General features: G+C 36.0%; 57 protein-coding genes and 1 pseudogene (2 of these 58 running past the window's edge). 28 read left to right on the top strand and 30 right to left on the bottom strand.

All coding sequences use genetic code 11. The features are described 5' to 3' along the window. Both dnaB and LO754_RS23270 read left to right on the top strand, forming a co-directional pair. On the top strand, positions 1–223 hold the 3' portion of the coding sequence (gene dnaB, locus LO754_RS23275) for a replicative DNA helicase (RefSeq protein ID WP_024364653.1). Its footprint begins 1,139 nt before the window's first position; only the last 223 of its 1,362 coding nucleotides appear in the window; its start codon lies beyond the left edge, outside the window; its stop codon occupies positions 221–223. Positions 224–412: 189 nt separating this feature from the next. Next, on the top strand, positions 413–1,702 hold the full coding sequence (locus LO754_RS23270; protein ID WP_231785344.1) for an adenylosuccinate synthase: 1,290 nt from the start codon (positions 413–415) through the stop codon (positions 1,700–1,702). Between the two features lie 268 nt (positions 1,703–1,970). Here the strand turns inward: LO754_RS23270 and LO754_RS23265 are convergent, their stop codons facing one another. Then, positions 1,971–2,783, bottom strand: a complete 813-nt coding sequence (locus tag LO754_RS23265) for a YitT family protein (protein WP_231786378.1) — start codon at positions 2,781–2,783, stop codon at positions 1,971–1,973. Between the two features lie 401 nt (positions 2,784–3,184). Between LO754_RS23265 and LO754_RS23260 the strand changes: the two genes are divergently transcribed. The 9 genes from LO754_RS23260 to rlmH all read left to right on the top strand — a co-directional run bounded on the left by LO754_RS23260 (position 3,185) and on the right by rlmH (position 12,841). Continuing rightward, positions 3,185–4,651, top strand: coding sequence for a M23 family metallopeptidase (locus LO754_RS23260; RefSeq protein WP_229388109.1), 1,467 nt, complete (start codon positions 3,185–3,187; stop codon positions 4,649–4,651). 203 nt (positions 4,652–4,854) lie between these two features. Beyond that, positions 4,855–5,568: a response regulator YycF gene (gene yycF / locus LO754_RS23255; protein WP_024364334.1), complete on the top strand. Its 714-nt coding sequence runs from the start codon at positions 4,855–4,857 to the stop codon at positions 5,566–5,568. Positions 5,569–5,573: 5 nt separating this feature from the next. Further along, a complete protein-coding gene (gene walK / locus LO754_RS23250) occupies positions 5,574–7,439 on the top strand; it encodes a cell wall metabolism sensor histidine kinase WalK (RefSeq protein WP_024364333.1) in 1,866 nt (621 codons plus the stop codon). Continuing rightward, positions 7,436–8,752, top strand: a complete 1,317-nt coding sequence (locus LO754_RS23245; protein ID WP_025220898.1) for a YycH family regulatory protein — start codon at positions 7,436–7,438, stop codon at positions 8,750–8,752. Before walK ends, LO754_RS23245 begins: the two co-directional genes overlap by 4 nt. After that, a complete protein-coding gene (locus LO754_RS23240; protein WP_231785343.1) occupies positions 8,739–9,572 on the top strand; it encodes a two-component system regulatory protein YycI in 834 nt (277 codons plus the stop codon). The genes LO754_RS23245 and LO754_RS23240 overlap by 14 nt, the downstream gene beginning before the upstream one ends. Before the next feature lie 2 nt (positions 9,573–9,574). Beyond that, positions 9,575–10,363: an MBL fold metallo-hydrolase gene (locus tag LO754_RS23235; protein WP_231785342.1), complete on the top strand. Its 789-nt coding sequence runs from the start codon at positions 9,575–9,577 to the stop codon at positions 10,361–10,363. A 182-nt stretch (positions 10,364–10,545) separates the two neighbouring features. Further along, on the top strand, positions 10,546–11,844 hold the full coding sequence (locus tag LO754_RS23230) for a trypsin-like peptidase domain-containing protein (RefSeq protein ID WP_305068878.1): 1,299 nt from the start codon (positions 10,546–10,548) through the stop codon (positions 11,842–11,844). 262 nt (positions 11,845–12,106) lie between these two features. Then, the gene (locus LO754_RS23225; protein ID WP_036205521.1) at positions 12,107–12,271 is read left to right on the top strand and encodes a CxxH/CxxC protein; all 165 of its coding nucleotides are present in this window, start codon (positions 12,107–12,109) and stop codon (positions 12,269–12,271) included. A 90-nt stretch (positions 12,272–12,361) separates the two neighbouring features. Next, complete coding sequence (gene rlmH, locus LO754_RS23220) at positions 12,362–12,841, top strand: 23S rRNA (pseudouridine(1915)-N(3))-methyltransferase RlmH (protein ID WP_024364328.1); 480 nt, start codon at positions 12,362–12,364, stop codon at positions 12,839–12,841. Positions 12,842–12,901: 60 nt separating this feature from the next. On the opposite strand, the gene LO754_RS23215 is transcribed toward rlmH, so the two are convergent. After that, positions 12,902–13,570, bottom strand: a complete 669-nt coding sequence (locus tag LO754_RS23215; RefSeq protein ID WP_231786376.1) for a phosphoribulokinase — start codon at positions 13,568–13,570, stop codon at positions 12,902–12,904. 170 nt (positions 13,571–13,740) lie between these two features. Here LO754_RS23215 and LO754_RS23210 point away from each other — a divergent pair, with 170 nt between their 5' ends. The 3 genes from LO754_RS23210 (at position 13,741) to LO754_RS23200 (ending at position 16,652) form a co-directional block, all read left to right on the top strand. Further along, complete coding sequence (locus tag LO754_RS23210; RefSeq protein WP_024364325.1) at positions 13,741–14,481, top strand: MerR family transcriptional regulator; 741 nt, start codon at positions 13,741–13,743, stop codon at positions 14,479–14,481. After that, positions 14,474–16,183 carry an ABC transporter ATP-binding protein gene (locus LO754_RS23205; protein ID WP_231785341.1) on the top strand — a complete coding sequence of 570 codons (1,710 nt, stop codon included), beginning with the start codon at positions 14,474–14,476 and terminating at the stop codon, positions 16,181–16,183. The genes LO754_RS23210 and LO754_RS23205 overlap by 8 nt, the downstream gene beginning before the upstream one ends. Positions 16,184–16,442: 259 nt before the next feature. After that, the gene (locus tag LO754_RS23200) at positions 16,443–16,652 is read left to right on the top strand and encodes a TM2 domain-containing protein (RefSeq protein WP_024364324.1); all 210 of its coding nucleotides are present in this window, start codon (positions 16,443–16,445) and stop codon (positions 16,650–16,652) included. A gap of 151 nt (positions 16,653–16,803) precedes the next feature. On the opposite strand, the gene LO754_RS23195 is transcribed toward LO754_RS23200, so the two are convergent. The 7 genes from LO754_RS23195 to LO754_RS23165 form a co-directional block, all read right to left on the bottom strand. Beyond that, positions 16,804–17,130: a zinc-ribbon domain-containing protein gene (locus LO754_RS23195; RefSeq protein ID WP_024364323.1), complete on the bottom strand. Its 327-nt coding sequence runs from the start codon at positions 17,128–17,130 to the stop codon at positions 16,804–16,806. A gap of 18 nt (positions 17,131–17,148) precedes the next feature. After that, on the bottom strand, positions 17,149–17,568 hold the full coding sequence (locus LO754_RS23190) for a zinc ribbon domain-containing protein (protein WP_024364322.1): 420 nt from the start codon (positions 17,566–17,568) through the stop codon (positions 17,149–17,151). Between the two features lie 15 nt (positions 17,569–17,583). Next, the gene (locus tag LO754_RS23185; protein WP_024364321.1) at positions 17,584–17,865 is read right to left on the bottom strand and encodes a zinc-ribbon domain-containing protein; all 282 of its coding nucleotides are present in this window, start codon (positions 17,863–17,865) and stop codon (positions 17,584–17,586) included. 18 nt (positions 17,866–17,883) lie between these two features. After that, positions 17,884–18,249, bottom strand: a complete 366-nt coding sequence (locus LO754_RS23180; protein WP_024364320.1) for a DUF2085 domain-containing protein — start codon at positions 18,247–18,249, stop codon at positions 17,884–17,886. Positions 18,250–18,656: 407 nt separating this feature from the next. After that, complete coding sequence (locus LO754_RS23175; protein WP_024364319.1) at positions 18,657–18,974, bottom strand: MGMT family protein; 318 nt, start codon at positions 18,972–18,974, stop codon at positions 18,657–18,659. 156 nt (positions 18,975–19,130) lie between these two features. Beyond that, complete coding sequence (locus LO754_RS23170) at positions 19,131–19,865, bottom strand: glucose 1-dehydrogenase (RefSeq protein WP_024364318.1); 735 nt, start codon at positions 19,863–19,865, stop codon at positions 19,131–19,133. 108 nt (positions 19,866–19,973) lie between these two features. Beyond that, a complete protein-coding gene (locus tag LO754_RS23165; RefSeq protein WP_231785340.1) occupies positions 19,974–20,606 on the bottom strand; it encodes a TetR/AcrR family transcriptional regulator in 633 nt (210 codons plus the stop codon). A 473-nt stretch (positions 20,607–21,079) separates the two neighbouring features. Between LO754_RS23165 and helD the strand changes: the two genes are divergently transcribed. Further along, a complete protein-coding gene (gene helD, locus LO754_RS23160) occupies positions 21,080–23,404 on the top strand; it encodes an RNA polymerase recycling motor HelD (protein WP_231785339.1) in 2,325 nt (774 codons plus the stop codon). 151 nt (positions 23,405–23,555) lie between these two features. Here helD and LO754_RS23155 read toward each other — a convergent pair whose 3' ends face one another. Beyond that, positions 23,556–24,047 carry a hypothetical protein gene (locus LO754_RS23155; RefSeq protein WP_229388097.1) on the bottom strand — a complete coding sequence of 164 codons (492 nt, stop codon included), beginning with the start codon at positions 24,045–24,047 and terminating at the stop codon, positions 23,556–23,558. 231 nt (positions 24,048–24,278) lie between these two features. Between LO754_RS23155 and LO754_RS23150 the strand changes: the two genes are divergently transcribed. After that, positions 24,279–24,428, top strand: a complete 150-nt coding sequence (locus LO754_RS23150) for a hypothetical protein (RefSeq protein WP_227665392.1) — start codon at positions 24,279–24,281, stop codon at positions 24,426–24,428. A gap of 164 nt (positions 24,429–24,592) precedes the next feature. Beyond that, the gene (locus LO754_RS23145; protein ID WP_231785338.1) at positions 24,593–24,811 is read left to right on the top strand and encodes a hypothetical protein; all 219 of its coding nucleotides are present in this window, start codon (positions 24,593–24,595) and stop codon (positions 24,809–24,811) included. 79 nt (positions 24,812–24,890) lie between these two features. On the opposite strand, the gene LO754_RS23140 is transcribed toward LO754_RS23145, so the two are convergent. The 6 genes and pseudogenes from LO754_RS23140 to LO754_RS23115 form a co-directional block, all read right to left on the bottom strand. Further along, positions 24,891–26,624: a sensor histidine kinase gene (locus tag LO754_RS23140; protein WP_231785337.1), complete on the bottom strand. Its 1,734-nt coding sequence runs from the start codon at positions 26,622–26,624 to the stop codon at positions 24,891–24,893. A 2-nt stretch (positions 26,625–26,626) separates the two neighbouring features. Then, on the bottom strand, positions 26,627–27,394 hold the full coding sequence (locus LO754_RS23135; RefSeq protein WP_025220887.1) for a response regulator transcription factor: 768 nt from the start codon (positions 27,392–27,394) through the stop codon (positions 26,627–26,629). A gap of 258 nt (positions 27,395–27,652) precedes the next feature. Continuing rightward, positions 27,653–28,006 (bottom strand): annotated as a pseudogene (gene msrB / locus LO754_RS23130) (peptide-methionine (R)-S-oxide reductase MsrB). 41 nt (positions 28,007–28,047) lie between these two features. After that, positions 28,048–28,761 (bottom strand): peptide-methionine (S)-S-oxide reductase MsrA, encoded by a 714-nt coding sequence (msrA, locus tag LO754_RS23125; protein ID WP_231785336.1) that lies wholly within the window; start codon positions 28,759–28,761, stop codon positions 28,048–28,050. A gap of 18 nt (positions 28,762–28,779) precedes the next feature. After that, positions 28,780–29,313 carry a redoxin family protein gene (locus tag LO754_RS23120; protein WP_231785335.1) on the bottom strand — a complete coding sequence of 178 codons (534 nt, stop codon included), beginning with the start codon at positions 29,311–29,313 and terminating at the stop codon, positions 28,780–28,782. A 14-nt stretch (positions 29,314–29,327) separates the two neighbouring features. Next, complete coding sequence (locus tag LO754_RS23115) at positions 29,328–30,044, bottom strand: cytochrome c biogenesis CcdA family protein (protein WP_108031082.1); 717 nt, start codon at positions 30,042–30,044, stop codon at positions 29,328–29,330. Between the two features lie 214 nt (positions 30,045–30,258). On the opposite strand from LO754_RS23115, the gene LO754_RS23110 reads away from it, so the two are divergent. Then, positions 30,259–31,461, top strand: coding sequence for an MFS transporter (locus LO754_RS23110; RefSeq protein WP_231785334.1), 1,203 nt, complete (start codon positions 30,259–30,261; stop codon positions 31,459–31,461). Between the two features lie 75 nt (positions 31,462–31,536). On the opposite strand, the gene LO754_RS23105 is transcribed toward LO754_RS23110, so the two are convergent. The 8 genes from LO754_RS23105 to LO754_RS23070 form a co-directional block, all read right to left on the bottom strand. Next, the gene (locus LO754_RS23105) at positions 31,537–33,432 is read right to left on the bottom strand and encodes a BMQ_0737 family morphogenetic spore coat protein (protein ID WP_024364307.1); all 1,896 of its coding nucleotides are present in this window, start codon (positions 33,430–33,432) and stop codon (positions 31,537–31,539) included. A 208-nt stretch (positions 33,433–33,640) separates the two neighbouring features. Further along, positions 33,641–33,913, bottom strand: a complete 273-nt coding sequence (locus LO754_RS23100; protein WP_024364306.1) for a hypothetical protein — start codon at positions 33,911–33,913, stop codon at positions 33,641–33,643. Further along, positions 33,910–34,578 carry a hypothetical protein gene (locus tag LO754_RS23095; protein ID WP_024364305.1) on the bottom strand — a complete coding sequence of 223 codons (669 nt, stop codon included), beginning with the start codon at positions 34,576–34,578 and terminating at the stop codon, positions 33,910–33,912. The genes LO754_RS23100 and LO754_RS23095 overlap by 4 nt, the downstream gene beginning before the upstream one ends. 173 nt (positions 34,579–34,751) lie before the next feature. After that, entirely contained in the window at positions 34,752–35,165 is a 414-nt protein-coding gene (locus LO754_RS23090) for a MarR family winged helix-turn-helix transcriptional regulator (protein WP_024364304.1), read from the bottom strand. Between the two features lie 72 nt (positions 35,166–35,237). Then, complete coding sequence (locus LO754_RS23085) at positions 35,238–36,734, bottom strand: serine hydrolase domain-containing protein (RefSeq protein WP_231785333.1); 1,497 nt, start codon at positions 36,732–36,734, stop codon at positions 35,238–35,240. Between the two features lie 689 nt (positions 36,735–37,423). Next, entirely contained in the window at positions 37,424–37,831 is a 408-nt protein-coding gene (locus LO754_RS23080) for a permease prefix domain 1-containing protein (RefSeq protein ID WP_024364301.1), read from the bottom strand. After that, positions 37,828–38,157, bottom strand: a complete 330-nt coding sequence (locus LO754_RS23075; protein ID WP_024364300.1) for a PadR family transcriptional regulator — start codon at positions 38,155–38,157, stop codon at positions 37,828–37,830. Before LO754_RS23075 ends, LO754_RS23080 begins: the two co-directional genes overlap by 4 nt. A 176-nt stretch (positions 38,158–38,333) precedes the next feature. Beyond that, the gene (locus LO754_RS23070) at positions 38,334–39,524 is read right to left on the bottom strand and encodes a M14 family metallopeptidase (protein WP_231785332.1); all 1,191 of its coding nucleotides are present in this window, start codon (positions 39,522–39,524) and stop codon (positions 38,334–38,336) included. A 352-nt stretch (positions 39,525–39,876) separates the two neighbouring features. Here LO754_RS23070 and LO754_RS23065 point away from each other — a divergent pair, with 352 nt between their 5' ends. After that, entirely contained in the window at positions 39,877–42,624 is a 2,748-nt protein-coding gene (locus tag LO754_RS23065) for a CHASE3 domain-containing protein (protein ID WP_231785331.1), read from the top strand. A gap of 8 nt (positions 42,625–42,632) precedes the next feature. Then, positions 42,633–43,487: a CheR family methyltransferase gene (locus LO754_RS23060; protein ID WP_024364451.1), complete on the top strand. Its 855-nt coding sequence runs from the start codon at positions 42,633–42,635 to the stop codon at positions 43,485–43,487. Positions 43,488–43,594: 107 nt separating this feature from the next. Here LO754_RS23060 and LO754_RS23055 read toward each other — a convergent pair whose 3' ends face one another. Further along, on the bottom strand, positions 43,595–44,737 hold the full coding sequence (locus tag LO754_RS23055) for a SpoIIE family protein phosphatase (protein WP_025220879.1): 1,143 nt from the start codon (positions 44,735–44,737) through the stop codon (positions 43,595–43,597). A gap of 280 nt (positions 44,738–45,017) precedes the next feature. Then, positions 45,018–46,028, bottom strand: a complete 1,011-nt coding sequence (locus tag LO754_RS23050; protein WP_231785330.1) for a hypothetical protein — start codon at positions 46,026–46,028, stop codon at positions 45,018–45,020. A gap of 323 nt (positions 46,029–46,351) precedes the next feature. On the opposite strand from LO754_RS23050, the gene LO754_RS23045 reads away from it, so the two are divergent. Further along, complete coding sequence (locus LO754_RS23045) at positions 46,352–47,608, top strand: GNAT family N-acetyltransferase (RefSeq protein ID WP_231785329.1); 1,257 nt, start codon at positions 46,352–46,354, stop codon at positions 47,606–47,608. Between the two features lie 29 nt (positions 47,609–47,637). Here LO754_RS23045 and psiE read toward each other — a convergent pair whose 3' ends face one another. Next, positions 47,638–48,087: a phosphate-starvation-inducible protein PsiE gene (gene psiE, locus LO754_RS23040; RefSeq protein WP_024364447.1), complete on the bottom strand. Its 450-nt coding sequence runs from the start codon at positions 48,085–48,087 to the stop codon at positions 47,638–47,640. A gap of 263 nt (positions 48,088–48,350) precedes the next feature. Between psiE and LO754_RS23035 the strand changes: the two genes are divergently transcribed. Beyond that, a complete protein-coding gene (locus LO754_RS23035; protein WP_024364446.1) occupies positions 48,351–48,575 on the top strand; it encodes a hypothetical protein in 225 nt (74 codons plus the stop codon). A 210-nt stretch (positions 48,576–48,785) separates the two neighbouring features. On the opposite strand, the gene guaC is transcribed toward LO754_RS23035, so the two are convergent. After that, positions 48,786–49,769 (bottom strand): GMP reductase, encoded by a 984-nt coding sequence (guaC, locus tag LO754_RS23030; protein ID WP_231785328.1) that lies wholly within the window; start codon positions 49,767–49,769, stop codon positions 48,786–48,788. Between the two features lie 291 nt (positions 49,770–50,060). Here guaC and LO754_RS23025 point away from each other — a divergent pair, with 291 nt between their 5' ends. After that, positions 50,061–50,483 (top strand): VOC family protein, encoded by a 423-nt coding sequence (locus LO754_RS23025; RefSeq protein WP_024364444.1) that lies wholly within the window; start codon positions 50,061–50,063, stop codon positions 50,481–50,483. Between the two features lie 300 nt (positions 50,484–50,783). On the opposite strand, the gene LO754_RS23020 is transcribed toward LO754_RS23025, so the two are convergent. After that, positions 50,784–52,733, bottom strand: a complete 1,950-nt coding sequence (locus LO754_RS23020; RefSeq protein ID WP_231785327.1) for a methyl-accepting chemotaxis protein — start codon at positions 52,731–52,733, stop codon at positions 50,784–50,786. A gap of 246 nt (positions 52,734–52,979) precedes the next feature. Here LO754_RS23020 and LO754_RS23015 point away from each other — a divergent pair, with 246 nt between their 5' ends. Next, positions 52,980–53,354, top strand: coding sequence for a VOC family protein (locus LO754_RS23015; protein WP_024364442.1), 375 nt, complete (start codon positions 52,980–52,982; stop codon positions 53,352–53,354). 115 nt (positions 53,355–53,469) lie between these two features. On the opposite strand, the gene LO754_RS23010 is transcribed toward LO754_RS23015, so the two are convergent. Beyond that, positions 53,470–54,216, bottom strand: a complete 747-nt coding sequence (locus LO754_RS23010) for a hypothetical protein (RefSeq protein ID WP_231785326.1) — start codon at positions 54,214–54,216, stop codon at positions 53,470–53,472. A 281-nt stretch (positions 54,217–54,497) separates the two neighbouring features. Here LO754_RS23010 and LO754_RS23005 point away from each other — a divergent pair, with 281 nt between their 5' ends. The 4 genes from LO754_RS23005 to LO754_RS22990 all read left to right on the top strand — a co-directional run. Then, the gene (locus LO754_RS23005) at positions 54,498–55,664 is read left to right on the top strand and encodes an acyl-CoA dehydrogenase family protein (protein WP_231785325.1); all 1,167 of its coding nucleotides are present in this window, start codon (positions 54,498–54,500) and stop codon (positions 55,662–55,664) included. Positions 55,665–55,699: 35 nt separating this feature from the next. Beyond that, positions 55,700–56,569 carry a transporter substrate-binding domain-containing protein gene (locus LO754_RS23000; RefSeq protein WP_024364439.1) on the top strand — a complete coding sequence of 290 codons (870 nt, stop codon included), beginning with the start codon at positions 55,700–55,702 and terminating at the stop codon, positions 56,567–56,569. A 72-nt stretch (positions 56,570–56,641) separates the two neighbouring features. Further along, positions 56,642–57,391: an amino acid ABC transporter permease gene (locus LO754_RS22995; protein WP_231785324.1), complete on the top strand. Its 750-nt coding sequence runs from the start codon at positions 56,642–56,644 to the stop codon at positions 57,389–57,391. Positions 57,392–57,400: 9 nt separating this feature from the next. Then, positions 57,401–57,671: the 5' end (the start) of an amino acid ABC transporter permease gene (locus LO754_RS22990; protein ID WP_227665391.1), read on the top strand. Its footprint extends 434 nt past the window's final position; the window shows 271 of its 705 coding nt (coding positions 1–271); its start codon is at positions 57,401–57,403; the stop codon falls past the right edge of the window.

The raw sequence follows: 57,671 nt of genomic DNA, 5'->3' as shown, positions 1-57,671 counted from the left end.
ACGTGAATCAGGAAGTATTGAGCAGGATGCCGATATTGTTGCCTTCTTATATCGTGATGACTATTACGATAAAGAGTCCGAGAGTAAAAATATGATTGAAATTATTATTGCTAAACAGCGTAACGGTCCTACAGGAACAGTTACACTTGCTTTTAAAAAGGAATTCAATAAATTTATAAACGTGGATTGGTCACAAATGCCACCACCGCCACCACGTGATTAGTAATATTTATCTATAAATGAGATAATATTCATACCATTCCGTCATTAAACACGAACGTTAAATCATAGTAATTGATTTTATGTTCGTGTTTTTAACTATTTTTTTATTGACGAGTTGTTTCTAACATTGTTACAATAATTTACGGCTTGATTAATGAGATACAATACGTATCTAACGGAGGTGCTGATTATGACATCAGTTGTAGTTGTAGGAACACAGTGGGGAGACGAAGGTAAAGGTAAAATTACAGATTTCCTTTCACAAAAGGCAGATGCTATTGCCCGCTTTGCAGGTGGCGATAACGCTGGACATACCATTAAAATTAATGGTGAAACATATAAGTTACATTTAATCCCATCAGGTATTTTCTACAAAGAAAAAACATCTGTAATGGGAAATGGGATGGTTGTTAACCCAAAATCACTTGTAACAGAATTAAAAGGACTGCAGGAACGAGGCATCAATACAGAAAATCTTCGAATTTCAAATCGTGCCCATGTCATTTTACCATATCATATTAAACAAGATATCGCAGATGAAGAAAGCCGTGGCGATAACAAAATCGGTACAACTTGTAAAGGTATCGGACCTTGCTATCAAGATAAAGTAGCACGTATCGGTATCCGTATGGCTGATTTATTAGATAAAGAAGTATTTGAAGAAAAACTACGTCATAATTTAGCAATTAAAAATAAGTTGTTCGAGAAATTTTATGAAGTGGAAGGTGTAACATTCGAAGAAATCTTCGAAGAATATTACGGTTATGGACAAGAAATCGCAAAATATGTTACAGATACTTCAAAAATTTTAAATGATGTATTAGATGAAGGTGGCAGAGTATTATTTGAAGGGGCACAAGGTATTTTACTTGATGTCGATCAAGGGACTTATCCATTTGTTACTTCTTCAAACCCTGTTGCTGGTGGTGTAGCGATTGGTGCAGGTATTGGCCCATCAAAAGTTTCAAGTGTTATTGGAGTATGTAAAGCCTATACATCACGTGTAGGAGATGGCCCATTCCCAACTGAATTATTTGACGAAGTTGGTCAGCAAATTCGTGAAGTAGGTCGCGAATATGGTACAACGACTGGACGCCCTCGTCGTGTAGGCTGGTTTGATACAGTTGTCGTTCGCCATTCACGCCGTGTAAGTGGTATTACGCATTTAGCATTAAATTCAATTGATGTTTTATCAGGTTTAGACACTGTAAAAATCTGTACAGCTTATAAATATAAAGATGAAACAATTACAGAGTACCCAGCAAATCTTCATATTATTGAACAATGTGAACCTATTTATGAGGAGCTTCCAGGCTGGTCAGAAGATGTTACAGGCTGCCGCACATTAGAAGAGTTACCAGAGAATGCACGACGCTATGTAGAACGTGTAAGTGAATTAACGGGCATTCAAATTGCTACCTTCTCTGTCGGCTCTGGTCGTGAACAAACAAATGTATTAGTAGACATTTGGGAAGCATAATCAAGAGACGAGGATCAATTTTAAAAAGAGGGAAAAATCTCCACTGTTTAAAATGAATGGAACCTTATAGTTGTTGGTAGCGAAGGCGGGCGACTCCTGCGGGAACGCACAGCACGTAAGACGCAACAAGCCGCGCGACAGCGAGGGTTGCGGCTTACGGTGTGCCCGCGGAAAGCATCCGCCGTAGCGGACAACAACGGACATAGTAAAGTGTTAGATTGATTTGAGTCAATCTAACACTTTTTCTCTTTTGTCCAAGTTGTGCTTTTTAGTGAATATCCTTCTTCTTGAAGTGGCCACCTTTAACTTCTGCAATATTCCCTATTGCAAGGAATGCATGGTCGTCTATTTCCGCAACAATTGTTTTCAATTTTGATTCTTCCAAGCGTGTAATAACGGTAAAAATAACTTTTTTGTCGTTGCCTGTGTAGGCCTCCTCCCCGTGAAGAAAAGTAACCCCACGACCAAGTCGATCCATAATAGTTTGACCAATTTCTTCAATTTCATCACTGATAATATAAACAGATTTTGACTCTTCCATCCCTTGTATAACAATATCAATCATTTTATAGGCTATATAATAGGCAATGATAGAGTACATAGCTTGCTCCCATGTGAAAACAAAACCTGCAATGGTAAAAATCAGTACATTGAAGAACATAATAATCTCTCCGACTGAGAATGGAGATTTTCTATTAAATAAAATGGCTAAAATTTCAGTTCCATCTAAAGAACCACCGTAACGTATAACGATACCGACACCAATACCTAAAATCATGCCACCAAAAACTGTCGCAAGTAAAGTGTCTGTTGTAAATGGTTCAAGATTATGTAAGAAGATTGTGGTTACGGAGAGCACTGTGATGCCAAGCCCTGTAGAAAGTGCAAATGTTTTACCAATCTGTTTATAGCCTAAAAAGATAAAAGGTAAGTTTAAAACGAAGATGAAAATACCTAGGGGTAAGCTTAATAAATGCGAGGTAATAATGGAAACACCAACGATTCCTCCGTCCATAATGTGGTTGGGTACTAAAAATAGCTCTAGTCCTAATGCCATAATGATAGCACCTATGGCAACCATAACAATTCGGGCGGTTATTTTCCGAATTGTATTCTTTTTTTGCTGTCTTGCTTTAGCTATCTTAGTGGTCTGTGAATCACTCAAATCAATCGCTCCAATCAACTAGTATACGTCTCTTACTCTATTTTATCGAAATATTGAAAAAGTAAAAAGAAATATGTTTAAATACTCATTTAAAACAAAATAATAAGGATAATACTTCCTAATTTAAAAATAAAAGGAGTGAGAATAAGATTATCAAATATAAGATTTATGTAACAATTCGTAGAGAAATAATACATTTTCATTACAAAAGGGATAAAACATTCAAACGACATTTTCTTTATGGTACATTATAGTGGTGCAAAATCTTTGTGGGTAATTAAACCTATGTTAGGCTAAAGTTGGAAGGGGCTTTATTGATGAGTTCGTCTTGTAATAAAAAAGAAGAAAGCAATCGATTCACCTACAATTTTTCTTCTTTTAAAAAAGTGTCAATTATTGCGGTACTAATGGCTAGTTTCACAATAAGCGCAGGCTTTACAAAAGAAAATAATCATAAAGAAACACTAAATAAAATATATCATGTATATGTAGAAAATGAATATATGGGTGCTGTATCTGATGACAAAGCTGTTCAAGAAATAATTGCATTGAAAGAACAGCAAGCAAGTAATCAGTATAAAGACTTATTAATCGATGCTAACTCGGTTGTGAAAATAATACCAGAGCAAGTGTTTAGTAATGAAACAAAGGATGCAGAAACTTTGGCAAAATTAGAGCAATCATTAGTTGCACAATCACCTGCCTTTGCATTACTAGTAGATAATAAGCCAATCACCTTTTTAAAAGATGCGAAAGCCTATGAAGAAACAATTCGCTTATTAAAGCTACAATATGTTTCTCAACCAGCGTTAGATGATTTACTTGCTAACCAACAATCTATAAATGAATTACCAGCTTTACAGTCTGGTGAATCACGCCTGTTAAATATTGCGTTTAAACAAGGTGTTTCAGGTGTAACACAAAAAGTAAATCCTAATGCCATTGTATCGCCTGAAGAGGCAGTGAAATACTTAATGACAGGATCCCTTGAGCAAAAAGAATATAAAATTCAATCAGGGGATGTATTAGGAGCAGTCGCTAAAAAACATAATTTAACAACTGCTGAATTAATTGAATTAAATCCTGGTCTGACAGTAGATACCGTGTTACAAATAGGACAAGCACTAAATGTTACGGTTGCAAAACCATTTGTAACTATTGAAGTAAAACAAGAAAAGACCGTTACAGATACAATTCCATTTAAAAAAATAATGAAAGAAGACCCTACAATGTACAAAGGGGAGTCCGTTATAAAACAACAAGGCGTTAACGGGAAAAAGGAAACCTCTTACTTAATCACGACTGAAAATGGCACACGTACCTCTAAAGTAGCTTTAGAAGAAAAAGTGTTACAACAACCAGTGGATCATATTGAAGTAGTAGGGACAAAAGTAATCTCGTCTCGTGGAACGGGTGAGTTTGTTTGGCCAACAGTCGGAGGCTATGTATCTAGTGTTATGGGACAACGTTGGGGTGATATCCATCGCGGAATCGACATTGCTCGTCCTAGTAACTACAATATACTAGCTTCAGATAATGGTGTAGTAGTAGCTGCTGGCGTTTCGGGTACCTATGGTAATCGCATTGTTATTAATCATAAAAACGGCTATACAACGCTTTATGGACACTTATCTTCTATAAAGGTTAGCGTTGGGCAGGTTGTTGAAAAAGGTTCTGTTATTGGAATTATGGGCTCTACAGGAAATTCAACAGGTACACATTTACACTTTGAAGTTGAGAAAAATGGTGAGCTGGTCAATCCTTTATCATATGTAGGTCAGTAATTGTAAAAGGCAGTCCAAATAGTGGGCTGCTTTTTTGTATAGTAAGCATAAAAAAACTAAATTATTTCCCAAGAAATAATTGTCGAAATACGGAAACTGTTTGTGAATAATGCATGGAAGCAAAAAGCATGTTACAGTTAAGAGTAGTAACTTTACAAATACACATTGTTTAGAATAGATGAATAGCGAAAGGGAGAGAATGTATGAGTAAAACAATTTTAGTTGTTGACGATGAGAAACCAATCGCAGATATTTTACAGTTTAATTTAATTAAAGAAGGCTACAAAGTAATTTGTGCGTATGATGGAGATGAGGCATTAGAAAAGGTTGAGGAAGAGCAGCCAGATTTAATGCTGTTAGATATAATGTTACCAAAAAGAGATGGTATGGAAGTTTGTAGAGAAATTCGAAAAAAATACGATTTCCCTATTATTATGTTAACCGCTAAAGGCTCAGAGATTGATAAAGTATTAGGGTTAGAAATGGGTGCGGATGATTACGTAACGAAGCCCTTTAGTACTCGTGAGTTAATCGCGCGTGTGAAAGCGAATATGCGTCGCCTTCAAGTAGTAGCTCCTGCAGCAGAGGAAGAAGAGGAAACATCCAATGAGATTGTAGTAGGCTCTCTTGTTATTCAACCTGACGCTTATCAGGTGATGAAGCGCGATGAAGCAATTGAATTAACACATCGTGAGTTTGAATTGCTACATTATTTAGGAAAACATATTGGACAAGTGATGACGCGTGAGCATCTTTTACAAACTGTATGGGGTTACGATTATTTCGGTGACGTACGTACAGTCGATGTAACGATTCGTCGCCTTCGTGAAAAGATCGAGGATAATCCAAGTCATCCGGCATGGATTGTCACTAGACGTGGCGTAGGGTATTATTTACGAAATCCTGAACAGGAGTAAAGGAAATGCAGAAAGTAAGCTTCTTTAAATCAATTCATGTCAAGCTTGTACTAATTTATATTTTGTTGATTATGTTGGCGTTACAAATTATAGGCATCTATTTTGCAAAGCAACTAGAGGAAAATTTGAAAAGTAATTTTCAAGAGTCTATTTTTCAGCGTGTAGATTTGATGCAATATAGCATTCGTGAAGAAATTTTAAAAGAACGCGATGAAAGTATGCCTTCACTTGAGGAAAGTTTGAAATCCATTGTAAAAGAATTTTCCACAGGGTTGAAGGATGTTTCGACAGGCGATATTTTAGAAATTCGCGTAATTGATAGTAGACAGCGTATACTTGCAACTTCAGAAGTAGATAATCAAAATTTAATAGGACAACGTTCGAATACAGACCTTGTCCGTCGAGCAATATCAGCCGAAACACTATTTGATCTGATAAAATTGGACAATAAAACGAGAAATCGAGTATGGGTGTTGGCAACGCCAATTCGTGATGGCGCTGGACCTGATGATGAAATTATTGGGGTGCTATACATTGAAGCAAATATTGAATCTGTTTTTGAGCAGATGAGTGATATTAACCGTATTTTCCTAGGGGGTACCGCTGTATCATTAGTGGTTACTATTTTCTTAGGCATTTTAGTAGCGCGTACTATTACGCAGCCGATTGCTGATATGCGTAAACAAGCACAAGCCATGGCGAAAGGGAACTTTTCTCGTAAAGTACGAGTCTATGGAACTGACGAGATTGGCCAACTGGCTACTACATTTAACCACTTAACCAATCGATTGCAAGAGTCTCAATCGACGACAGAGGCTGAACGACGGAAACTTCATTCGGTCCTTAGTAATATGACCGATGGTGTAATTGCAACAGACCGTAAAGGACGCATTATTCTTATTAATGATCCAGCCTTAGAGTTATTGCATATTTCGAGGGATATCACATTGGGACGTCCAATCGCTTCGGTGTTAGGCATCGACCAAGAATATAGCTTTGAGGATTTAATCCATATGAATGATGCCGTCAATTTGGATTTTAGCACATCAGAGGCACCGTATATTTTACGTGCCAATTTCTCGGTAATTCAAAAAGAAACAGGGTTTATTAATGGGTTAATTACTGTACTTCATGATATTACGGAGCAGGAAAAGATTGAAATGGAGCGTAGAGAGTTTGTATCGAATGTCTCACACGAACTTCGTACACCATTAACAACGATGCGTAGTTACCTTGAGGCATTAATTGATGGGGCTTGGAAAGACGAAAATATAGCACCTACATTTTTAAATGTTACGCAAACAGAGACAGAGCGAATGATTCGTTTAGTGAATGATTTACTACAATTATCACGAATGGATAGTAGTAATTACAAATTGAACACAGATATTGTGTTATTTAATTCATTCTTTAATCGGATTATCGATCGCTTTGAAATGTCTAAATCAGAAAATGTAACATTTGAACGATTACTTCCAGAGACATCCTATTACGTTGAAATTGATACGGATAAGGTGACGCAAGTAATTGATAATGTGATCTCAAATGCAATAAAATATTCTCCAGATGGGGGTAGTGTACGTTTTGGTTTTACCGTTCAAGGAGATACACTGAAGGTCATGATTTCGGATGATGGCATGGGTATTCCAAAAGAAAATGTAGGGCGTATTTTTGATCGTTTTTATCGGGTGGATCGCGCCCGTGCACGCTCTATGGGTGGTACAGGTCTTGGGCTAGCGATTGCGCGAGAAATGATTGAAGCACATGGTGGGAAGATTTGGGCTGAAAGTGAAGAAGGATATGGGACAACCGTTTTCTTCACATTACCATTTGAATTAGACGATTTTGACGAGGCAGGTGAGTGGGAATGAAATATATAGAACCGGTAAAATCCATTGTTTTATTTCTACTCGTTATGCTAAGTGTTGTGCTAACCTTTATTATTTGGACATATACGCCTGATTACAAAGTAATTGAGCAAACAGAAGGTAAGGAAATTTTAATTGGAACACAAAAGAAAATAGAAGATGTTATTAAGCCGTATAAAACTCTTTATAGCAGTGATGAAGAATTAACAGGTACTGTATCAAACGGCGTCATGAAAGATATTATGAATATCTTTCATGGTTGGAACATCCTAGACCTAGTTCGAGTGAACAATAATATTTCACCAGAAAATGTTAATGAGATGATACGTGCTAATAACCGTATGACTGTATTTTTTGCTGGGGAAATTCCATTTTCAGAGCTAGGTACAATTTTTAACTTTGGTGAAAAAGAGTTACCAGAGACAACGTTTAATCGCATTATAATCGATTGGACAAATTACGCTAACAAAGAAGTACAAATGTATTTCATTAGTAGCTCTAACAAAACTCTGTTACGCTCACATGTAAGTATTACAAATGCCAATCAATTTGCAAAAGATATTATTGAACCATCTAAACTGCATAGTACGTATAAAGAAGTGGAACGAGATGGCTATACGTCGCTTTACGTGCCAAATGATACAATTGAATCTGTAAAATATACGTATTATATGAATGAACTTTCACCTGAATTATTTAAAAATGTCTTATTTTCAGAGCCAAACGTTGTACAGCGTAATGTAGAAAGTGCGACATTTGAAAAATATACCGATGGCTTTTCTCTAATGACTGTGGATACAAGGTTTAAATCATTGACTTATGTATATCCAGCGGCAGAAAGTAGTGAACGCATAGAGCCATCGAAACTCTTCCGAGATAGTTTTGAATTTATCAATGAGCACGGAGGCTTTACAACAGATTACCGCTATGTATCAAGCAATCCAAGTAAAAATCAAATCGAGTACCAGCTGTATTTACAAGGGTTCCCCGTCTATAGTGATCAAGCAAGTACGCGAATCAAAACGGTATGGGGAGATACCCGCATTTTCCGCTACAATCGTCCATACTTCTCTTTAGACATATCGGAAAAAGAGATTAAAGAACTGCCATCTGGTACAGAAATCGTTGAAAAAATTCATAAACTTAATAATATTGTATTATCAGATATCGATGAAATTGCTGTTGGATATTATTTAACACAAGATGAAAATTTAAGATTATTTACATTAGAGCCAAGCTGGTTTGTTATTCGCAATGGTTCATGGGTTTTACTGACACCTGAGATGCTTGGGGGTGTAAAAAATGGATTGGAATAGAACAAAATCCATTTTTATAGTTGTCTTTTTAATATTAAATATATTCTTATATTCATTGTATGTTAATCGTTACAATGAGGCGCAAAGTGTTGAAGTAACAGGTGAGAAAACGATAGATGCTCGATTGAAAGAGGATAATATTACGTATGGTATACTGCCGAATAATGTGGAATCAGCTACCTTTATTAAGGGTAAAGTCCACACTTTTAAGGCTGCTGATTTTACTAATTCTAATCATCGCGTAAATAATTTAGATGCAAAATTAGAAGGAAAAGAGGCGCATGTCATTCTCGTAAATCCAGTAAAATTGCGAAATGTTAATGACGATGCCAGTTTCACAGAATTTGTGCAAGCAAATATTAAAGAAGGCAGTTCCTATGGATTATGGAAGGTTAATCGTGAAGAGCGTGTAGCCATCTTCTTTCAAAAAACAAATAACCGAATGCTCTATTACAATAAGAGTGGGCTGTTAAAAATACAATGGAATGCCAACGATGAAGTAACGATGTATGAACAAACGATGCTAGACAATATTGAGGAAGTGGAGCAACAACAAAGTGTGCTACCGCCGATTCAAGTGGTGCAAGCATTATACGCAAAAGGGCTTTTAAAGCCAGATTCACATGTTGACAAGATGCAGCTAGGCTATTCCACACTTGTCTATTTAACGCAAACACAAGTACTATTGCCAACATGGGAAGTACGAGTGAAATTAGAAGATGGTGAAATGGAAGAGTATTTTGTTGATGCTGTGGAAGGTAAGATTATTGAAATTCAAGAAGAAAAGCAAGAGGTTGAAGAAGAAGACTGGGGAGTTTAAAGATGCGATTTAGTGTTTTAGCAAGTGGTAGTACAGGCAATTCGATTTATGTAGAGAACGATAATCATGCATTTATTGTCGATGCTGGCTTAAGTGGCAAAAAGATGGAGCAGCTCTTCACAAAAATCGATCGCAATATGAAACAGCTAAGTGGCATTTTAGTTACACATGAGCACAGTGATCATATTAAAGGAATTGGTGTCTTGGCTCGGAAATACAATGTACCGATATATGCAAATGCTAAAACGTGGCAAGCAATGGATGGACTCGTTGGAGATATTCCCCTAGAGCAACGTTTTGAGTTTGAAATGGAGACGGTGAAGCATTTTGGCTCTTTAGCTATAGAATCTTTTGCTGTTTCACATGATGCAGCAGATCCGATGTTTTATTCATTTCATGAAAATGGTCGTAAACTCGTGGTTATTACCGATACAGGCTATGTTAGTGATCGTATGAAGGGCATTATCCGTGGCGCAGATTCCTTCGTGTTTGAAAGTAATCATGATGTCAATATGCTACAAATGGGTCGCTATCCGTGGTCTATAAAACGTCGTATTTTGAGTGATGTAGGACACGTATCGAACGAAGATGCTGCTATTGCAATGAGCGAGGTAGTATTTGAAAAGCCAACGAATATTTATTTAGCCCATTTAAGTAAAGATAATAATATGAAAGAGCTTGCGCGTATGAGTGTGACACAAACGTTGCAATCTTGCGGGATTATCGCAGGTGAGTATGTTCATTTAGTAGATACGGATGCAGAGGAGCCAACAAAGCTAGTAACGGTTTAAGAATAAATCAGGTTCAAGCGTTCATATAAAAAAGAAAAGCTGTTCAATGACATTTTATAGTTAATGCATTGAACAGCTATTTTTTATGTCCATTTTATTTATTTTTCATGTAATTTTAATGTTTGAATCGTATGATAAAGGCAAGAATTAATAGATAGAAGTTGTACGAAAGGATGAGGAACATGAGTTATTTAAATGATGATGACAAAAACAGTGATTTTCTAAATAATGATGAAATCCAAAAATCCCCTCTACAGGAGAGATTGGAACGTGAGGAAAAAGAAATGCAAGCGAAGCGTTCTAAAAAGAAAGACGGCGGTGGAGGAAAAGGTGGCTATTTCTTTAGTGGTCTAATAGGGGTTATTATCGGTGCATTACTCGTGTGGCTAATGCTTCCTGGGCTTGTCAATCAGATGCCGGGGACAACAACAAGTAGTGCTGGTAAAAATGAGCCAACCATCAATCAGGTTGCAACAGAAGTAACAACTGATGTTACAGGTGCTGTAGAAAAAGCATCAGGTGCTGTTGTAGGTATTACCAATATTCAAGAAGTGGCAAGTGGCGGTTTTTGGAATCAGCAAACAACCCAAGATAAAGAAACAGGAAGCGGCTCAGGTGTTATTTATAAAGTAGAAGGTGATACAGCCTTTATCGTCACAAATAATCACGTTATTGAAGGCGCAAAACAGTTAGAAGTAACAATGCAAGACGGCTCAAAAGAAGAGGCACAATTAGTCGGTAGCGATGTTTGGACAGACTTAGCTGTTATTTCAATCAGTGCAAAAGATGTTAAAACAGTGGCGACATTTGGTAACTCAGATGTACTAAAACAAGGTGAAACAGTGATTGCAATCGGGAATCCACTAGGTTTAGAATTTTATGGCTCTGTAACAACAGGTGTTGTTTCAGGTAAAGACCGTTCAGTACCAGTCGATTTAAATGGCGACAAAGTTGCGGATTGGCAACAAGAAGTGTTACAAACAGATGCTGCTATTAACCCTGGTAATAGTGGTGGTGCACTAGTGAACTTAGCTGGTGAATTAATCGGCATCAACTCCATGAAAATTTCCGAATCGTCAGTGGAAGGTCTGGGCTTCTCAATTCCAATCAACTCAGCGATTCCAATTATTCAGGAATTAGAGAAAAATGGAGAAATGAAACGTCCAACGATGGGGATTTCATTAGTCGATTTAACAGACGTACCAGCGTATTACCAACAACAAACATTAAAATTACCTAAAGAAATTACAACAGGTGTTGTCATTACAGATGTTATCGCTAACTCACCAGCTTCAAAAGCAGGCGTGAAACAATATGATGTAATTGTTGAAATGGACGGTAAAAAAATCGAAACTTCGATTGATTTACGTAAGCATTTGTACAACGACAAAAAAATTGGTGATACATTAACAATGAAAGTATACCGCGAAGGTAAGTTAGTGGAATTAACACTAACATTAACAAATAGCGATTCATTGTAATAAGCTAATCGGTGGTAGATGTAAAATCTACTACCGATTTTTAATTTAAAAAATTAATCCGCAAGATGTATTTTACTAAGAGAATTTACAAATATAGATGTGGATAACTAGAAATTTGTGCATAATTACTTTACACAGCAAGTAGCGAGAGAAAGCCTTTCTTTCCTACTTGCTATTCCTTTGTTACAATAGGTTGTGGATAACATAGACCGAATTGTGCATAAGTTTGTGGAAATTTCGGAAAATAAGGAGACATGAAAAAATGGAAAAATTCAGTTGCGAAAAGCATATAGATCACGCTTTAGACATGTTTGTTGCGGAGCAAAAAGTATTCCCAATTATGGATAAAGTAGAAAAGGAAAAAAAGTTATCCACAAAATGTAGTTACTGCGAACAGCCAGCAGAATATATTGTATCAAGTAAATAACTTTACACAATATATAGAAACTACTTGTGGATATGTTGATAACTTTTGTGGATAATTTGTTTGTAAATGAAATGTAAAGGTGGATAACGTGTGAATATAACAATTGTATCAGTCGGAAAACTAAAAGAAAAGTACTTAAAAATGGGGATCGACGAATACGTAAAACGCCTTGGTGGCTATGCCAAAATGGAGTTAACGGAAGTGCCTGATGAAAAAGCACCGGAGCAATTAAGCGAGGCAGAAATGGAAATTGTGAAGAAAAAAGAAGGCGAACGGATCCTTGCAAAACTAAGCCCAGATACATACGTGATCGCCCTTGCCATTAACGGAAAAATGAAAACATCTGAAGAAATGGCAGCCGATATCGAGTCCTTGATGACGTATGGAAAAAGTAAAATTGCCTTTGTCATAGGCGGTTCACTCGGCTTACACGACGACGTCCTCAAACGTGCCGACGAAAAACAATCATTTGGCAAGATGACATTACCACATCAGCTAATGAAGCTAGTCTTGATTGAGCAAATTTACCGAAGCTTTCGCATTATTAAGGGAGAGCCTTATCATAAGTAAGTGCAGTTTTAAAAAAATGCCAGTTAAAACGGTTGTTTTCAACGTTTTAGCTGGCTTTATTTAAATAGTAGGTTCAATGACTTTAACATCAAATGTATTTTTCTCAATAATCGTTGGCTCGGTTTGAGTACTTTTGATAATGACATCGAAATTTTGACTGTATGGATGCATAAAGATTTCGTATTGCATACGGCGATTATTGTGAGATTGCTTTAAATAATCGATAGCCATACCTCTTTCCTCTATATCTCTTACAGCTCTTCTTTCGAATTCTGTATCACCATCAGTATAAAAATATATGAGAAGGTCAAATAATTTTGGATTAGTAAATGCAACGCACATACCTTCTACAATTGTTAACTGGTTTTGTGAAGATAAAATTTCGCTAGGTGAATAATGTGTATCTATCGTTAACAAATCCATATTGTTTTTTATCATACAAATATCTCTTTCTAAAGAGGAGATATTATGTGCTGCAGGATGGCAGGCAGTCATTTTAGAACGATATGAAATTTCTTTATATGTATAATCAATATCAGCATATTTTCGAATTGCTGAATCTACTATATAGGGGTCTGTATTAAGAAAGTTAACATCTGTCTTTAATTCCTCCATTAATAGGTGAGCGAAGGTAGTTTTTCCAGCAGCTCCATGACCGGAAATACCAAGAATGAGTTTCTCATCAGAATTAAGAACCCATGCTTTAATTTGTTGAATTAAATTGTTCATCATCTATCCCCTCTTCAATTTTATTTCTCGGTCAACATTGCTAATAATTATAATATAGAATTTTCATTCACTAAAGAACACGAAATGGGTGTTCTTTTTTATTTATTGAGGAAAGTAGTTGCAACTGACGTAACGATAGATTTTATACTGGAGGAAAGGGAGCTGAAAATATGTATTCAATTGGGCAATTTGCAAAGAAGACAGGGCTAACGGTACGGGCTTTACGGTTTTATAGTGAAAAGGGATTGATAGAACCATGCTATATTTCAGAATCGGGGCATCGTTATTATAATGATGGTAACATAGAGACCCTTCAAAAAATCGTCACATTAAAATATTTAGATTATTCTTTGGAGGAGATAGATGATATTTTACAGAACGGGGAACAGCAGTTAATCGAATCTTTAATGTTTCAAAAACGCCAATTAGAGAAGAAGCGAAATCAAATCGATCGGGTAATTACGAGCTTGGATCAGGCGATTAACATAGGAAAACAAAAAGAAGCCATTGATACATCCATTTTTTTAACGATGATATTTAACTTACTCAAAGAGGATGAGCAACGAGACTATTGGCGAGGTAAGTTACCTGATGAGTTAATCGAGCGACTATACGACTTTTCCGGAATAAACATGATTGAATTTAATCGAAAATACATGGCTTTAGCTAATCAATTGAAGCAGGCATATATCCAACCGATTCAAGATGATTCTTTAAAAGCACTAATGGAGCAGCTATTATCATTAATTCCACAAGATATGGTAGAGGATTTAGTCGAAGTATTAAAGGAATATGAAGATATTGAGCTTAATGATTGGTTATTCCCTACACCTTTTACAAAGGAAGAGGAAGAATGGTTTATTTCGCAGGCTGAACGACTAGGAGTGTATAGGGGGGAAGCTGATGAATAATTCAGTACGAGGCATTTGGCAGCTTGTGAATAGCAATCGATTATCAAAGAAACTGACGATAGGCACTCTTTTACTGAGTATTGTTGAAACACTTATTGGATTGACTGTGCCATTATTTACGATGAGAATGATTAATGATTTTTCAACGATTGGTTTCTCATGGCAGTCCATTTTATTAGTAGGTGTATTTCTTATTTTCCAGGCTGTACTTAGTGGTGTAACGTTTTATATGATGCGTAAGCTTGGGGAAAGAATTGTGGCTAATTTGCGTATGAAGGTATGGGCGCATGTTTTACGGTTACGTATTCCTTACTTTGATGCACATGAATCTGGGGAAACCATGAGCAGAATTACGCAAGATACGAATGTTATTAAGGAACTTATTACAGATCATTTAATTAGTTTTATTTCGGGCTTATTTGCCATCGTGGGTGCGGTAATCATATTAATCATCATTGATTGGAAAATGACATTATTGATGCTAATATCAGTGCCGGTAGCCATTTTATTGACCTTGCCTCTGGGACAACGTATTCATAAAATCGCGAGGGCAAATCAAGATGAGCTTGCTAGTTTTACAGGACAGTTGGGGCGTGTATTAACGAATATACGACTCGTGAAAACGTCACAAACAGAAAATTATGAGCAGCTAAATGGAGAAGAAAAAATCCAACATTTGTATCAATTTGGATTAAAAGAATCAAAAATTTTAGCCGTGTTATCACCCATTATGACGTTTATTATGATGGTGGTACTCATTTTATTATTCGGCTATGGCGGCGCAAAAGTAGCAACAGGTGCGATTACTGCAGGTGAACTTGTAGCAATCATTATTTACCTTGTTCAAATCATTATTCCATTTACACAAATGGCAACATTTTTCACTTCGCTTCAAAAGGCAATGGGTGCAACAGAACGATTACAAGAAATTTTAAATGAACCAATTGAAGGACATGGAAAAAATGCTATTGCGCCTTCCAATGAGTCAATTACTTTTGAAAATGTTGTGTTTCAATACAATGATAATCCAATTTTAAAAGGTATTTCTTTTACGATTCCAGCTGGTAAAACAACCGCATTGGTTAGTGCCAGTGGCGGAGGGAAAACGACAATGTTTTCATTAATAGAACAATTTTATCATGTTACAGAGGGTACTATTCGATTTGGAGAACAGCCAATTGAACAAATCCATTTAAAGGAGTGGCGTAGCTTATTTGGATATGTTTCGCAAGAAGCTCCACTTATGAATGGCACAATTCGCGATAATGTTACATATGGAAAAAGTGATGTTTTAGAAACAGATATTATAGAGGCATTAAAAAATGCCTACGCATGGGATTTTGTTCAACAGTTTGAAAGAGGATTAGATACAGAAGTAGGCGAAGGGGGAATTAAATTATCAGGGGGACAAAGACAACGGATAGCAATCGCACGTGCTTTATTCCGAAATCCAGCAATCCTATTATTAGATGAAGCAACATCTAACCTTGATAATGACTCAGAGCGAGCGGTACAAAAGGCAATAGAGTATGTTATGAAGGGACGTACAACCGTTATTATTGCACACCGTTTATCTACAATTGTACATGCCGATCAAATTTTAGTGTTTGAGGATGGCCTTATTACGGGTTCAGGAAAACATGAGGAACTTCAAGAACATCATACGTATTATAAACAGCTAATTAAACTAATGACACAGTAAAAGATTGCTCTTCGTAAGACATATTCAAAGAAAAATGAATATGTCTTTTTTTATGTTATAAGGCGTTAATAGGTATATTAAGTAAAAAATACCTGTTTGACTGGAACTTATATAGCATATTCTAGTTACTGAATAACTAGAATATAATTATAAAAATGCGGAAAAAGGTATAAGAAAAAAATGTTAAAAAAACCTTAATATGTAATATAATTATTTGGTGGGAACTTATAGTATTTATAAAATTATCGGAGGTATTTTCATGTCAGACAAAAGTTTTGTAGCAACAATATTACTTTGCTTCTTTTTAGGAAGTTTAGGTGTTCACCGTTTTTATGTAGGCAAAATAGGTACAGGGATACTAATGTTTATTACATTAGGCGGTTTAGGTATTTGGACACTAGTAGATTTAATTATAATTATCGTTGGTAAATTTACTGATAAAGACGGCAACCTCGTTAAATCAAATTAAACATAAGAAGTACAATAGTGAATAAAAAACAATGAGTTTGTACATACATTTTACGCTTGTTGCTTTTATTTATAGCAATACATTAAAAGAAGGGAGACTTTTCAATGTCTACCCTTCTTAATTGTTTCATACAGTTAGTGTTCTATTGTAATTAATAGTAATAATAGCTATCATTCATCATTTCAGTTGCAAAGCCTATTACAAATGAAATAATCGCTACAATAATTGAAATAGCTAGACCAATTACCGCGAATATTAAAGCTGATTTTGCTGCTTTTGGCTGTGTATCTTTCCATGCAAAATAGATAATAAAACCAAGTAGAGGGAAACAGCATAAGCTGAGTACATTAATCCAAATATTTGGTGCATCTTCTTTTGCTACAGTCTTTTGTTTGTGAAATGTTAATACGTTAACACCGCAATGTATACAAATTTCGGCATTGTCATCAATGCTAGAACCACAATTAGGACAAAACATTGTAAAACCCCCTACATATTAAAAAAATTCCCATTTGCCAACTTGCTTCCCTTGTCGTTTTTTATTTGCAATCAGGACAGCATCGATCACGTTAATAGGTGTAATAATAAAAGAAGATAATCCTAAGGTTATCAATGTTAATATAAAAGAAACGACTAACATAACTAACCCTTTAAAAATTTGTCCCATTATTATTTGTCCTAATCCAACGAGGAAAAAGCTTAAAATCCCTATAATCGCTGGATGATAAGATTCTGCAGCTTGCGTTTTTTTAATTTCTTTTAGCATAGAGCCGCAAGCAATACACATGGCTTGATTACAATCTACCTTAGAGCCACATGAGTGACAGAAGTTTTTAGTGACGTAAGGTCGTACACCACATTTCGTGCAAATTTCCGTTAACGCAGCAATAGGTTCACTACAGTGAGTACAATACATAACTATGCCCTCGTGCTATTGACTTGCTAGTCCAATAATGAACATTACGATATAGAATAATACGATAACTCCTATGCTAATGAAGAAGAATATTAAAGCGGATTTAGCCGCAACTGGTTTTTCATTTTTCCAAATAAAATACATAATTAATCCAACAAGTGGTACACAGCAAAGTGTAATGATGTTAATACCCCAGTTTGGTTTGTCATCCCCAACTGCATTTTTTACTCGTACACCACAGTGAATACAAATTTCGGCGTGTTCTGAAATTTGCTCGCCACAGTTTCTACAAAACATAATAGTACCTCCAATAATTCATTGTAAATTTCTTCCGACATTTTGACCCAATAAAAAAAATTGGTAACCCATAATGTAGAAAATATATATAATACCGATACCACCCGATAATCCAGTAAGGAACCGTCTATTATTAGTACTTGTCCATTTACCAAATAATTGTCCAAAACCATCAATAGCCATTGGTAAAATTAGTAATATGATAATCCGCAAATCTATTAAACCTAAAAGTATCACTAACATGATGGATAAGAGATATCCTACAGCCATCCCAGTACATCTTGCACATAAAGGGAACTTTTTACCTTTAAAATGGAATGAGCGGTCTGGTCTTTGATGGCAAAAGAAAAAAACTTGCAATAAAAAATTAATATTTTTTGCCATATTTGTAAGCTCCTTTATTATTCTAGCGTATAGTATATAACAAAAATGGAAACTAGTGAATACAATACATAATTTTAGTTTTATTGTAATGTAAGGTAAAATTATACATAGTAACTTTTTGCGAAAATATAGATGTTTGAATGAAGTTTTTAGCTAATCTGAAGTGTAATATGCCATTTGATTTAGAGCTGTAAATTGAGGGAGACATGTTAAAAGGTTGTTATTTAAAATATATGGTTGAAATGAAGTGTTTTTTGTACATAAAAATGGTAATTTACCATGGGGTTTTAATAAGGAAGGAATGGCAATAGTTGCTTTTAGGTAATTCAAATACCCTTTCACAAGGAGACAAGGGATTTACCATTTGAACTAGTAGATGGATGATTGGACCGATTCATAAAGTTAGTTCAGAAATCAAAATCCATAGGACCGATTTTATATTGATAGTCCTCTAGGTTGAGTGTAAGAGAATCTGTGAAAATTATCCCTTCGCTTTCTAATAATGCCTTTTGATGGGCTGCATTTTTAAAGGTAATTTCTCCTTTGATGTTTACAATACGATGCCAAGGAAGATTATATTTTTCACTCATTGTATGTAATATTCTTACCACCTGTCTGGCTCCTCTAGGACTGCCAGCACATGCTGCAACTTGGCTATAAGTCATAACTTTACCGCTCGGTATATTTTTTAAGACAGCTATTACATTTTTAGTAAATGGTTGCATATTATTCAGCCCCTATATATAGTAAAAGATATTAATACTAATTATGCTTTAACTATAGCATCTTCTCAATAATACTAAACGTAGGCATTACAATTAACAAAAAAAGTGTTAGATTGACGCAGTCAATCTAACACTTTTTCAGTTGTGGATCACTTATTATTGTGCAGTTAATCCGCCGTCGATAATGAATTCTGAGCCTGTTGAATAGCTAGATTCATCAGAAGCTAAAAATAGTACCATATTCGATACTTCTTCTGGTTGTGCTACACGTTTTAATGGAATGTGTTTAGAGAATTCTTCTACTGCTGCTTTTGTATCTTCTTGTACAACCATTGGCGTTGCGATTACGCCTGGGTGTACTGAGTTTACGCGAATGCCCATTGGAGCTAGATTGATTGCGGCTGCTTTTGTCATACCACGTACTGCAAATTTTGTATCTGTATATCCTACAGCACCAGCAACTAAACCGTTCATTGAAGAAATATTGACGATTGAACCGCCACCAGCTTTCATCATTGAAGCTGCCACAGCTTTCATACCTAAAAATACAGATACTTGGTTAATATCCACAATGCGTCGATATTCTTCTAATGTCATATCAAGCATATTTTTCGCCATCGTAATGCCGGCGTTGTTAACTAATACGTTTACTGGACCAAATGCTTCTTCCGCTTTTGCAATGACTGTAGCCCAATCTTCTTCAGAAGTAACATTTTGTTTAACGAAAATTGCATTTTCACCTAATTCAGTAGCGAATGCATGGCCTTTTTCTTCATTTAAATCTGTTAAAATAACTTTTGCACCTTGCTCTACGAATAATTTAGCATGTGCAGCACCCATACCTTGTGCAGCGCCTGTAATGATTGCTACTTTACCTGATAAACGACTCATATAAAAAGCCCCCTAAACCTCATTTTTAAAATGTGATAGTTGGCTATCACTTTATACTTCCTAGTTAACAACTTTCTAGTTGGAATGTCAATTCAAACGACTACCCAATTATTGTGGTCGAATATAGGTTAAAAATACATCCTTTATCATCGTGAGCTGCTTGTCCGCTGAAAGGAATGTAGAGAGGTTCGTATCATGGGTTGTTAGGCTTGATTTAAATGTAAATAAACTGAAATTCTGCACCATCGTTATAATAAAAACATCTAAATCAATGTCTGTTCTTAATGAGCCATCTTTCTTGCCTTGCTCAGCTAATGCTAATAAGATAGTAGCTAATTTGCTTCGTGCAAATAAGTATTCCGCATATTGCTCCTTTGATTCAGCAGCCATTTTTTCATATAAATCAAAGGACTCAAAAAACTTTGCTAAACGTAGCTGTGGGTCCTTTGTGCCGCTTATATAATAATCTAAAATTTGCTCGATTTTTTCAAAAGCCGGAATCGTCTGCTCGACAATTTGTCCTATATCTGTCGCCATTTCATTTGTAATAGAATTGGAAGCTGCGATAACTAAATACTCTTTTTTAGGGAAGTACCGAAATATTGTTGCAATCCCAACCCCAGCGGCATCTGCCACGTCTTGCATCTGTATGTTTTGAACGCCTTGCTCTAAAAATAAATCCTTGGCAATTTGGATAATATTTTGGCGACGTTGTAGTTTTTGTTGTTCTCGTTTACTCATTTTCGTCACTCCAACTATTCTTCTTACATTAATTGTAGCATGTTTACTTGCTATCACTTATGTTCGCATTGCAGGAAACCATTAACTAGTATGCAATAGCAGCTAATTCTACTTATTTCTTTATGTTTGTAATAGCGCTCATAGCATTTATTGTAGTGTGGTAAGTACCCAAAAATAAAAAAGTAAGTAATTAATGCATGAGTTGCCAAAATAGAAAGTACCGTTCTAAATTTTTAGAGAGGTGCTTTTTTCTAAATAAAAAACACCTCTAAGTGGCATCTTAGAAGTGTTTGGGATATCAATTTATAATAATAGAAAAAATGCTCAATCCATTGATAAAAATGTGAGCATGTGTTAGATTTATATAGATATGCACTTTCGTATTTAAAATTGTATAATATCTCTATTTTAATTATAGAGCATTGTTTTTCATAAGTCAACCCATATACTTTAATTTTTAAGGAGTGAATGCGATGAAGTCGGAGTTTCAGCAAGAGCAACAACGTTTGGACATTGTTATGGAGACTATTTCAGAGCAACTGAGTAAGTTGGAGAAAGAAACTTTACAGCGTAAGAATGAAGTAGTAAATATTCGCAAACATTTTTGGGACGAAATTAAGGTCAATATGGATACCTTTGATGATTACCTTGAGACGATTATCGGCTTAAGACAAGAAACGCAAGCACTGTCTGTCAGTCAAAGTACACACAAACATGCTTCTAAAAGATTGTCTACACTGCGTCGGATGCAGAAAGTGCCTTACTTCGGTCGAATTGATTTTTTAGAAGAAGGTATGTCGGTGAAAGAACAAGTCTATATTGGTATTTCATCGCTTATGGATAAAAGCGGGGAGGATTTCCTTATTTACGATTGGAGATCACCTATTTCGAGTGTTTACTATGATTACATGCCAGGCCCTGCCCAGTACACGACACCGGAAGGCATTATTTACGGGGAATTAGAGAAAAAGTGGCAATATCTAATTCGTGAAGGGGTACTTCAATCCATGTTTGATACAAGTTTGACAATTGGAGATGAAATTTTACAGCAAGTGCTAGGGCAAGGTACAAACAAGCATATGCAAAGTATAGTAGCAACGATTCAACAGGAGCAAAACCGAATTATCCGCCATGATCAAGGCAGGTTGCTTATTGTACATGGAGCAGCTGGCAGTGGGAAAACTTCAGCAGCTTTACAACGCATTGCTTATTTGCTTTATAAATACCGCGACAGACTGAATGCCGACCAAATTATATTATTTTCACCTAATGCTATGTTTAACAGCTATGTCTCTAATGTATTGCCTGAACTGGGCGAAGAAAATATGCAGCAAGTAACGTTTCAGGAGTACCTACATCACCGACTAAGTAAAGAGTTCGAGGTTGAAAATCCTTATGAACAATTGGAATATGTCTTAACTGAAGCCCATACGCCTGCTCATAGTATAAGAGTAGCGAACATCCGCTTCAAAGCATCTACACGCTTTTTTGAAGTTATTAAAGCATACAGAAAGTCGCTGGAGTTTAACGGTATGATATTCAAAGACATTCACTTCAGAGGACAACCGATACTTACCGCACAACAAATTGGTGAACAATTTTATCGTAACGACACGTCACTTAATTTCCATAATCGACTGGAAAAATTAACAGAATGGATTTTAAAGAAAGTGAAAGAAACCGAAAAAGTTGAATGGAAAAAGGAGTGGGTGCAAGAAGAAATTGAATTGCTTAGTAATGAAGAATACCATAAGGCACGCGTTTATTTAGCTAAAAAGCAAGGCTTTGCCAGAGAGACGATAGTAGATTATGAGATGGAGCCTCATAAACTTGCGCGATTGATTGTATCTAAGAAGCTGAAGACATTGCGGAAACGAATTCGTGCGTTACAATTTATCGACATTAAGGAAATCTACAAGCAGTTGTTTATTGAACCTGAGCAAATAACACAGTGGGTAGATGGTGAAACACCAGTAGAGTGGGAGGCTATTTGCCAAGCAACGCGAGAGATGTTAAATGAAGATAAATTATATTACGAAGATGCTACTCCTTTTTTATTGATGAAAGAATTGATTCAAGGTTTTCAAACGAATAGCACAATCAAGCATATTCTTGTGGATGAGGCGCAGGACTATTCGCCATTTCAATTCGAGTTTTTAAAACGCTTATTTCCTTTTGCGAGGATGACGGTGCTAGGTGATTTTAATCAGGCTATCTTTGCACATGCTAGCGAAATAATTGATTTTAATATGCTGAGTAGCCTATATGGGCCCGATGAAACAGAAGTTATTACGATGACGCGTAGTTATCGCTCGACAAAACCGATTATCGAGTTTACACGTAAACTAGTGCCGAATGGCGAACGCATTATGCCGTTTGAACGAGATGGCGCATTACCTGTGCTAACGCAATTATCGGATCGTGCAGCTTTACATCTTGCTATTACAACGAAAGTCGAAGCTTTGCGACAAGACGGCTATAACAGCATTGCCATTATCTGCAAAACTGCTGAGGAAAGCAAACATGCATTTGAAGCTTTGTCCAATATTGAGGATGTAAAGCTTATAAAATATGGCTCACCGGAGTACGAACAAGGTGTCGTCATTATTCCATCTTATTTATCCAAAGGAATCGAATTTGAAGCGGTTATCATTTACGATGCATCTGAGCACATATATGGTGATGACAGTTTACGTAGAGTTTTCTACACTGCCTGCACGAGAGCTATGCATTATTTGCAACTATATAGCGTAGGGGAACCGAGCCCACTTTTACGCAATGCTATACAGGAAAATTGAAGTGCCAGTCACTCAAACAATTTGCCTTGCAAGACGCACAGGATGTAAGCCGCAACAATTGTAAGTTGCGGCTTACGTTGTACCTGCGGAAAGGGCGTGGGTTTTTATGGAATAGGGGATTTCATCATTATTGAATTTGCTGTGTAATAGCTTAACACCAAACAATTATTTCATGCGGTGTCGTTTGGGCGGGAATGCTTCTTGTCGTAGGGCCATAGACAACAATAAGGGTGCGATTTGCAGGGCTTTTTGAAAAAGGTTGCCCATTTTTAAGTAAAATGGGCGTGTAGGGAGCAACATTTAATTGTAATTGCCCATCACTACTCAACAATTGCGAATTAAAAAAGTCTACTTTTACATTTTGATAGCTGTTTTCTTTGGCAACGATTAGTGCTTGGTATTGTGGAGGATAAATCATTGGGGCAGGTGCATTCCCATCATAATACCCAACAATGCGATCCCCACGGCTCACAACTTCTTGATTTACAAAGTAAGTAGAAGGTGAAATAACAAAATTAACGATGCCACCAGCACCATCTTCTACAGTCATTAAAGTATAACAACCTTCACTTTCCCCATTCTGTCCGACAGCAAAATCATTTATTTGTGAAACGATTCCTTGAAAAAATTTAAAATTGACCATAGCCATTCCTTTCTTAAAAAAGTGTAAGCAATTACTGAAGACAACTTCACGCCCTGCATTCAATTCAACATCCCTTTGTACAGGGTCATTGTAATCTATGTAACAAGCCTATTTGGGGTGACTAAAAATATGTAGCTTTATTTTTAATACAAAGCAATAATATATTTTTTACTTAAATCACTATATACTTATCTAGAACTAAAACGTAATTTTTCTAAGGAGGGGAGCCTTTTGAATTGGATTTCTAAAAATAAGAAACCCTTTTTAGCATTCATCGTTATTCTTATTATTATTGCGGGTCTGCTCGATATTAAATATGAAGGACTATTCTTTCAAATGTTACCTAAAACTGTTCAAGACTTTTTAGCTAACTTGTTGTAAATACAAGTTTTATTAAACGTCTAGACAAGCAAAAGTACAGACTGTGCTTTTTTGCATAAATGAATTCATGTATAAATAAAAGTCCATCAGACTGGCCAAACTTTAAGATGAAAAGTAATCGCGTAGTTCGATTCCTTTTCAATAAAAATCAATGGAGGATGGCTATGTCAAATATAAACACAAATCGTAACAATGCAAAAGCTAAGGACAAGTTTAGTGCGAAAAAACAAGAAGTTAATCAAAATGGTAAAAAGCTCTATCAAGGAGAGTTTGGCTCTGAATTTGATTTTGATGGGGCTGTAGCACAAGCAAATAACTTTCCTGAAGCACAAGGGAAAAATGCCACTCGACAACCCGTAAGCGAGCGGACTGCATGGCACTAGTTTGTATTTGACAACTATTCAATACATTGAGTTAAAGGACTAAGGCGTCAATGCCTTAGTCCTTTTTAAAAGAATGCGTTCATGATTTTATTGTTGATGGAATTTTAATAGAGATGGTTGTTCCTATGCCGATACTCGAATCAATCGTTATGCCATAGTCAGGGCCATAATAGAGTTTAATGCGCTGATCAACATTTTTAATGCCAACGCCTCCTAGTTTTGTGCGCTTTTCAGTTGGCTCCTTGTTTAATTGATTAACGTCGAAGCCTTGTCCGTTGTCTTGGACTCTAAGTTCTACATCACTACCAGTAAGTTTTGCACTAATATGAATATGACCAATATGAGAAGAACTTCGAATTCCATGATATAAAGCATTTTCTACGAGGGGCTGTAAAAGAATTTTAGGCATTTGTACATTGCGTATGGCTGGTTCACAGACAATCGAATAATTTAACTTCTCCCCATACCGTTCTTTTTGAATAAATAAATATTGACGAACATGATCTAATTCATTTTCTACGGTTGTCAGTTCATTTCCACCACTTAGTGAAAGTCGGAAAAATTGAGCGAGTGCTTTTGTCATTTCTATCACTTTCTCACTATCATTAAACTCAGCCATCCAAACAATTGTATCTAATGTATTGTATAAGAAATGCGGATTAATTTGACTGTGGAGCGCACTAATTTCTGTGGCTCTTAAGTGCTTCTCTTTTTCAGTAATTTCTTGCATTAATTTTTCAATTTGGACAATCATACTATTGAAATGTTTTGCTAAACTTTGTGCCTCATAGCATCCTTTTGCATTAATAGGCACCTCTTTTAAGCCGTATTCGATAGTTTGCATAGCTTTTTCTAAACGTTGGAATGGTTTCGTAATGCGTCCAGCGAATAATGCAACACTAACAGCAGCAATAATAAAGAGAACAGTTCCTACTAACAGAAAGATTTCGAGCAATTGCCTTTTAATCATTAACAATCCATCTTGCGAAGAGACACCAACAAACGTCCAGTCTGCATTCATTAACTTATAGGTGTGCGTTAACGTATTTTTTTCTTTATCATAGCCTGCTTGATTGGCGATTATTTGCTGTAATTGTTGTTGTTTCATGGAGTCTGTAAAATACGCTGTATCCCTGTGATAAACGACTTCGCCTTGATCATTGATAATGAAAGAAAAGCCATTCTTCCCTAAATCTAAATTAGCTAAAAAGTCTTCAATCACTTTATACTGGATATCGATAAGCAATACGCCAATATTTTGACCTTCATTATTTTTTATTTCGCGACTAATCGAAATAACCCAGTTGTCTTTATCCATTGAAAAGTGCTGCATCCGTGCAGAGGTTAAAACGGGTTTGCTACCGTTATTAACAGCCGCCATATACCATTGTTCCTTCATCATATTGCTCGACATACTCATAATTAAACCTTTTTCATTGGAAAGTACTTGCCCATCTTTGCTCACAATAACGACCGATTGAATAAATGGATCGGTTGTCATCGTTGTCCGAATCATCGACAGTAAATTTTGCTTCATAGCGGGATCACGCTCTGTAGTTGAAAAATAGGACACAAGCTGAGGGTTTTCAGCAAGTAAAGAAGAGACCGCTTTTAGACGCTCAATATAAAGGTCAATATACATACCGCTCTTTTCTACTGCTGTTTTCGTACTAGAGGTTGCTTCACTCAATACAACGGAGGAAATACTATAATATAAAATGCCGCCCATTAATAACAAAATAACACCACTTGCTTTTAAATAGTGAAGGGCAATTTGCATGCGTAAAGTTTTCAGCATATTGGACTTCTTCATTACTATTCCCTCATTTTTTCTCTAAACTGATTCGGAGAAACATCAAATTTCCTTTTAAATGTGGCACTGAAATAATTAGGGTCGTCAAAGCCGACAGCTGCTGCTACTTCATATACTTTCATATCTGTGCTAAGTAAAAAAATTTTCGCTCGGTCTAAGCGAGTAGAGAGCATATAATCTTGAAAGTTTTTGCCGTACAGGCTTTTAAACAAGCTACTCAAGTAAGAATTACTTAGTGCCAGTTGTTTTGCTAAGTAGCTTAAAGAAAAATCGACATTGGCAATATTGCGGTCAATTTCCTTTTGGATTTTTGCTTTATAACCAGTATCATCATGTACTTTTGTATCGTTTAAGATTCCTTCGACAAGCTTCGATATTTCATGCTGGCTTTGTGTTGCTTGCAGTTTTTCAATCAGATTTTTTAATGTTTCTTGAATGTCTTTTTTAGAGACTGGTTTTAGAACATAGTCATCAATGCCAGCCTTTAATGCTGTTACAGCATAATCAAAATAGTCATAGCCTGTAATAATAGCAATTTTGACATCTGGTTTTAGTGCCTTTGCCGCAGTGGCAAAATCAAGACCGTTCATTTTCGGCATATTGATGTCAGCTAGTATAAGGTCAGGGCTATGTTTTTTGAAAATTTCAAGTGCGGTTTCACCATTTGAAGCTTCGAATACCGTTGAAATAGAAAGCTCCTCGAAATTAACAAATGAGCGAATTCCTTTAATGATAATAGCTTCGTCATCGACGACCAATAATGTATACATGACATCACCTCTTTAAAAACATTCATAAAATAGGAGCTATTCCTTCATTGACAACTAAACAAGCATAGATGCAAATGGCACTGCTTATGCGCAAAATCCACTGTACTTTCTGCGGGCACGTCGGAAGCCGCAACATTCGTCGCTAACCGCGCGAGCCTGTTGCGGCTTATGTTCTGTACATTGCTAAAAGGAGTCTGCGTAAATTTTAGTGGATCGACATAAATTGTTTCAGAATTGTTTGAGTGACTGGCACCGTCATTATTTTGTGAGATGTACTAAGTATCCGTAACCTGCTGCTTCCATTTCGGCTTGTGGAATAAACTTAATGGCAGCACTATTGATGCAATAACGTAAGCCGCCACGATCTTTAGGCCTGTCATTAAATACATGCCCTAAGTGGCTATCACCACTGCGACTTCTCACTTCAGTTCTAATCATATTATAACTTGTATCTTCATATTCAAGCACTACTGCTGGGTCAATTGGTTTTGTAAAGCTTGGTAACCGCACATCGAATCATATTTGTCCGCTGATGAAAAAGGGGCTCCCCGTAACAATATCAACATAAATGCCTGGATCATAATTATCCCAGTATTCATTGGAGTAAGCCATTTCTGTACCATTGCCTTGTGTTACTCGATATTGTTCTTTTGTTAATATTTTTTAATTTCATCGTCGCTTGGCTTTGGATATCGTGCAGGATCAATGAGTGATGGTATTTCTTGATTTTCCAAAGAATCAAACTTTACATGACAATAGCCATCTGGATTTTTTTCAAGATAATCTTGGTGGTACTCTTCTGCAATTGTAAAGTTAACAAGTGGTTCCACCTCGGTAACAATAGGCTTATCATAGCGTTCTTGTTCTTTTGCTATTACTTTGTCAATAATCGCTTTATCGGCTTCATCTTTATAATAAATACCTGTACGATATTGGGTACCACGGTCATTTCCTTGCTGATTGAGTAAAGTTGGGTCAATTATTTGAAAGAAATGTGCTAATAGTTTTTCTAAATTAACACGTTCAGGGTCATAGCGCACATGAACTGTTTCTGCATAGTAAGTATTTTTCCAAATGACGTCTTCGTAGGTTGGGTTTTCTGTGTTGCCATTTGCATAACCAGATACGGCATCATAGACACCATAAACACGCGCCATATAATGTTCTACACCCCAGAAGCAACCACCTGCAAGCCAAATATCTTTTAAATTATTTGTATCAAAACTGACATTGACGTTAGGGTTTGGTGGATATTTAGATTGTGCTTGTGCTGTACTTGCATTACTTGCTAACAGAGAAGTGTCCGCTGAGCATGCAGATAAAAGTAGTAAGATACTTACTAATACGCCAAATAATTTTATCTTCATTAGAGATTCCTCCCTTTATTATTGGATACTTTTAAATTTCTCAATAATTTGTGGATTGCCTACATGGCCGTGGAGCGTTTGAATTAGTTTGCCATCAGATCCAATATAGGAAGACGTTGGATATGCTCGCACATTGTATTGTTTTGCAATGGCGCCATCTTCATCTAATAGCACTTTAATATTTGAAGTGTTTTCAACCCCATTAAACCATTTAATAAATGCAGCACTGTCTTTTTCATTATTAAAGTTCGGCGAAACGATGCTTAAGACAACAAAATCCTGTTCCTCACCAGCCAATGTATTTAGTTCTTCTAAGCCAGCTAAACAAATAGAGCACCAAGAAGCCCAAAACTTTACGTACACTTTTTTACCCTTGTAGTCAGCAAGATTATAACGATCCCCTTTAACATCAACTAAGTTAAAGGAGGGGGCCACAATGCCCTCGTTACTAGCCGCTGCAGTAGTAGTAGCTGTATTTTTGGAATCTGCAGAACATGCCCCTAAAAAAAGGACTGCTACGAACAAAATAACAAGATGTTTTAAATGATTCATACTAAATCTCCTTTCTATTGTGGAATGAATGTTAATAATAGGTTTAAATTATTTGTCATTAAAACAATTCCCATGAAAATAATCATGATACCACCGGCAATTTTAATTTTCTTTGTATGCTTATTGATTTTTGTAACATGACGTAAAAGGAAATCGGAAAAAAGTGCAAGAACTAAAAAGGGAATTAGTAATCCAAGTGCATAGAAAAACATCATCAGCGCCCCATAAGTAGCTTGCCCCTCACTTGCTGATAAGCCTAACACTGCTCCTAAAATTGGTCCGATACAAGGTGTCCAACCCATACTAAATGTTAGACCCAAAAGATAGGTGCCGAGTAAGTCACGTTTATTACTCCGTGTTAGCTGCACTTTCGTTTCTTTATGAAGCACGGCTAATTTAATGAAGCCAATTTGATGTAGACCGAGCAAAACGACTACTGCCCCACAGACGACGATAAACCAGTCTGTATTAATGACCGAACCAAGAAAACCGGCGCCAAATCCTAAAATCACAAAGCTTGTTGAAAGACCGACAACAAAAATAATCGTTTTAAATAGTAAATGTGTATTTACATGCCATTTACCGATAGAGAAGCCATGTTGCATAGCAGTTCCACTTTCATTGGTTGACAAAACTGAAAAATAAACCGGTAGTAAAGGGACAATACAGGGGGAGAGGAAAGAAAGAATTCCCGCAATAAAAACAGTACTGAATAAAAGCTGTCCGTCCATGATCGAAGCACCACCTTTCTTGTATAGTTTTATAGTAAGAAAAGTGAATGCAAAGCAACATAGAATGATTTTATGAAACTCTTAGAAATCATCTTGTAAAAACATTAAGTGTGTAAAGTTAGTGAATTTTGTGCGTTTAGGGTAAGAAGGTATTAACGAATACACTATTATTTATCAAGTTTTTGGTAACATAAGGTAGGGGGGAGGGGTTGCTATGAAGATTTTTCGAAGCTATGGCTTATTATTAGGGGGATTTGGCTTTTCTTATTTAGGAAATTGGATTTATCTCGTTGCTTTAAACTTAATGGTTTGGCATTTAACGTATTCAGCAACAGCAGTAGCAGGTATCTTTATTGTTGGTCCGATTGCCCGTATCCTTACAAATTTTGTGGCAGGTTCCATTATTGATCGGTCAAATAAAAGAAACATTATGATTGCGATGGATGTTTTACGTGGACTAATTGTTTTCTTAATGCCCTTTATGACATCTATCTGGCTTGTCTACGGCTTATTATTTTTAGCGAATGTCGCTAGTAGTTTCTTTGGACCAAGCAGTACATATTATATTGCCAAATACGTGCACGATGCAGATAAGCAACGTTTTAATGCCCTGTTAGGTACATTCAATTCAGGTTCTTTTATGTTGGTCATCGCGGGTGTGCTTATTGCCTCTTTTAATATTAATATTGCGATGTGGGTAAACAGTGTGACATTTTTTGTTTGTGCATGGGTGATTGCCCGTTTACCGAACTTAGAGGAGGAAGTGAAAGAGAAGCGGGGAGTCCTTACAATTCGAGTAATGATAACTGACTTTAAAATCGTTTGGACTTTTATACAACAACAAAGGCAATTTTTAAAATTTTTTATTGCCTATCAAATTGCACTCATGGTTGCTTTTGCATTAGACTCGCAAGAAATGACGTTTATCAAAAAAGTTTTATCAGCTTCTGATAGTTTGTATGGTGTACTTGTCAGTGTTGCAGGGGTAGGGGCTATTGTTGGTGGTTTATTGGCAATGGCTTTAGTACAGAAATTTTCAATCACTACCTATATAGGAGTTGGACTAACATGTACGATGTTATCCTATACCTTATTCTATGCGTCCAGCAATATTTGGTTTGCAACAGGTTGCTTTATCACGTTAGGTGTTTTTATGGCATTTAGCAATACGGGATATGATACGGTCTACCAAAAAAACATTCCACCACATTTAATGGGACGATTCGGTAGCGCTGTCAGCCTTGTTCAAAGTGTTATTCAAATAGTACTTACATTTAGTTTAGGCGTAATGGCAGATTGGTTTTCTCTACAGCTTGTAGCTGTTATTTTTGGTGCAATTGGTCTGGTATTTGCCATATACATGGCTATCCATATTGCAACAAATAAGCAGGCACTGCAAATCAAAAAAACAAATTGACTATATTTATTATAGACTGCGAAATAACGGTAGGACCCATCAACTATAGTGAAAGGTCCTTCTTTGTCATAGCGGTTATGGAATTGGCGTTGACACATTGCCCATTAAAGCAAAAGCATTTAATGACATCGTTCCTGGGGCATCAGTCATATTATAGCCAACTGGATCATTCGGAAAAACGACGTCATAAATATTTGGTGGTACTACTAATCCCCAAGGTAAGGCCACATTAAATATATTGTTATAGACTTGTATTTGGCCATTGGCTGGAATGGATGTTGGAAGCCCGAGTGTATAAGTATAGTCTACATAAACAGAAAGGTTACTTGATACAGAAAATGGATCTGGACTTTCAATAGGTGGATTAGGATTTGTGATTTGATTGTTTTCAATCAATATTGGTGCAATCGTTGAAAAATTGTACGGCTGTGTAGGAGGAATAAACGTAATGGTCGGCCCTGGTCGGTCTTGTTGGTCAATAACATTGTTTGAAACATGAATAGAAACAGTGTCGTTAGCTGCAAGGTTAAATAATACAAAGTGTGAAAAACGGGTCACAGTATTATTTAATATAATAAATGAAGCGTTAATAAAAGTGTCTGTAGGTGTATCTACTTGGAAAATAATAGCGTTTCTGCTATCGGGTCCACCTGAAAATGTGTTGCCGGAAATATTCATTGTTCCTGTCCCGCTTCTGAGCTCTATGGCATGTCGATTACCAGTATGAATAAATGTTGAATTGAGGATGGCTATATTGGAGGCATTGATAATTGCAAGACGCTTTGGTCCTCCTTCTATAATAAGATTATTTAACGTTATATTATCATATAAAGTGTTGCCAGGAGCATGGTCAATTCTCAATAATGACACATCATCTGCATTTGTAATGGTCGGACTGAGAAAATGAAGATTGTTAATTGTCACATTATTTGCGGCAATATTGAGATTTGATTGTGCCACCGGTGGATTTGGAAACTCAATCACTGTATTCTGTGCAGAAAGGCCAGAAATTGTTAATGGTTTATTGACAGTGATATCAGCTGTTTCAATAAAATTTCCTGGGAAAACAATAAGACTATCCCCAGCATTGGCCCCATCAATTGCTGGTTGTAAATCGTTATAATAGATTCCCTGATTAATGTTAAGTATACGCCCTGCAGGTGGCGTACAAACAAAATCAGGTGAAAGTGAACGCCCTCCGGCAGGGCAAAATGTGCAGTTCGATGAAGTAAGACTTAATAATAATGTACAACTTTGGTTAGAACAAATGAAAGTCTCCTCACATATGCCCGTACATGTTTTACAAATGTAATCTCCAATACTAATACCATTACAATTTCCCGCCACATACATTACCTCATATACACAGGAAAAGGGAACATTGATTTGTGGAATGCTAATCGGTGTAATAACCCAATCATATACTTGTGGGACTTTCAAGCAGAGCTTTTCAAACAGTTGTGTTGTTTTTTCTAGATTTGGCTTAAATGGAATGGACGGTTGTTGATCTGGTAAAAAACATTTTGATAGTAATATGTCTTTTCGAGGTTTACAAAACTGACTTTCCATTGTGACTACAATGTCATGGATAGACTGAACTGATAAACATAGGTCGATGGCTATTAATAAACCTTGGAACATACCATTTGCATTAACTGCCTGAGAGGAACAGTGAAAATCAGTCAGTCTACAGGTTATTTGCGTCCCCTCGGGTGCACATAATAAAATTTGTTTTGTTACAGAAAAAGGTTCTATATGTCTAAGGCCATTATCGAGCACAATCGTTACATAACCAGTGATAAGAATATCTACTCGTTGAAGGTCAATAGTTGTTCCATTTGGCAAGACGGACCATTGTTTAGGACGTGCGTTTGCAGTAGTTAACTCTGTACAGCTTATACTCTTTGGCAAATACGGGTCCAGTTCACGCCCGTTTTCATCTGATAGAAAACAACATAAGACGCTTACCATAATACCCTGTTAACGGATTTAAGCTTGTTTATTTTCATTATAAAATTGCTCCTTTTTCCATTACTCCTATCTCCCATTATTATATGTACGTTGTGGTAAGTTAACAGGTGATTGGCCTAGAAACCAATTTCATTTCCAACAAATGAAAAGAGGTTCAAGTAGTGATATAAAGAGGTGAACCTCTTTGCTAAGAGCACAACGCACCATTTTAAAACTTTAGTTTTGAAAAACAAAATGTGATCGAACGTTTGATGTAAAGCGAACAAAAGAACAGCAAGCAAGATATAACGAGTGCAAAAGGGATACTGAAAGCAATCGGAAGTTCAATGCCTTGCCAAATGCTCATTTTGATTTCATCAATGCCTACAGTTCGTAAAATACCAGCAAGTATGGATATTATGGCGCTTACAACCAGTCCTACGTATAGAATGGTTAACACAATAAGGGCTAAGGAACAAAAAAATCCACGAATCATTTTCATCCTTGTTCCCTCCTAATGATGTGATGTACTTTCGCAAGGGGGGAAATGGTATAACTTTCGGTGTAATAAAGTTTCTGTATTGTACAATGGTCCCCAACTTCAATAACGGTACCGTCTACAAACTCTGCAATTGTGTAAGCAAGGTGTAAATTTTTGCCCTTTATCGAATGACAATGCAGTTTTTTACTGAGAAGAGAAAGTGAGAACTTATCTTTTTCTATGATGATGTCATCTGCAACGAGTTGGGTAATGCTACTTGGACCAGATAATTTTAAGTGAAAATGTGATGCCTGTATTTCTTGAGCTTTCACAAAGCCGATTGCCTGGAACTGCTGTGCATGTAAGGATTGTGCAATTGTCAGTTTTCCTGTACTCGTAATAGTCGAAACTTCCCCAGAGCGGATTGTTACATTCCCCGCATTCGTCAACTCTCCTATTTCACAATAATCTTTCATATTACAAGAGCCTGTATTTTTTAAAGTGCGAGCAATAACACGGGAATGAAATACACTATGTCCATGTGTGGATATAATCTTTAAGTTCACTTTTTGATGGACACCAACCGCCCCGCGAATATTCAACTGTTCGCAGTCGGGCATTAAATCATAAATTTTGCCACTAGTAAGCGTAATACAATGCTGTTTTTGTATGCGTTCATTTGTCATGCTAATTATCACCTCTTTTAATTTAATTAATATATATTTTAATAATTAAAACATATATTAATTAAATTATATGCCGCTCTATTTTGTCAAGAACAAAAAACTGCCTAGTCTATAGGTGAAAAATAAATACCGTTATGAGGGCAATAAAAAAAGGATTTCAATGTTTGAAATCCTTAAAAAATTTTTTGCATTAACTGATTTACATCCGTTAATACATTTGCTATTTCTGTTAGTTTTTCTTGTGGAAGTTTTAAAAATATTTCTTGTACTTTTTGTTCTCCTTCTGTCGTTAACTTCATATTTACGACACGTCGATCTTCACTTTCTCTAACGCGTTGAACAAAATTAAGCTTCTCCAATTTATCGCACATGGATGTAACAGCCCCGGGGGTTACACTAAAGAAATCAGCAATTTCTGTTGCCTTCATACCACCGTTGATTTTTAGCTGAAGAAGAAGGATAAGCTGGTTTTGAGATAATGTTTCGCCTTCTGACAGCAGATTCACAAACATCATAGATTTTTGCTGTATTTCAAGCATTTCGCGCATGATGCTTTCGACTTCGTGCATTGGATTATTTTTTGACATATGATCACAGCCCACTAAAATATTTACTTATTAAATTATATAGTAAATATATAATTTATGTGAAGTGAACCATTAATTATTTCCAGGTAACCTTGAAGCGAATATAGGTTTCTTCAGTAGGTATTGAACTAACGTGATGAGCCCTATTATTAAAAGTGATACAGGTATTATAAATAACAAATGTCCTATTCCAGGAGCAAATAAAGTTACAGTAGATAATGGACCAAATAATTGTGGGAAAGCAATTAAAACAAATGAAGGTAGTAGCAAGTTAAAGACCGCTAGTGAGAACCACTGAAACGCCCGCTGAAAAGTTGTTACTTTAGGTTTTTTACGGTTAAACAATCGATAAATAGACCGAACAATGAGCGCAATAATGATCGCTAATAGTAAATCGAATAGTATATATTTTAGAAAGGGCTTACTATTCGATAATGAGGGTTGTTCTTGATGGACAAGCTGATGAAGGCCATTTACGATGGCATCATATTCATTTAAATTAAAATAATCCATGGCATTGATTTGGAGACTAATACCGTATTCCTTGTCCAATAACACTTTTGAATAGGTGTTTTCTGTCCAGCCATTATGGGAGATCATCGCATTTTTTACTTCCCAACCCATGGCATAATAAGTACTATCCCCGATAAATGCAAAAGGGTGGTGTAATTTGTTCATTGCGTTTGGTGATAGTATGTTTTTCCCGTTAAAGTGACCATTATTCAATTGCGCTATCATATAATTTGCCATATCTTCTGCACTAGAAAGAAGATATCCTGAAGAAACAGTACCACGATGGATTAACTGTTTTGTAGGCATCTTAAATCCAAATATGGTTTGATAACCCGTAGCGCTAGTATTGTTGCGATCATCTTTTGGATCTGCATAACTATTATGCATTGCCAGCGGCTTAAAAATATGTTCCTCTACATATTCTTTATAGGATGTATTTGTAACTTCCTCTATGACTGCACCTAATAAGTTATAATTCAAATTTGAATATTCATATTGGCTACCTACAGGTGATGCCAACTTTAAAGTGGCTAAGGTTTTTACATGTTCTTGTAATGTTTGATCACCGTCGGATATTGCTACTTGGCCATCATAAGTAGAGAGACCGCTTGTATGGTTTAACAAGTGTAGAATGGTTATTTTTTTAGCTTCTTCTTTATTAGCAAGTTGAAACGTTGGTAGTATGGAGGACACTGTATCATCTAAATGGAGTTTCCCTTGTTCTACAAGCTGCATGATGGCAAGAGCAGTAAACGATTTACTAACGGAGCCGATGACGATAGGTGTTTGTGGTGTCATTTTTGTCCCATCTGGTTTTGAAACACCATAACCTTGCAAATATTCAACTTGGTTTTCCTTAACGATAGCGAGTGAAGCCCCTGGGATGTGCAATCGGTCAATTTCTTTTGTCATAAATGCGTCAATAGCAGAAATATCTAAGGTTTTATCTTTATCCATGACAGGATCGCTAGTGGCAAATACAACACCATTGACAGTGAATAGTATGAGCAGGAAGATGACGATAATTTTCCCAATAGCTGATTGTTGTTTATACATAAAGTATGATTCCTTTAGCTGTATTGTAGTCGTTTAAAAATCTTTGGTCATGGTAGAACTTTGGTAAAGTCTTCTTTTATAAACATAAAAATACATACTTAATGGCCACCAAAGTACTAAGAATATTGGGTAGATCGCCCAAATTACGCTTGGTGAAGAAACAATGTTGACGATAATAAAAAAGATACTGATGTGTAAGCTAGCATAAACCGAGAAGGCAACGAACGTTCTTTTTTGGGCATGATATAGAGCTAATACCACCATATCACTAAAAATGCCGGGTAAATCGCCCAAGGATATTGTGGGGACATGATGAAATTGATGAATGAATAATAGAAGATGGTGCTTGCACAGCCAATCAGTGCAATATTCAATGATTTCGCTTTTTCCTCTAAATACATAAGAATGGTACCATACTATCGGATAAATAGCATAGATAAACCATAAATGCTGCGGTGAATACAATAGATTTTCAATAATGAGAAAAGCAATAACCATGGCGCTACAAATGACGGCGTATTGTTTATATAGTTTTTTGGACATGAAATATAAAGTGATTTATAGCAACAGCAATATACAAGGGTAAATAAACCATATTGTTTGAGGAGTTGTTGTATAATTGACAATTCCTAAAAATAGCATAGTCATCAAACTGCCAACAACCGAAAAACTAATAAAATGTTTCATATTTACTCACTCCATTTCTTACGTGACCAGACGAAGTACATCGAAAGGGGCCACCATAGTATTGCGAAAATTGGATAAATCGCCCAAATTGTATTGGGTGTGTAATAAAGATTGATAAAAATAAAGAACGCTGCTATTAATCCACTTCCCCATAGCGAAAATTCTAAATTTAACTTAGCCATACTTTTCTTTTCAGGCTCTTTTACACCCAATTCCTTTTTTAAATCTTCAATATCGCCAAATTCAACGATTGCTTTATTGATGGCATCCTCTTCTTCCTTCCCTTGCTCCATTAAATAAAATACTTTTTCTTCAAGGTTTTCGATGATTTCCTGTTTCACCATTTCTGTTTCAGTATTGCGTGGCATGTCTTTAAATAGCTCATCAATATGATGTTTAATTTTTTTCATTCTAAGCCCTCCATAAATAAGTCGATAATTTCCTTCACTTCTGCCCATTCTTTTACAAGCTCGCTTAAATAAGCCTTGCCTAATGAGGTAATGCGATAATATTTTCTTTTGCCTCCGTGCGATACATCGCCATAATAGGCTTCAATTACTTCTTTTTTTTCTAAACGTTGAAATACGGCGTATAGAGTTGCTTCTTTAATTTGAAAACGATTTTTTGTCCGGTTGCTTATTTCTTGGGAAATTTCGTAACCATAGCGATCCTTCTCTAAAATTAGCCGCAAAATAATTGAATCCAAGTGTCCACGGATAATGTCACTTCGAACCATACGTCACCTACTTAAAATTATTGCTCTATCTGATGGAGTAATATTAGCAAAGATTACTCTATCTGTCAAAGTAATAATTGGTACTTTATAGAAAAAGTTAAAAAATAAAAGCCGACCAAGTAGGACAAGTATCCTGAATGGTCGGCTTCGTTAAGTTTAAAAAGTAAAATTGGTTGTTATAAATACAATCCAGCTAAAAAAATACCTAACGCTTCTTGGTATATAGTATCGAACTGGCTAATTGGCAGCGGGTTTGTACCGCTACCTAGCTCTACTGTGAAGCCTGGTCTGCGCCAATCTTGAATAAACCAATCTTTATAACCAGCATAGCTATTTGCAGATTGAATGGGCTCATAACCACTTACTCTGCTAAATTCTTCTACCATTGTTTGTGATTCAGGTGGTTCAAGATTTTCAAATCCCCAATAAATGACTCTGCCCTGCGTATGAAATGCTAAAACCCAAGCAAAATGGCTGTTCCTTGTTAAATCAGCCATAGCAATAGCTTCTGGCTGGGTCAACGGAGCTTCCCCTCCATAATCACGTGGTCCTGGTGTTTGTGGATTGCGAGCATTTTCAAGCTCCCACTTTGCAGGAAATTGGTCGTTTAAATCAACACCATTAATGTTCGCCTTCCATCCAGAAAAGTTTTGACTGTTATGATTCCAAGCAATTAGTTTATTTTTTAATGCTTCGTTAGCTGGAGGACCGTTGATAACTAAATTGACGCCATCGGGGTTAACCATCGGAACTAGTGATAGCGTTGTTTGGTTATAAAGTGGTCCCATCGAGAGCCCTCTTATGGTCGTTTGATTTGTTAGTGCGAGTAAATAGTCGTTTAGAAAAGTCATGATGGTCGGTGTAGTAATCCATTCATTTGCATGAAAGGAACCGTTATAATGTATGCGTTTTGAGCCGTTTCCAATTAAAATCTCAGGAATTGGTTGTGCTAAAACGGAGTTGCCAATGGATGTGCTTTGAAGAAATGGATAGGCGGTTTGTAGTTTTTTTATATCATTCATCATCATGCTGTAATCATAATTTTGCTGGCCGTTTACGAGCCGCCAAGTTAGTCTTTGAGGAACTTGTATTGTCTGCCCAATGTGTAGTCGACTTGGTTGGATTTCTGGATTGACAAGTAAAATGGCATTGAGCGGAAGATTTTTGTTTTGGGCGATTTGCCACAAAGAGTCGCCTTGGGTAATGGTATAACTAGTTGTTACATAACCAGGTATTTGAATACGTTGTCCTACTTGAAGGTGTTGAGGGTTGATGTTTCGATTGGAGTCCAAGAGTAGTTGAAGGGGTATTTTAAACAAATCGCTGAAATACCACAGTGAATCACCAGGCCTATTCAATATATCCACATTTTTCTCCCCTTATTTCAAAATCATTCAATATAAGATGTATATGAAATTATAAGATGCTTATTAACAAAATCACGAAACAATACAAAAGACTTTCTTGAATTTGTCGACAAAAGAATGAATATAAATAGATATGTATAAATAGACAAATTTTCATTATTTTTTGGGGGTATTTTTGAAATGATAAGATTAAATGGCTTTGAAGCGGGAAATAAGTAGGGAGAAAGAAATGCCTAAATTTATAAATATGCAATTTTAGTAAAATGGATAAAAGGTGAAGTGCATCTGTAATTTTTAATTCCATCATTATACTGTTAATATGTTAGTAGGACAGGTAAAGGTAGGGAATACAATGGATAAAAAAATGAAAATGGGTATTCGGACTAAGATTACCCTCGGTTATGTAGTTATTATTCTTTGTTTACTTGCGTCAGTGATTATATTAAACAATCAAATTACTTCCCTACAAAAGGAAAGGAATTTTATTATTAAATATGATTCTCAAGTACAAACACTTACAAATCGTATTGAAAAATATATTTTAGATATGGAAACGAGCCAACGAGGCTATATTATTACGGGTGATTCGAGCTATTTAGAGCCATACGAAAATGCCGAAGAAAATTGGAAGATTGACTATGATGAACTCTATCAGTTATTAGAAAATAGGGGCAATCAGCAAAAGAAGTTAGAAACTATTAAGGCTACGATAGAACATTGGATTGCGACATCTGGTGAACCGACAATACATTTAAAAAAAGAAAAGAATACGGTAGCATTGCAAGAATTTTTTAAAGTAGATGTTGGACGCAAAGATATGGACACGATGCGAAAGCAATTTGACGCTTTCCGTGCAGATGAGAACGCATTTACGCAAACTAAAGCAAAACAATTAGACAAAACAAATAGTAATTTAACTACGGCATTATTTGGTATCTTAGTGCTTGTATCTTTTATTGCGATTGTTATAGCTAGTGGGATTTCACGTTCAATCGTCAAAACAATAACAGAGGTCACACAAACAATTAAAGAAATTGCCGCTTCAAAAGGTAATCATCGAACAAGGATTCACGTTAAAACGAATGATGAAATTAATGCGCTGGCAGATGCGACAAATGAGTTGTTAGATACACTTGAGCGAAGAGAATGGCTGCAAGCTAATATCGCTGAAATCGTTACAAAATATCAAGGTATTTCTGCTATCACGAAATTGGCTGAAACTTTTCTTTCAGAAATGGCGCAAAAAACACAATCATCCTTCGGTGCATTTTATGTGCGAGAAATGCACAATAACGAAGTCTGCTTTGTGAAGAAAGCGTCCTTTGCTGACGTGGGAGACAAGGTTGGTATTGACCAATTTAAAATTGGACAAGGTTTAATTGGTCAATGTGCGCTTGAAAAACGGGTTTTCATTAATCACGATGTTTCGCAAGATTATCGTTTAATTGGAACAGGCTTAGGTGAAGCACCGCCAAAGAGCATTTTTATTTTCCCCATTATATTCGAAGATGAGGTTATAGCTGTCGTAGAACTTGCGACGATGAAGAGTTATACAGCGTTACAGCAGGAATTGGTGAACCAAGTAATCGAAACATTTGGATTAACGGTCAATAGCATTTTAGGACGTATGGAAATTGTACGACTCTTAAATGAATCAAGAGCCATGACAGAGGAATTACAAGTACAATCGGAAGAGCTACAAACGCAATCGGAAGAGTTACAAATGCAAACAGAAGAGCTCACGATGATTAATGAACAGCTTGAGGAAAGAACAAAAGAAGCTGAAATGAAAACGAAAGAATTAGAAAGCGCCAAAAAAGATTTAGAAGATAGTGCGGAGCAACTTGTATTAAATTCTAATTACAAATCTCAGTTTTTAGCCAACATGTCCCACGAATTACGGACACCATTAAATAGCATTTTAATTTTGTCTGAAATGTTATCAGAGAATGGCAACGATAATTTAACGGAAGAAGAGATGGAATTTGCAAGAGTCATTCATTCTTCTGGTGAGGATCTACTTGCATTAATCAATGATATTTTAGATATATCAAAGGTTGAGGCTGGCAAAATTGAAATTATTTTTGATGAAGTAAATATGAGTGAATTGCCAATGCAAATAGAGCAAATCTTTGCGCCAGTAGCTAAGAAAAAGAATTTAGAATTGCATATTTCGAAAGCACCAAACGTAGTCGATATTTTCTATACAGACGAAAAGAGATTCCAACAAATTTTAAAAAATTTATTATCAAATGCATTGAAATTTACGGAACAGGGTTATGTACATTTAGATATTAAGCAGCTTGATCATCAACAACTAACATCTAATATGCAAGAAGTAAGCACAGAATGGCTTGAAATTACGGTATCTGATACGGGAATAGGTATTCCAAAGGACAAGCATCAGCTAATCTTTGAATCCTTCCAACAAGCAGATGGGGCTACTGTACGTAAATATGGTGGAACAGGTCTTGGTTTATCCATTTGTAAGGAATTTGCAAAATTACTTGGAGGTTGGGTTGCATTACAAAGTGAAGAAGGGAAAGGCAGTAGCTTTACGCTCACTATTCCAAGTTTACCTAACGGCTTAAATACGACAGCCATAGATTCCGCTTATGTTGAAGTGGTCGCTACACTAGAAGCTGACGACATTGTTGAAGAAGTGGAAGAGCAAGTAGAGGAAAGCTATCAGGTTTCTCCACAAGAAGTAGAAGTTTTCCAAGGGAAAAATATTTTAATCGTAGATGATGATAATCGCAATATCTATGCATTGAAAGCAGCGCTTGAAAAAAGAGGCATGAATATTCTCGTTGCGAAAGATGGATTAGAATGTTTAGAGATTATGGAGACGAATAATAAAATAGATCTTATTCTGATGGATATTATGATGCCGAATATGGATGGATATGAAACAATGTCTATTATTCGTACGAAAATGAAGCTTACTGATTTGCCAATTATCGCTTTAACAGCAAAAGCAATGAGTACAGATCGTGATAAATCTCTAGAAGCAGGTGCATCTGATTATATTAGTAAGCCGTTAAATCTAGATCAATTAGTATCGGTCTTACGCGTATGGCTAGTTTCTAAAGGGAGTTAAAAATAAGCATGGATAATCAATTCCAAAATTTTGAGCTAAAGCAACAAATGAATAAGCATGCGGATATGGAAATTGAGTTACTACTCGAAGCTATCTATCGTTTATCCGGTTTTGATTTTCGACAATATAATCGCTCATCTATTTCTCGTCGCATTTATAATCGGATGAGGGTGAGTAATATACCGACTATTTCCCGGGTACAAGAAAAAGCGATACATGAAGAAAGTTTTTTGGAGCAGCTTTTGAATGATTTTTCTATCAATGTCACAGAAATGTTTCGTAATCCTAGCTTTTTTAAAGCGTTCCGTAAAGAAGTTGTGCCCTATTTAAGACAGTACCCAGAAATTCGTATATGGCATGCAGGATGTGCTACAGGCGAAGAGGTGTACTCAATGGCTATATTATTACAGGAAGAAGGACTAATAGATAGGTCTGTGATTTACGCTACGGATATGAATGAGCATGTGTTAGAAAAGGCAAAAAAGGGCGCCTTCTCAATAAAAAAAATGCAAGCATATACAACAAATTATATGCTTGCGGGGGGGAATCATGCTTTTTCGGAATACTATAAAACTGACTATCAATACGCCTATTTCCATCCGGAACTTTTAAAAAATATTATTTTTGCACAGCATAATTTAGTAACAGATCAATCCTTTAATGAATTTCATGTGATTGTCTGCCGCAATGTTTTAATTTATTTTTCTCCTGCTCTACAAAGCCAAGTACATCATTTATTTTACGATAGTCTAAGCCGAGATGGCTTTTTATGTTTAGGTGATAAAGAAACGCTACGTTGTGACGGGATTATTTCAAAATATAAAGAAACTGTTGCCATTGAAAAAATTTATCAAAAAAAATAGAAGGTAGTCATAGAAAAAATCCGCTATACATTCTGTTGCAGACATTGCGTTTATGCTTGTCAGCAGCAGAAGTGTATGCGGATTTTTGAAATTATTGACTCATAAATTTACATTGCTTGTGCTTGAATCATTAATACACACATATCGTCCGGTTGGTTTTTTTGCTTTTCTTTAGGTAGTAAATTATCAATCAGACATTGTGTATAATTCCATTTTTTTGAGGTTAGTTTTTGTAAAAGTTTTTCAGATTCTATTTCGCATGGTCCCATCGCCTCTAAAACCCCATCTGTATATAAAACAATTTGAACATCCTTTTGATATTGGATTGTTTGTTTTTGTACCTTTATTTCTTCAAAAAAGCCAACAGCACAGCTTCCTTGGTTTAAAGGAACTAGTGTAGTTTCATCAACAAGTGCGTATCCAGCAGGATGGCCCGCGTTAACGTATTCAATTGTTTTTTGTTCCGTATCAATCACTATGTAAATAGCTGTAAAGTAATGAATATTTTCTTCCTTTGCATTTTGCAGAAGCGTCATATAACGATTTAGTTCCTTAATAACGAGCTCGGGTTCCACCAACTGTTTGACAGCTTCCCTTAGTACAGAAGAGATAAACATACAAACGAGTGCTGCTGGTATACCGTGACCCATCATATCGAGTAAAATAACCGCGTAACGGTGATCGTTAATTTTATACCAATAGTACATATCCCCTGCTAAATTTGAAGAGGGGAGGTAGGATACCTCGATTTGAATATGATCTTCAGTTAAAGGTGCACTTAGTAAACTGCGTTGTACACGTGTGGCTAAATCTAATTCATACTTGATTTTCATTTCTTGTTTCATATGCCAATCTAATTCAGCCTTTAATCTTAGAGCAACACGAATTCTTGCAAGAAGTTCCGTCTTATTGATGGGCTTTGTAATATAATCGACCCCTCCAATATCGAGTGCTTCCGCAAGCTTGTTTTTATCTTCTAATGCTGTAACGAAAATAATTTGAATATCTTTGAATTTTTCATTTTGTTTTATCCGTTTGCAAGCTTCAATACCATCTATTTCAGGCATCATAATGTCTAATAAAATCAGCTCGACAGAAGTACCTGCGGGATTTTTTGCATCTAACTGAAGATAGTCGAAAAGCTCATAAGCTGATGAAAGAGATACACAGTTATCATAACCTGCATTTTTTAAAATTTTTTCGATTACGAATAGATTGACTGAATTGTCATCTACAAGAAGAATTGTCATAGTTTTTTCCCCTTATTCTGCTTGAACCATTGATGAAGTGCAGATTATAAATTGTATTAAAAATACTCTTAACATCATTATTATACAAAATATTAGAGAATAACGGTATTTTAATGAATTTAAGGTATATTTTACTAGGAAATAAGTTTGTTTTTTATTGCTAAACCTCTGTTAACTATAGGTGAAAGTCACAACGAGTAGTGAAAAAATATGAAAAAAAATCAATATTAATTTATTACCCTTTCTGTTTGGTGATTTAAACTATTTTTCATAAAGAATTTTAGCGCTTTTTAGCCTTTTTAAAGCCACTATAAATATCAAATGCACTTGCTAGAATCGTCAGAGTAATTACGACAAGTAGTATGCGATCTAGCGTAAACAAAATCTTTGTAGAAGTGGTTTCCATAATAGCCGCCATATAGGGTATTGCCGCACTATGAATAATATCAGGCTGATTTGCCATGACAATCAACACAATTGTACCCATACATTGAAGAACGGCACTTATAATGGCAATCGACATGGTCCATTGTCTAACCTTCCATTTATATATGGTTAAAGCCATACTTAAAACGATGCAAAATAAAATAATCGGTCTATAAGACAAGAGGGTATCTTGGTTGAAAATAGGCATAACAAATTTTAAGCCACTTCTTTCATCCGAAGAGTAAATTCCAATCAGATGAGTGGCATTCAAATAAACAAACGTAAAAATGGCTATTCCTAATATGCTAAAGATAATATCAGTAAGCGGTATATAATTGTCTTTGTCAATAATTTTTGTTTTCTTTAAATCTTCCGGTGTCCATTCTTTGTTGCTTTTCATAAAGAATAGTAGATTTTTCGTGTTACCATAGCGTTCCGTTATGATAAAGGCAATGGTAATCCAAAACAGTACTTGTAAGACTACTTCGATCATAGTGGCAATCGTTATAGATATGGCTTGAATAATAGCAGACAACAGCAATCCATCCGCTGGGAAGGAAAAAATACTTTTTACAAGAAGTACAATTATTGTAATAAGGATTGCCCAAGGAAGCACTACTTTGATTGTCTGCATGTAAGTGCTGTACTGTTCAGGACCAATTAAATATTTCGGTTCCTGTTGATAGCTCGCAGCAAGTTTTGCTGGGTCTCCAAGTTTTAAAAGAGCTTCTTTTACCTCTAATTCTGAAAAATCCTCGGGTAACATATCTTCAATTGTAGATTTTAATTCAACTCCAATCGCGTCCCTTTTATTTTTAGGAATCCTTCGAATCACTTCATAAATATAGGCATCAATCAAATCCAACTTTGTCATCCTCCTTATAGTAATGTATATAGCTCTAACAACGTTGTTAGAAGCAAAAGAAATAGCGTTTCAACACATCATATTTGAGGCAACTACTACGCTCTCTGTTTTGCATTTCCCAGCGAACATGTTGATATTGGGGGAAGCTAACAGCCCCGTTCCTTCGAAGGCACATTTTTATCGACACACATTTTTTAGCTTCTCTACAGTTATCATACAGTAATGAATAGTATGTGGTAATATATGTTATTAATAGGGGCGGGAATTAATGTGAAAGCAAATGGCATTAAGCCAAATATTTTTATAATAATAGGAGGGTGTATATGCGAATTGTAAAGAAAATTCAAGAAGAAGAAGAAGTTTTAAAATATGTAGATATTGTTATTGGTGCTTATCCGGGAGTCGTGCAAACTTCTCCACAAACAAAGGAGCGATTAGTATCCATTTTTAAGCATAACATGAGCAATGAACCCACTATAAATTATTATGGACTATGGGAAAACCACAATTTATTGGGTGGTATGCGTATCCATGATTTTAAAATGAACTTATTTTCGAATATCATTCCAATTGGTGGTGTTGGTCAAGTTGCAGTAGACTTACTGCATAAAAAAGAGCGAGTTGCTAAAGAACTAATCGATCATTTCTTTCAAATTTTTTTAGAGAAGGATGTGCACATCGTTGCCTTATATCCATTTAGACCGGATTTTTATAAAAAAATGGGCTTTGGCTATGGACCGAAAATGTACCAATATTCAGTCCAACCATCAAGTTTTCCGAAAGGGTCCACCAAACAGCATCTTAAATATTTACATCAACAGGATCAGCAATTGTTGGAAGATTGTTATAACAGAATAGCACTGAAAAAGCATGGTATGTTTTTAAAAACAAAAAATGAGTTGGATAGCATTTTTCAAAGTTCGCAAAACTATATTATTGCAGTCGACAAAGGTGACCATATAGAAGGCTATATCGTATTTTCGTTTAAAAAGCAAAGTGAGTCGAATTTTTTGCTGAATAATATGGTTATAAAAGAATTTTTATATGAAACACCCGAGGCTTTACTGGAGCTTAGTACGTTTTTAAATAGTCAGGCAGATCAAGTAAATCGAATTGAATGGCATACACAGGATGACAATATTCATTTCTTTTTAGGGGATGTCCGTAATGAATCCAATCATTTAATTCCGAGTGTATACCATGCCAATGCTATTGTAGGGATTGGTTTAATGTATCGGATAATCAATGTAAGAGGTTTCTTTCAGGAACTCAAGCGACATCATTTTAATAATAGCAATATAACGTTTAAGCTTACTGTTTATGATTCGTTGTTAGAAGAAAATAATAAGCCTCTTATAATAAGAGCGGTAGATGGCGCTCTGGAGATGTTAGAAAACGCACACTATGATGTAGAAATGACAATTGATATTGCGGAGCTTTCTTCGCTAGTGATGGGCGTGGTGACGGTTCAAGAATTATTTATGCTCGGCATGCTAAAGGTTAGTGATGAACAGTTTTTACAGGAATTGCACAAGTTCTTCTTTGTTTTGAATAAACCAACGTGTGTAACAGCATTCTAATAGAAGAAAGACGTTAAAATTTTTTCGTGTTAATCCTTTTTCATTAGGATGGATGAACGGACGGGTCTTTCTAAAGGTGTAATATTAATAATAAAATAGCTAATAATTAATATTAAAATAATAAGGGCATAGATTAATGTGTTAATGGCATGATCGTGTTCGACAATGATTAAGCGAATCATCGCTGTAATCCCTATATAGATAAAGTATCGTAGCGGGAAATGGTAATCCTCTTTAAAGTACTTAATAATCATTGTAATAAATTCAAAATACAAAAAGAAAATAAGAATATTTGCTAGGAAAAGTTTGTAGTCACTAGTACCGCCTTTTAATAAGATGTTTAGAAACTCAATGAGCTCTTTCATAAGCAGGAAGGACAGTATAAGTGCTAATAATACAAGGCAGACGTTGAGAAATAATTGTAAAGATTTTGGGACAGCTTTTACAAGTTGTTGATACGTATTATGCTTGTGATTCATGTAATTCCTCCATCTTCTTATTTAAACATAATAATTATCTTATAGAATATGAATAAAACGTCGAAAAGAGAATAGCAATTTCACAAAAATTTGAGTTATTTGGTGTATTTTCTTACTTTTATTGAATATAACATGATAACGTAAACAGAAGATGCGTAATACTGTAAATAACTGTATAGTATTGTAAAAGAAAGTTTTTAAAAAATTTAGGCTGTATGATAAAATAGAGTTGCATGAATATAAAATAAAAGGGGTTTTTTTAAATGGCAAAATCAGCAAAATCTGATGCAAAAATTACACCAGAGCGTTTAGAAGAGGCGTTAAATGTTCGTGACCGTCTTATTATTGAGTTATTAGTTCAAGTTCTTGACGAGAAATTAGTCATTGAACGTCCTGTATTACGTGAGCGTTTAGGTAACCTTGTAGACCTTTCTGATCATGATGCAGAATTACAAGAAACTTTACATGCTGTAATCAACAAGCTGTAATATCTAATCTTTAAAGGCGATTAGTAAAGCATAAAGATGTACTTCAAACAGGCAAGCTCCTTTGGGGGCTTGTTTCTTTGTCTATGGGATATTTCAAGTGCATTGTGTAGAGTTATCAACTTTCGCCATAATCGTATGAAAAGTGAAAAGTACCCTATAAGATAGATTGTTGTCTATCCTATAGGGTACTTTACGTTAAGCTAATAGTGCTTAGTAAACTTTATCGCCATTAAAAATTGAATTTTTTACAATAACGTAATCTACGTTGCGAATAGCCTCTAGCTTCGTGCCACCAGCATAAGAAATAGATGATTGAAGGTCTTGTTGCATTTCAATTAACGTATCTTTTAGGCTACCTTTATGTTCTACAAACATTTTTTTACCTTCGACATTTTTCTTCTCACCTTTTTGGAATTCTGATGCAGAGCCGAAGTATTCTTTTACTAATTTGCCATCGATTTCAATCGTTTCACCTGGCGATTCCTCGTGACCTGCAAATAAAGAACCGATCATGACCATTGAAGCACCGAAACGTACAGATTTCGCAATATCACCATTTGTGCGGATACCACCATCCGCAATAATTGGTTTCGTTGCAGCTTTTGCACACCAACGTAGTGCTGCTAATTGCCAACCACCTGTGCCAAAACCTGTTTTAATTTTTGTAATACATACTTTACCTGGTCCAATACCAACTTTTGTAGCATCTGCACCAGCGTTTTCAAGCTCACGTACTGCTTCAGGTGTACCAACATTACCAGCAATAACAAAGCTATTTGGTAAATGTTGTTTAATATGTTGAATCATACGAATGACAGCGTTTGAATGACCATGTGCAATATCAATTGTAATAAATTCCGGAACTAAGCTAGCACTTGCTAATTCTTCTACAAATGTATATTCCTCATCTTTTACACCGACACTAATGGAAGCAATTAAGCCACGGCTTTGCATATCTTTAATAAAGCTAATACGCGTTTCAGGGTTGAAACGGTGCATAATATAAAAGTAACCGTTTTCAGCAAGCTTAGCGGCAATACTTTCATCAATAATAGTCTGCATATTTGCAGGGACTACAGGTAATTTAAATTTGTGTCCGCCTAATGTAACAGATGTATCACATTCTGATCGACTGTTTACAATACATTTTGCGGGAATTAGTTGAATATCTTCATAATCAAATACGTTATCCATTATATACACTCCTAAAATACGAATATTTTTCGATGTTTATTTTAAATTGTTCGCCATTTGGTAATTTACATGATTTTCAATGAAAAGTCAAAGATTTTATCAAAATAAATAAAAAATAGACAGTTGGAGACAAGAAAGGTACTAAAACATAGAAAAGCATATCCTTTTTTGACAGTATAATATGAATGTTAGAAGTAAAACTATGGAGGATTTCCTAATGGTAAGACTAGCTTATCGTTCGCTATCTAAGTACAATAGAGTTGTTTCATAAATGACAGAGGAGTGGTGAGCATGGCAGTAGAGGTGTATTTAATTTTCAATGGCAATTGTCGAGAGGCTGTAACATTTTATGAGCAAGTTTTTAATACGGACAAGGCTGAAATTATGACATTTGGAGATTCACCAAGTGATCCAAGCTATCCATTACCAGAGGAAGCGAAAAATCTCGTTATGCATACACGCTTATCCATTTTAGGCAGTACGGTAATGTTTTCGGATACATTCCCAGGTTCACCGTTTACCATTGGTAACAATGTCACATTAGCTGTTGTAACAGATGATGAAGCGCAGTTACGACAAGCGTTTGAAAAACTGAAAGAGGGTGGCAAAGTGACGATGGAACTTCAAGAAACATTTTGGAGTAAATGTTACGGTTCACTTACAGATAAGTTTGGTATCGAGTGGCAGTTTAGCCATGAGGAAAAAGCTAGATAGGAAAATTGAAATAGGCTGGGACAAAAGAGAAAAAGTGTTAGATTGAACCTAATCAATCTAACACTTTTTTGCGATGTCGTTGTTGTCCGCTACGACGATGCTTTCCGCTCAGCACCGTAAGCCGCAACCCTTGCTAACGCTCGGAATGCCCGCGTCTTACATGGTGTGCTGTTCCTGCCGGAGTCACCGTCTCCGCTTGAACACTTCTCTTTATTGCAAAGCAAGAAGAGCCATAAATAGCGAAAATTTATGACCACCTTTTCTCTGTTCCTTAAATTTTTTTAGTTATGTCCCAGCCTCTTAATATTTAAAACGACCTACAAAGCTTTGTAACTCGTCCGCCATATCGAGTAAAGCTTTAGCTGAGGATGTCATCTCCTGCATAGAGGACAATGTTTGTTCAGTTGAAGCGGCAACTTCTTCAGAGGCTGCTGCATTCATTTTTGCATGATCAGTTAGCTCGATTGCCGTTGCAGTAACTTCTTCCACTACAGCTGATATTTCTTGAGCAGATGCAGAGATACCTTCCATTTTCGGTGCAATATTACGTAAACTTTCAGTAATGCTCGCGAATTTTTTACTTGTATCTTCTGATAGCTGTAAACCTTCATGTACATCAGAAGAAGCTTTGATCATCGTTTCCACCGATTTAGCCGTATCTTGTTGAATCCCTGTAATAAGCGAAGAAATTTGCTCAGCAGATTGATGTGATTGCTCGGCTAATTTTCTTACTTCATCAGCTACGACAGCAAATCCTTTACCGTGCTCGCCTGCTCTAGCAGCCTCAATCGCAGCATTTAATGCTAGTAAATTTGTTTGGTCGGAAATCGCACTAATGATTTCTAATATTGAACCAATTTCTTTTGTCCGATCATAAAGCGACTTAATCATTCTGTCTGATTGTGTCACGGATTCATTAATTGATACCATTTGATTTACAGTGCGTTCAACGGATTGACCACCTTCCTCGGCTTGCACAATCGCATGGTTAGAAAGGTCTGTCACTTGCATTGCGCTATCTGCTACTTCAACGATTCCTTGTGCAATTTCTTCGATGGAGATAGCATTTTGGTCGATACCTGTTGTCTGTCTTTCTGCACTAATCGCTACTTGTTGCATCGCTTGTGAAACCTGCTCAGAAGAAGCAATATTTTGCTCTGCGTGGGCAGATAATCCTTGTGCGGATTCTTGTACATGTTGGACGCTGCGGTCAACATTGCGAATAAGGTTTTTCAAGTTCACTTTCATTGAAATAAATGCTTCACTAAGTAAGCCAATTTCATCCTTAGAGTGAATTTCGATAAATTCCGTTAAATCGCCTTCACTAATTTTTAAAGCACTATGTTTTAGTCGATTAATTGGATTTACGACAGAACGAATCATAATCAGCATAAACATTACACCCACAACAATGGACACCGCAATAATGATTAAGTTCATATTAAATGTTGTAGCGGCTGCCTTTGTCGCTTCAGCTGTGAACATTGTACCAACAAGTTTCCAACCCGTTAGTTCATTTGTGATAAATTGTAGCTGTCGATCAGCTTCTAAAATTGTGCCACTATCCTGTTCATAAATTTTAGCGATATAACTTTCAGTAGCCTTGGAACCACTTTCTTTATCACGTTGAGAAATATATAGTTTGTTGTTATCTAATAGTGAGGCAAAGCCTGTTTTTCCAATACGAATATCATTCGTAAGGGCACTTAATGTAGATATATTGAGATCTAATCCGATGACTCCAGAATTATCTGGCAATGCTTGTGTAATTGTAATAACCATGTCACCAGAAGCTTGTGAAATATAGGGTTCTGTAATCGTTACCTGCCCTTTGTTGTTTACTGCTTGTGTATACCAGGGTCTTTTTCGTGGGTCAAAGTCACTTTGATATTGCTGAGCGGGCTCATCGAGAATTTTGCCCTCACTTGTCCCAAAATAGACAAGTTCAATCTCTGGATGCATATTTACGTATTCTTTAAATAGTGACTTAAGCTCCGGCACTTTACTTTCTTGTAGGTAAGATTGATTAAGTTTCTTAGTAAAATATTGAATGTCCTCAATCTTTGGCTTAATTGTACTAGTAATATTCGTATTAAGCATACGAATACTTTCGTTTGTACTTGCTTGTTGTTCCTTAGAAATTTGCTTCTCTGCACTTTGATAAGAAATGATACCGATTAATAAAGTTGGGATGAGAAGCATTGCTAAGAATGAAAAAATGAGCTTTTTCCGTAAACTTAGTTTTGTCAATTGTATAATCCTCACTAAAAATGTTTTATTGTTATTGTTCTATACTTTTCCCCAAGAAGGTAAATAATAGACGACTAGCTAATTTTAACAAATATACAATAAAAGTTAAGCCCTTATCGGTTTTTATTTTTAGATAATTGATCTTATCGAAAAAATATCTCAAAACTTGAAAAACATTCTTTGTTGATAGACATAGAAATGTTCTAATTGATGTATACTATTGCTCAGAAGAGGAGGGAATTTGTAATGATTCAACAAATTGGACAAGTAATGTTATATGTAAATGATCAAGATGCAGCTGTCGCGTTTTGGACTGAAAAAATAGGATTTGTAGTAGTAGCTGATAATAAGGAAGCAGGGATGCGTTGGATTGAAATTGCTCCTACAAAGGATGCCCAAACGTCATTCGTACTGCACAATAAAGAAGTAATTGCAAAAATGCAACCGGAATTAAATTTAGGGACACCTTCTATTATGTTTTACGCTGATAATATAACTGACATGTATCAAGATTTCCAAACGAAAGGAATTAAAGTAGGGGATTTAGTCATGATGCCAATCGGTAGAGTTTTTAACTTTGCGGATCCTGAAAACAATTACTTCGCTTTAGTGGAAAAATAAAAAAAGGGGGCTTTAAACCCCTCATTACTAAAAATCCGTAGGGCTGTCTACGGATTTTTTTATATAAACCCCAAAGTAGTTCTATTTCCAGAGGGCTACCTGTCTTAATGAGCGTTTATGTTAAATCCTCACCATAAATGGCTACAGATTGTCGATCAACGACAAACTCCCGACCATTCCATTTTAAAATGTTTTCAACATATCCTAACCCATCCGCATGATATCTACCCGCAATTTCTTGATAAGCTAATAGTTCATATGTGCCATCACGATCAAAATCAACAGGGTATAATCCACTGATAGGGTCAACCCAACCTTCAATCGGTTGCTTTAATGTGCCATCTTGATTATAAATTTCCGCTAAGTACTCGGGTCCTTTATATTGTAAATCAAGAATATATTGCTTTTTAGGATTAAAACTCCGCACGGATGCTTTATAGTTATTTAAGTAGTTGACTGAGTAAGTTAGTTTATTATTAAATGACTCGGTATCAAATATTGAACGTACTTTGCCGTTTATAGATGAAAAAATTTCACCGTTAATAATTCCTCCACTACCACCAGTATCAGAAATCACCATAATATCTTCTATATGATCTCCAGTAAAATCTCCGAGAAAAATGGTAGGACTATAGCCAACGTTTTCTTTCAGCCCAATTTGTTCGAATTGCCGTGTCTGCCCGTAAAAGATGACAAGTGTAATGTTTTTCCAGAGCGGGCTATCGGGTGTTTTAGTACCCATTAAAAATACAGTTTCAAAAAAACCATCACCGTTAATATCTCCAAATTTTGTTTGAATAATTTGAGGAGCCATTTGGGTCATGTTGATAGTACTTGGAGATGGATTTAAATTATTGTTCATTTATACACCTCTTTCTTAGTGTTAGCATATGTTTTGAATACAGCTTGGTGCATAAAATAAGTTGTGAAATAAAAGAGGGGAATAATTCCTATAATACTTACTAAAAAACTTGTGATTAGCCCATTGACAATTAACCATGTTGAAAGTATCATAATGTCAATGAATCAGAAAATTCAGTACCACAAGTTATCTCACTACTTAATGTAGGTAGAGATTTTTTTAAACCGTTAATTCTTAGTAAATATATATGTTTTATATAATTTGGGAAGAAGGAGATTTTTGTGAAAGAGTTATTTATTAAAACGGAGCGTCAGCGTTACTGGCTAGAGCAGTTGGCTTCAATTGCAGAGCCAATCAAATCGGAGGCTGTAGAAGTCGACGAACAGTCCCGGTTTCCATTTGAGGCATATAAGCTACTATTACAAATCGGCTATCCAAAACTAACTTTACCGAAACAATATGGAGGAGAAGGATTATCTGTTTACGATATGATTCTCGTTCAAGAAACATTAGCTAGTTACGATGAAAACGCCTCTCTTTCACTCGGATGGACATTAGGTGTTGTTGGCGAAATATATGACAAAAAGCTATGGGCTGAGGATTTACTCCAAAAATTCGCACAGAAAGTACAACAAGGTGCCATTATCAATCGAGCTGTCAGTGAATTAGCAACTGGTAGTCCAACGCGAGGTGGCAGTCCAGGAACAAATGCCGTATCGACAGCGGATGGCTGGTTATTAAATGGCCGTAAAATATTTACGACTGCATCGCCCGTACTCGATTATTTCTTAACGTCTGCTTGGATTGAAGAAAAAGGGCAAATTGGCTTTTTCCTCATTCATAAAGATGTAGCAGGGCTATCAATTGAAGAAAATTGGCAAATGTCAGCGATGCGTGGCACAAGCAGTCATGATTTAGTATTACAGAACGTAGTGGTTCCTACTAATCATTTAGTAGAATTGCCGAGTCATCCAAGTGGTGGCAAGATTAATGGCTGGATTTTGCACATCCCTGCAACTTACTTAGGGATTGCACAGGCAGCGAGAGACTATGCGTTACATTTCGCTAATCATCATCAACCAAACAGTTTAAATGCCCCGATTAGCACATTACCAAATGTACAGCAGTTATTAGGAGACATTGAATTAAAGCTACATCAGGCACGTTTTGTCCTTTATGGCGTGGCAGAGGCTTATGATGATCCAACAAGACGACATACTTTAACGAATGAAATGGCGGTTGCCAAGCATACGGTGACGAATATTGCGATTGATGTCGTGGATAAGGCGATGCGCGTTGTTGGAGCAAAAAGTTTACAGCTTACGAACCCGTTACAACGCTATTATCGTAATGTTCGTGCAGGATTACATAATCCACCAATGGATGATATGACGATACTAAAATTAGCGACAGCTGCCATTGAGCAACAAAAATTATCTGATCAGTAATCATATAATCACTTGAGATGAAGGAGAAATGACATATGTTTAAACAAAAGAAAAAATTATTTCAAATTGCAGCAGTCGGGTTGGCATCTCTTGCTATTTTAGCAGGATGCAGTTCGGGCGAAGCTTCTAAAAATGAAACAGAAGATGGGGTTAAAGTACGTACTGTGAAGGTAGCATACGATCAAGCATCTAAACCGATTAGCTATATTGACGATAAAGGTAATCCAACAGGCTACGACGTGGAAGTAATGAAGCTAGTAGATGAACTATTACCTGAATATAAGTTCGAATATGTTGGAACTACAAGTGATGATTTATTAATCGGTGTAGAGCAAGGAAAGTACCAAGTCGGTGTGAAAAATGCATTCTTCACGCAGGAACGTACAGAGAAATTCATTTTCCCTAAAGAATTTTTAGGATTAAGTAGTGCAGGTTTAGTGCTACGCAAAGAAGATGAAGGGATTAAAACATTAGCGGATTTTGCGTCAAAAGGATATTCATTAGCGCCGATTGCTGCTAACAATGCCCAGTATACAATTATCGATGAGTACAACAAAGCAAATCCTAACAACAAAGTAAAATTACAAGCAGGTGATGCCTTTACTGTCGATGTTGTGCAATGGGTAAATGAAGGGCGCGTTGATGGTGGTGTCATGATTGAAGGTCCATTTAAGCAGCAAGTATTAGCGGACGATGGCGCTTATCATAATTTGAAGGATGAGGTTGTTTATAACGAATTTGCAGTGATTAAAACATGGCCACTGTTCAATAAAAAAGAACAAGAATTTGCGGATGCTTATGATAAAGCGATTGCCCAAATTAAAGAACAAAAGAAAACAAGTGAATTAAGTAAAGAGTTTTATGGCCGTGATTTATTTGAAGTGTTAGAAAACGTAAATCGATAATTTTTAAAAGGCTGCCTGAGTCAAGTTACTCAGCAGTCTTTCTTAATAAACGGAGAGCGAAGGCGTTGAAATTTGGCTGCCTTTAGTGAAGACATTGATAAAGTTGGTGAGGAAATGGAGAAGTATTTTGATGCATCGTACATTTGGAACGCTATTCCCTTATTATTGCCGTTTTTAAAAGTAACCTTTTTAGTTGCAGGGTCTTCCATTGTACTAGGTATATTCTTCGGCTTATTATTAGCCGCTGCAAAGTTAAGTTCAATGAAGGTATTACAAAAAATGGCGAATTTATATACAACTATTATGCGTTGTACGCCATCCATTGTTCTATTATTCCTTGTTTATTATGGGGTACCTGCATTAGCAGAAAACATCGGTTTAAATCTTCATGCGATAGAGACAGCCTTCTTCGTCGTCGTGACATTTACATTGCAGTTTGCTGCAATTATGTCTGAGGTGATTAGGTCTTCCTATTTGGCTATTAATAAGGGACAGTTTGAAGCTGCTGTTAGTGTAGGGTTAACACCGTTCCAAGCTTATCGCCGCATTGTTTTCCCTCAAGCGCTTGTAATCGCATTACCAAACTTCGGAAATGCCATGATTGCGTTATTACAAGAAGGAGCATTGGCATACACAATTGGGCTAATTGATATTGTTGGTAAGGCTAATTTAATTATTGCAAGTAATATTAATGCCCATGCATTAGAAATCTATATCGCACTTGCGATTTGTTATTGGGTACTATCGATTGTGATTGAAAAATTCTTTGCTATGTTAGAAAAGTTTTTTGGCAAGGGAAAAAGAACGTTAGAAACAACGTAAGGGGGCGTAATGATGAACTACCAATTTTTAGTTGAAACCTTTTTTGTAGCATTATCGGGTGTACCGATCGCACTCCTTGTAACGGTTGTTGCATTACTCGTTGCTCTTCCACTTGGCTTTTTATTAGCACTGACACGCATTAATAAAATTCCGGTTATACATCATCTAGCAAAGATTTATGTATCCTTTGTTCGAGGTACGCCCATTATTATTCAGATTTTTATTATTTATAGTAGTATTCCACTCATATTAAAAATGGTTTTTGAAAAATATCATATTA

The sequence above is a fragment of the Lysinibacillus sp. GJ-1 genome, assembly GCF_021166035.1.
In the GTDB taxonomy this organism is placed as follows: Bacteria; Bacillota; Bacilli; order Bacillales_A; family Planococcaceae; genus Lysinibacillus; species Lysinibacillus sphaericus.
The sequence above is the reverse complement of the archived record's forward strand: the minus strand, read 5'-3'. Positions and strand labels throughout refer to the sequence as shown.

Bases quoted from the DNA above. Each gene is read 5' to 3' on its own strand.
- LO754_RS23115 (WP_108031082.1), bottom strand. From the start codon at position 30,044: ATGGACGGACAGCTTTTATTCAGTACTGTTTTTATTGCGGGAATTCTT.
- LO754_RS23140 (WP_231785337.1), bottom strand. From the start codon at position 26,624: ATGAAGAAGTCCAATATGCTGAAAACTTTACGCATGCAAATTGCCCTT.
- LO754_RS23100 (WP_024364306.1), bottom strand. From the start codon at position 33,913: ATGAAAATGATTCGTGGATTTTTTTGTTCCTTAGCCCTTATTGTGTTA.
- LO754_RS23195 (WP_024364323.1), bottom strand. From the start codon at position 17,130: ATGTTTTGTCCTAATTGTGGTTCTAGCATTGATGACAATGCCGAAATT.
- LO754_RS23060 (WP_024364451.1), top strand. From the start codon at position 42,633: ATGGATAATCAATTCCAAAATTTTGAGCTAAAGCAACAAATGAATAAG.
- LO754_RS23260 (WP_229388109.1), top strand. From the start codon at position 3,185: ATGAGTTCGTCTTGTAATAAAAAAGAAGAAAGCAATCGATTCACCTAC.
- LO754_RS23205 (WP_231785341.1), top strand. From the start codon at position 14,474: ATGAATAATTCAGTACGAGGCATTTGGCAGCTTGTGAATAGCAATCGA.
- LO754_RS23190 (WP_024364322.1), bottom strand. From the start codon at position 17,568: ATGTATTGTACTCACTGTAGTGAACCTATTGCTGCGTTAACGGAAATT.
- guaC (WP_231785328.1), bottom strand. From the start codon at position 49,769: ATGGATAACGTATTTGATTATGAAGATATTCAACTAATTCCCGCAAAA.
- LO754_RS23145 (WP_231785338.1), top strand. From the start codon at position 24,593: ATGTCAAATATAAACACAAATCGTAACAATGCAAAAGCTAAGGACAAG.
- LO754_RS23270 (WP_231785344.1), top strand. From the start codon at position 413: ATGACATCAGTTGTAGTTGTAGGAACACAGTGGGGAGACGAAGGTAAA.
- LO754_RS23095 (WP_024364305.1), bottom strand. From the start codon at position 34,578: ATGACAAATGAACGCATACAAAAACAGCATTGTATTACGCTTACTAGT.
- LO754_RS23170 (WP_024364318.1), bottom strand. From the start codon at position 19,865: ATGAGTCGTTTATCAGGTAAAGTAGCAATCATTACAGGCGCTGCACAA.
- LO754_RS23120 (WP_231785335.1), bottom strand. From the start codon at position 29,313: ATGAATCATTTAAAACATCTTGTTATTTTGTTCGTAGCAGTCCTTTTT.
- LO754_RS23175 (WP_024364319.1), bottom strand. From the start codon at position 18,974: ATGCAACCATTTACTAAAAATGTAATAGCTGTCTTAAAAAATATACCG.
- LO754_RS23015 (WP_024364442.1), top strand. From the start codon at position 52,980: ATGATTCAACAAATTGGACAAGTAATGTTATATGTAAATGATCAAGAT.
- LO754_RS23055 (WP_025220879.1), bottom strand. From the start codon at position 44,737: ATGACAATTCTTCTTGTAGATGACAATTCAGTCAATCTATTCGTAATC.
- LO754_RS23210 (WP_024364325.1), top strand. From the start codon at position 13,741: ATGTATTCAATTGGGCAATTTGCAAAGAAGACAGGGCTAACGGTACGG.
- LO754_RS23010 (WP_231785326.1), bottom strand. From the start codon at position 54,216: ATGAACAATAATTTAAATCCATCTCCAAGTACTATCAACATGACCCAA.
- LO754_RS23105 (WP_024364307.1), bottom strand. From the start codon at position 33,432: ATGGTAAGCGTCTTATGTTGTTTTCTATCAGATGAAAACGGGCGTGAA.
- LO754_RS23025 (WP_024364444.1), top strand. From the start codon at position 50,061: ATGGCAGTAGAGGTGTATTTAATTTTCAATGGCAATTGTCGAGAGGCT.
- psiE (WP_024364447.1), bottom strand. From the start codon at position 48,087: ATGAATCACAAGCATAATACGTATCAACAACTTGTAAAAGCTGTCCCA.
- LO754_RS23080 (WP_024364301.1), bottom strand. From the start codon at position 37,831: ATGAAAAAAATTAAACATCATATTGATGAGCTATTTAAAGACATGCCA.
- msrA (WP_231785336.1), bottom strand. From the start codon at position 28,761: ATGAAGATAAAATTATTTGGCGTATTAGTAAGTATCTTACTACTTTTA.
- LO754_RS23075 (WP_024364300.1), bottom strand. From the start codon at position 38,157: ATGGTTCGAAGTGACATTATCCGTGGACACTTGGATTCAATTATTTTG.
- LO754_RS23200 (WP_024364324.1), top strand. From the start codon at position 16,443: ATGTCAGACAAAAGTTTTGTAGCAACAATATTACTTTGCTTCTTTTTA.
- LO754_RS23165 (WP_231785340.1), bottom strand. From the start codon at position 20,606: ATGAGTAAACGAGAACAACAAAAACTACAACGTCGCCAAAATATTATC.
- LO754_RS23265 (WP_231786378.1), bottom strand. From the start codon at position 2,783: ATGGTTGCCATAGGTGCTATCATTATGGCATTAGGACTAGAGCTATTT.
- LO754_RS23240 (WP_231785343.1), top strand. From the start codon at position 8,739: ATGGATTGGAATAGAACAAAATCCATTTTTATAGTTGTCTTTTTAATA.
- LO754_RS23215 (WP_231786376.1), bottom strand. From the start codon at position 13,570: ATGAACAATTTAATTCAACAAATTAAAGCATGGGTTCTTAATTCTGAT.
- LO754_RS23135 (WP_025220887.1), bottom strand. From the start codon at position 27,394: ATGTATACATTATTGGTCGTCGATGACGAAGCTATTATCATTAAAGGA.
- LO754_RS23090 (WP_024364304.1), bottom strand. From the start codon at position 35,165: ATGTCAAAAAATAATCCAATGCACGAAGTCGAAAGCATCATGCGCGAA.
- LO754_RS23245 (WP_025220898.1), top strand. From the start codon at position 7,436: ATGAAATATATAGAACCGGTAAAATCCATTGTTTTATTTCTACTCGTT.
- walK (WP_024364333.1), top strand. From the start codon at position 5,574: ATGCAGAAAGTAAGCTTCTTTAAATCAATTCATGTCAAGCTTGTACTA.
- LO754_RS23185 (WP_024364321.1), bottom strand. From the start codon at position 17,865: ATGTTTTGTAGAAACTGTGGCGAGCAAATTTCAGAACACGCCGAAATT.
- LO754_RS23045 (WP_231785329.1), top strand. From the start codon at position 46,352: ATGCGAATTGTAAAGAAAATTCAAGAAGAAGAAGAAGTTTTAAAATAT.
- LO754_RS23035 (WP_024364446.1), top strand. From the start codon at position 48,351: ATGGCAAAATCAGCAAAATCTGATGCAAAAATTACACCAGAGCGTTTA.
- LO754_RS23065 (WP_231785331.1), top strand. From the start codon at position 39,877: ATGGATAAAAAAATGAAAATGGGTATTCGGACTAAGATTACCCTCGGT.
- LO754_RS23085 (WP_231785333.1), bottom strand. From the start codon at position 36,734: ATGTATAAACAACAATCAGCTATTGGGAAAATTATCGTCATCTTCCTG.
- LO754_RS23110 (WP_231785334.1), top strand. From the start codon at position 30,259: ATGAAGATTTTTCGAAGCTATGGCTTATTATTAGGGGGATTTGGCTTT.
- LO754_RS23235 (WP_231785342.1), top strand. From the start codon at position 9,575: ATGCGATTTAGTGTTTTAGCAAGTGGTAGTACAGGCAATTCGATTTAT.
- LO754_RS23180 (WP_024364320.1), bottom strand. From the start codon at position 18,249: ATGGCAAAAAATATTAATTTTTTATTGCAAGTTTTTTTCTTTTGCCAT.
- helD (WP_231785339.1), top strand. From the start codon at position 21,080: ATGAAGTCGGAGTTTCAGCAAGAGCAACAACGTTTGGACATTGTTATG.
- LO754_RS23225 (WP_036205521.1), top strand. From the start codon at position 12,107: ATGGAAAAATTCAGTTGCGAAAAGCATATAGATCACGCTTTAGACATG.
- LO754_RS23000 (WP_024364439.1), top strand. From the start codon at position 55,700: ATGTTTAAACAAAAGAAAAAATTATTTCAAATTGCAGCAGTCGGGTTG.
- LO754_RS23155 (WP_229388097.1), bottom strand. From the start codon at position 24,047: ATGGTCAATTTTAAATTTTTTCAAGGAATCGTTTCACAAATAAATGAT.
- yycF (WP_024364334.1), top strand. From the start codon at position 4,855: ATGAGTAAAACAATTTTAGTTGTTGACGATGAGAAACCAATCGCAGAT.
- LO754_RS23230 (WP_305068878.1), top strand. From the start codon at position 10,546: ATGAGTTATTTAAATGATGATGACAAAAACAGTGATTTTCTAAATAAT.